At 34.3% G+C, this 42,411-nt stretch carries 44 protein-coding genes and 3 pseudogenes; 42 read left to right on the forward strand and 5 right to left on the reverse strand.

Annotated features, from left to right (window positions below; translation table 11 throughout):
• A pseudogene (locus tag IP023_RS13620) lies at positions 1-774 on the reverse strand (ATP-binding protein); the annotation flags it as partial.
• A 195-nt stretch (positions 775-969) separates the two neighbouring features.
• Between IP023_RS13620 and IP023_RS13625 the strand changes: the two are divergent.
• From IP023_RS13625 to IP023_RS13640, 4 genes are all read left to right on the forward strand, one after another.
• Positions 970-1,131 (forward strand): hypothetical protein, encoded by a 162-nt coding sequence (locus IP023_RS13625; protein WP_241790948.1) that lies wholly within the window; start codon positions 970-972, stop codon positions 1,129-1,131.
• A gap of 956 nt (positions 1,132-2,087) precedes the next feature.
• The gene (locus IP023_RS13630; RefSeq protein WP_241790949.1) at positions 2,088-3,746 is read left to right on the forward strand and encodes a TlpA family protein disulfide reductase; all 1,659 of its coding nucleotides are present in this window, start codon (positions 2,088-2,090) and stop codon (positions 3,744-3,746) included.
• Positions 3,739-6,966, forward strand: coding sequence for a SusC/RagA family TonB-linked outer membrane protein (locus IP023_RS13635; RefSeq protein ID WP_241790950.1), 3,228 nt, complete (start codon positions 3,739-3,741; stop codon positions 6,964-6,966). Before IP023_RS13630 ends, IP023_RS13635 begins: the two co-directional genes overlap by 8 nt.
• Positions 6,967-6,975: 9 nt before the next feature.
• Complete coding sequence (locus IP023_RS13640) at positions 6,976-8,325, forward strand: RagB/SusD family nutrient uptake outer membrane protein (protein ID WP_241790951.1); 1,350 nt, start codon at positions 6,976-6,978, stop codon at positions 8,323-8,325.
• A gap of 46 nt (positions 8,326-8,371) precedes the next feature.
• On the opposite strand, the gene IP023_RS13645 is transcribed toward IP023_RS13640, so the two are convergent.
• The 4 genes from IP023_RS13645 to IP023_RS13660 all read right to left on the reverse strand — a co-directional run bounded on the left by IP023_RS13645 (position 8,372) and on the right by IP023_RS13660 (position 10,603).
• Positions 8,372-8,764 carry a hypothetical protein gene (locus IP023_RS13645; RefSeq protein WP_241790952.1) on the reverse strand — a complete coding sequence of 131 codons (393 nt, stop codon included), beginning with the start codon at positions 8,762-8,764 and terminating at the stop codon, positions 8,372-8,374.
• A gap of 213 nt (positions 8,765-8,977) precedes the next feature.
• The gene (locus tag IP023_RS13650; protein WP_241790953.1) at positions 8,978-9,418 is read right to left on the reverse strand and encodes a MauE/DoxX family redox-associated membrane protein; all 441 of its coding nucleotides are present in this window, start codon (positions 9,416-9,418) and stop codon (positions 8,978-8,980) included.
• Between the two features lie 102 nt (positions 9,419-9,520).
• Positions 9,521-10,129 carry a Crp/Fnr family transcriptional regulator gene (locus IP023_RS13655; RefSeq protein WP_241790954.1) on the reverse strand — a complete coding sequence of 203 codons (609 nt, stop codon included), beginning with the start codon at positions 10,127-10,129 and terminating at the stop codon, positions 9,521-9,523.
• An 87-nt stretch (positions 10,130-10,216) separates the two neighbouring features.
• The gene (locus tag IP023_RS13660) at positions 10,217-10,603 is read right to left on the reverse strand and encodes a hypothetical protein (protein WP_241790955.1); all 387 of its coding nucleotides are present in this window, start codon (positions 10,601-10,603) and stop codon (positions 10,217-10,219) included.
• Between the two features lie 356 nt (positions 10,604-10,959).
• On the opposite strand from IP023_RS13660, the gene IP023_RS13665 reads away from it, so the two are divergent.
• The 38 genes and pseudogenes from IP023_RS13665 to IP023_RS13835 all read left to right on the forward strand — a co-directional run bounded on the left by IP023_RS13665 (position 10,960) and on the right by IP023_RS13835 (position 42,288).
• Entirely contained in the window at positions 10,960-11,841 is an 882-nt protein-coding gene (locus tag IP023_RS13665; RefSeq protein WP_241790956.1) for a hypothetical protein, read from the forward strand.
• Positions 11,842-11,958: 117 nt separating this feature from the next.
• Entirely contained in the window at positions 11,959-12,225 is a 267-nt protein-coding gene (locus tag IP023_RS15965) for a helix-turn-helix transcriptional regulator (protein WP_394801858.1), read from the forward strand.
• A 157-nt stretch (positions 12,226-12,382) separates the two neighbouring features.
• On the forward strand, positions 12,383-13,258 hold the full coding sequence (locus IP023_RS13670) for an RteC domain-containing protein (RefSeq protein ID WP_241790957.1): 876 nt from the start codon (positions 12,383-12,385) through the stop codon (positions 13,256-13,258).
• Positions 13,259-14,231: 973 nt separating this feature from the next.
• Complete coding sequence (locus tag IP023_RS13675) at positions 14,232-14,726, forward strand: JAB domain-containing protein (protein ID WP_241790958.1); 495 nt, start codon at positions 14,232-14,234, stop codon at positions 14,724-14,726.
• 815 nt (positions 14,727-15,541) lie between these two features.
• On the forward strand, positions 15,542-16,522 hold the full coding sequence (locus IP023_RS13680) for a toprim domain-containing protein (protein ID WP_241790959.1): 981 nt from the start codon (positions 15,542-15,544) through the stop codon (positions 16,520-16,522).
• A 648-nt stretch (positions 16,523-17,170) separates the two neighbouring features.
• Positions 17,171-17,668, forward strand: coding sequence for a plasmid mobilization protein (locus IP023_RS13685; RefSeq protein ID WP_241790960.1), 498 nt, complete (start codon positions 17,171-17,173; stop codon positions 17,666-17,668).
• A 10-nt stretch (positions 17,669-17,678) separates the two neighbouring features.
• On the forward strand, positions 17,679-18,848 hold the full coding sequence (locus IP023_RS13690) for a relaxase/mobilization nuclease domain-containing protein (protein ID WP_241790961.1): 1,170 nt from the start codon (positions 17,679-17,681) through the stop codon (positions 18,846-18,848).
• A 25-nt stretch (positions 18,849-18,873) separates the two neighbouring features.
• Positions 18,874-19,512, forward strand: coding sequence for a ParA family protein (locus tag IP023_RS13695; RefSeq protein WP_241790962.1), 639 nt, complete (start codon positions 18,874-18,876; stop codon positions 19,510-19,512).
• Positions 19,506-19,877: a hypothetical protein gene (locus IP023_RS13700; RefSeq protein WP_241790963.1), complete on the forward strand. Its 372-nt coding sequence runs from the start codon at positions 19,506-19,508 to the stop codon at positions 19,875-19,877. Before IP023_RS13695 ends, IP023_RS13700 begins: the two co-directional genes overlap by 7 nt.
• A complete protein-coding gene (locus tag IP023_RS13705; RefSeq protein ID WP_241790964.1) occupies positions 19,874-20,242 on the forward strand; it encodes a hypothetical protein in 369 nt (122 codons plus the stop codon). The genes IP023_RS13700 and IP023_RS13705 overlap by 4 nt, the downstream gene beginning before the upstream one ends.
• Positions 20,242-20,562 carry a DUF4134 family protein gene (locus IP023_RS13710; protein WP_241790965.1) on the forward strand — a complete coding sequence of 107 codons (321 nt, stop codon included), beginning with the start codon at positions 20,242-20,244 and terminating at the stop codon, positions 20,560-20,562. Before IP023_RS13705 ends, IP023_RS13710 begins: the two co-directional genes overlap by 1 nt.
• Positions 20,563-20,594: 32 nt before the next feature.
• Positions 20,595-20,909 carry a DUF4134 domain-containing protein gene (locus IP023_RS13715; protein ID WP_241790966.1) on the forward strand — a complete coding sequence of 105 codons (315 nt, stop codon included), beginning with the start codon at positions 20,595-20,597 and terminating at the stop codon, positions 20,907-20,909.
• Positions 20,909-21,208 carry a DUF4133 domain-containing protein gene (locus IP023_RS13720; RefSeq protein WP_241790967.1) on the forward strand — a complete coding sequence of 100 codons (300 nt, stop codon included), beginning with the start codon at positions 20,909-20,911 and terminating at the stop codon, positions 21,206-21,208. The genes IP023_RS13715 and IP023_RS13720 overlap by 1 nt, the downstream gene beginning before the upstream one ends.
• Positions 21,189-23,657: a TraG family conjugative transposon ATPase gene (locus IP023_RS13725; protein WP_241790968.1), complete on the forward strand. Its 2,469-nt coding sequence runs from the start codon at positions 21,189-21,191 to the stop codon at positions 23,655-23,657. Before IP023_RS13720 ends, IP023_RS13725 begins: the two co-directional genes overlap by 20 nt.
• 30 nt (positions 23,658-23,687) lie before the next feature.
• Complete coding sequence (locus IP023_RS13730; RefSeq protein WP_241790969.1) at positions 23,688-24,353, forward strand: hypothetical protein; 666 nt, start codon at positions 23,688-23,690, stop codon at positions 24,351-24,353.
• The gene (locus IP023_RS13735) at positions 24,350-25,000 is read left to right on the forward strand and encodes a hypothetical protein (protein ID WP_241790970.1); all 651 of its coding nucleotides are present in this window, start codon (positions 24,350-24,352) and stop codon (positions 24,998-25,000) included. Before IP023_RS13730 ends, IP023_RS13735 begins: the two co-directional genes overlap by 4 nt.
• A gap of 2 nt (positions 25,001-25,002) precedes the next feature.
• Positions 25,003-25,683, forward strand: a complete 681-nt coding sequence (locus IP023_RS13740) for a hypothetical protein (protein ID WP_241790971.1) — start codon at positions 25,003-25,005, stop codon at positions 25,681-25,683.
• 3 nt (positions 25,684-25,686) lie between these two features.
• Positions 25,687-26,463: a hypothetical protein gene (locus IP023_RS13745; protein ID WP_241790972.1), complete on the forward strand. Its 777-nt coding sequence runs from the start codon at positions 25,687-25,689 to the stop codon at positions 26,461-26,463.
• A 6-nt stretch (positions 26,464-26,469) separates the two neighbouring features.
• The gene (locus tag IP023_RS13750; RefSeq protein WP_241790973.1) at positions 26,470-27,615 is read left to right on the forward strand and encodes a plasmid transfer protein; all 1,146 of its coding nucleotides are present in this window, start codon (positions 26,470-26,472) and stop codon (positions 27,613-27,615) included.
• A 17-nt stretch (positions 27,616-27,632) separates the two neighbouring features.
• Positions 27,633-28,253 carry a conjugative transposon protein TraK gene (traK, locus tag IP023_RS13755; RefSeq protein ID WP_241790974.1) on the forward strand — a complete coding sequence of 207 codons (621 nt, stop codon included), beginning with the start codon at positions 27,633-27,635 and terminating at the stop codon, positions 28,251-28,253.
• Positions 28,254-28,266: 13 nt separating this feature from the next.
• Positions 28,267-28,665, forward strand: coding sequence for a hypothetical protein (locus IP023_RS13760; protein ID WP_241790975.1), 399 nt, complete (start codon positions 28,267-28,269; stop codon positions 28,663-28,665).
• Between the two features lie 45 nt (positions 28,666-28,710).
• On the forward strand, positions 28,711-29,898 hold the full coding sequence (locus IP023_RS13765) for a conjugative transposon protein TraM (RefSeq protein ID WP_241790976.1): 1,188 nt from the start codon (positions 28,711-28,713) through the stop codon (positions 29,896-29,898).
• A 30-nt stretch (positions 29,899-29,928) separates the two neighbouring features.
• Entirely contained in the window at positions 29,929-30,771 is an 843-nt protein-coding gene (gene traN / locus IP023_RS13770) for a conjugative transposon protein TraN (RefSeq protein WP_241790977.1), read from the forward strand.
• 21 nt (positions 30,772-30,792) lie between these two features.
• Complete coding sequence (locus IP023_RS13775; RefSeq protein ID WP_241790978.1) at positions 30,793-32,784, forward strand: type IV secretory system conjugative DNA transfer family protein; 1,992 nt, start codon at positions 30,793-30,795, stop codon at positions 32,782-32,784.
• Positions 32,785-32,839: 55 nt separating this feature from the next.
• Positions 32,840-33,472, forward strand: coding sequence for a M23 family metallopeptidase (locus IP023_RS13780; RefSeq protein ID WP_241790979.1), 633 nt, complete (start codon positions 32,840-32,842; stop codon positions 33,470-33,472).
• Positions 33,427-34,236 (forward strand): DUF4099 domain-containing protein, encoded by an 810-nt coding sequence (locus IP023_RS13785; RefSeq protein WP_241790980.1) that lies wholly within the window; start codon positions 33,427-33,429, stop codon positions 34,234-34,236. The genes IP023_RS13780 and IP023_RS13785 overlap by 46 nt, the downstream gene beginning before the upstream one ends.
• 685 nt (positions 34,237-34,921) lie before the next feature.
• A complete protein-coding gene (locus IP023_RS13790) occupies positions 34,922-35,791 on the forward strand; it encodes a hypothetical protein (RefSeq protein WP_241790981.1) in 870 nt (289 codons plus the stop codon).
• Between the two features lie 156 nt (positions 35,792-35,947).
• Entirely contained in the window at positions 35,948-36,148 is a 201-nt protein-coding gene (locus tag IP023_RS13795) for a hypothetical protein (protein WP_241790982.1), read from the forward strand.
• 547 nt (positions 36,149-36,695) lie between these two features.
• Positions 36,696-36,920 (forward strand): helix-turn-helix domain-containing protein, encoded by a 225-nt coding sequence (locus tag IP023_RS15970; protein ID WP_394801859.1) that lies wholly within the window; start codon positions 36,696-36,698, stop codon positions 36,918-36,920.
• A 202-nt stretch (positions 36,921-37,122) separates the two neighbouring features.
• Positions 37,123-37,182, forward strand: a pseudogene (locus IP023_RS15975) (hypothetical protein); the annotation flags it as partial.
• 25 nt (positions 37,183-37,207) lie between these two features.
• On the forward strand, positions 37,208-37,420 hold the full coding sequence (locus IP023_RS13800) for a hypothetical protein (RefSeq protein ID WP_241790983.1): 213 nt from the start codon (positions 37,208-37,210) through the stop codon (positions 37,418-37,420).
• A gap of 173 nt (positions 37,421-37,593) precedes the next feature.
• On the forward strand, positions 37,594-37,956 hold the full coding sequence (locus tag IP023_RS13805; RefSeq protein WP_241790984.1) for a hypothetical protein: 363 nt from the start codon (positions 37,594-37,596) through the stop codon (positions 37,954-37,956).
• Positions 37,957-37,986: 30 nt separating this feature from the next.
• Entirely contained in the window at positions 37,987-38,529 is a 543-nt protein-coding gene (locus IP023_RS13810; protein WP_241790985.1) for a metallophosphoesterase, read from the forward strand.
• Between the two features lie 47 nt (positions 38,530-38,576).
• Positions 38,577-39,933, forward strand: a pseudogene (locus IP023_RS13815) (IS3 family transposase).
• A gap of 80 nt (positions 39,934-40,013) precedes the next feature.
• Positions 40,014-40,307 (forward strand): hypothetical protein, encoded by a 294-nt coding sequence (locus IP023_RS13820; RefSeq protein ID WP_241790986.1) that lies wholly within the window; start codon positions 40,014-40,016, stop codon positions 40,305-40,307.
• Between the two features lie 77 nt (positions 40,308-40,384).
• The gene (locus tag IP023_RS13825; RefSeq protein WP_241790987.1) at positions 40,385-40,783 is read left to right on the forward strand and encodes a hypothetical protein; all 399 of its coding nucleotides are present in this window, start codon (positions 40,385-40,387) and stop codon (positions 40,781-40,783) included.
• A gap of 342 nt (positions 40,784-41,125) precedes the next feature.
• Entirely contained in the window at positions 41,126-41,407 is a 282-nt protein-coding gene (locus IP023_RS13830; protein ID WP_241790988.1) for a transposase, read from the forward strand.
• Entirely contained in the window at positions 41,404-42,288 is an 885-nt protein-coding gene (locus tag IP023_RS13835) for an IS3 family transposase (protein ID WP_241790989.1), read from the forward strand. Before IP023_RS13830 ends, IP023_RS13835 begins: the two co-directional genes overlap by 4 nt.
• Positions 42,289-42,411 lie beyond the last annotated feature (123 nt).

Below are 42,411 nucleotides of genomic sequence, written 5' to 3' on the forward strand. Positions count from 1 at the left end.
TTCGATTGCAGTAGCATCTTTACTTCGTTTGCTATAATTTATAATAATATCTTCCTTTTTATCATATTGAGGAATATCAAATTTTGTTAAAGTAGAGGAAGATTCTAACTTGCCAAATATATAAAAGTCAATAATAATTTCAGGAATATCGTTTGCGTTAAAACAAAAGTAATGCAAGTATCTTTTAAGTAATTCCTCTTTAAATTTTTTATCGGTTAATGAATTATAAATGTTGCTTTGTTCAAGAAGACCTGTAAATAAAACTTTTGAGTAAGTTTCCTTTTCGTTTGTTTCTCGGCAATGATTCTGTTTAACAATTGCATTATTATTTAAGAAAGGTTTGCTTTTTGACAAAATAAATTCTCGCTCAAAGTATTTATCATTATTTTTAAAAACACTTTTAATTATTGTTCTATCAAAAAAGTGGACATATTGAATTCTTCCAGAACCTAAATTTTTGAATCCTTTTGAATTGTCTTTAAAAGTATTAAATCTTTTAAATTCATTCTCATTAAAGCCAATACCATTGTCTAAGATTTCAATTGCTTGAAATTCTGAGGTCTTATCTGTTAATTCGTTTGCGTAGATTGAAATTACGATTTTACCATTACCAAATTCTTTATCTTCACTTTTTTTAATTTTTATTGATTCTAAAGCATTGGTAAAAGCTTCAAAAACTGGAGATAAACTAGTTGGAGATTTTTTTATGTCACTTAAAATTCCAACAAATGATAGGTCTTGGGCAATTATATAATTAGATAAATCGTCACTCATAAGTTCTGTATTTTAGTATTATTGGCAACAACTTGTTTAACGTAATACATTTTACACCAAATAATCTCTATAGGCGTATTTGGCTTTGATAAATTTCTTCTAGTCGATTCATTATACTAGTTTGTATTTCTGTCTTTTTCTTTTAAGTACTTCTCAAACTCTATAAAAAAATTAGATAAGGATATTTTCTCTAAAATGCATATAGAATTTATTGTAGATACTGGAATATTGTATCCATTACCTTCATTTATCTTTGAAATTGTAGAAGATGATAGGTTACAAGCGTATGCATATTTGTTAAGACTAATTGGTTCTCCATTGATTTTAAATGGAGAGAAAAATCTTTGTTTTATATAATTGCAAATGCTTTTATTTAGGTTTAAAATTTTAGTTTCTATGACCATAAATATTTTTTAAAAAATATTGTTCGCTATAGCGAATAGTTGATTTTGTTTTATATATTTGTATATCAATTAATAGCGAAACGGAAAAAGCCTATGCTTTAACCGTAACGATGTTACTCATGAACGAAAACGACCAATATTCCACATGAGATAACCGTGGGTTCGCCATTTCTATTAGATTTTTATATCTTAGCGATATTAGTCTAATAGGGCGGACTTCATGTAAGTCTTTTGTGGACATAACTCTTGAGTTATGGGTGCTTGGTCGTACCGCGTTCAAAAGCTTTGGAGCTCGCCCTATTGGTATTTAACCAGCCAATATTGCTTATCTAATCTGCTTCTGGAGTACCATCGTTATCATAAACCATATTTATAAACTATGAGAACTATGAAAACGAAAACCAACAGTACCAATACATCCTTTACTTTGATCTGTAATCAAAGCAGGATTGCTATCCATCACTTAAGAAAGAACGTTATCCGGCATCCCGAATAATAACAGCAATAAAAGACAGAAAAGGAGAGAGGGCTGCAGCCATACTTATTTTGTATGCATGAAAGCTTGCCCCATCCCGATTTGTCCGCACCGGCTCTTTTGTTACAAAGGGCATGACTCATATATACAGCATAGCAGATACAGGTCTTAGATCGGTTAGGTTACTTTTATTTTTGCACTCTAAAAATACCAATCTTTTCTATTCCTTCCAAGTGTTATTGCACATATATCTATGTATTGCTAGTCGATATGACTGGTCGGTGCTTTTTAAGTGTTCAATTTTCATAGTATTATGTTTAGTTAGCAAAGTTCTAGGTTGATGTCAGTAGTTAGTGCCGTTACTAAATACCGGCTCACTAAGACTTATAGAGACTTATCATAATATTTTGATTAAATATTTAAAACCTAAAATTATGATGAATTTTTATTGGGTTAGAAGAGGACTGCTCATTCGGCGGGTTCCTCATGCTAACATATTAAAGTCTTTATCCATATTATTTATTGTTAAAATGGGGAAATTAGCTTTAAAAGTATTAAAGACAAATGATAGAGAAGGCTATGCAAAGTATTTAGCATCGCTGATATATGAATACCAGTTGAAGTTAAAGTATGCTTTGGACGCAGAAGAGCACTTGAATTTCGAGAAACAAAAAAGATCTAGAAAAGATGAAAACTGTAAATCTTTGGAATTTAATTGGCCTTCTACTTTGATCGCTTTTTTCTATCCTTCTTTTAACAATAGTAAGGTGATGATTACTAATAATACTGTTCACCTGCTTACAGGTTTTTTACTGTTATTTACCCAATTAATTATAATACCTGTACGAGGACAAAATGTCAATAGTACTACTATTGCGAATACTCCATTAAAAATTGGAGAGAAGGTACCTGATAACTTTTGGACTAAGGAACATTTATTCTATGTTAATGGTGATACCATACGTAAGAATCTTAGTGAATACAAAGGCAAACTATTAATTTTTGATTTTTGGGCGACTTGGTGTAAGAGTTGTATCGAAGGCTTTCCAAAGGTTGATTTATTACAAAAAAAGTTTAGTCCTGATATTAATTTTATACTTGTCAATTGTTCAAAAACAAAAGATTCTAAAGACAAAATAGCATCTTTTGTGGATCGATATACCAGTTCGTATGAAATAGCTCAACCAATGTTGGTTCTTGATGAGTATTTGCAAGACCTATTTCCTCATGTAGGAATCCCGCATTTTGTTTGGATTAATTCTGATGGTGCTTTTTTAGCCAATACCCATCCCAATGAAGTTAATTATAATTATATAAGTGAAGTTTTAGCAGGGAATACTTCTGCTATTCATCAAAAAATAGATGAACACTTATCTACAGTTTCTGCATTTGGAATAGACACTTTAGGTCTTATTCAACGGAATGTGTTTAAGAATTATGTTGAAGGTGCACAAGCTGATGCTGGAACGATTACTAGATATGGCAATTATCATAGATTTCAATTTATTAATCAGTATCTCAATTCGTTGTGTTATATGGCATATCCTGACGAGTTAAATGGAGTTCCACTACAGTATTTCATCTATGACAAGAACTTAAATGCAAATACAAAAAAGTTACTACTTAATAGCAGCCAATATGATATGTTTTGTTTTGAATTTTTGACCAATGATAAACTTGAGCATAATGATGTCAAATTTAAAATTCAGAATCTTCTTAAACAGCAATTTAATCTAGTACTGTATAGGGGCATGGCTGAAAAAGATGTATACGGTGTTCACGTAAACGATAAGATCTACCTACACCAAAGTGATGGGAAAATTGAAGAAAGACAAATGAACCCTGAATTAGGTCCTCTATATTATAAAAACATGTCATTATATGCCTTTATTCTAGGAATGAGAGAGTATATATCACTGCCTATAATAATGGATGCAGTACCCAATTTAAAAATAGATATATATTTTTCTAAACCATTTGAGACAATGACTGAAGAGGAAATTTTGGCTTTTCTGTCCCAATATGGGATTGACTTCATTCCCAAACGAGAAAATATAGTTTATGTAGAATTTAAATCTTACAATCATGGTTAAGAGTATTTTATGTGCATTATTACTATCCCTCTTTACAATTAGTCTTATATATGGACAGATAGGTTCTCAAACTGAACTGTCCTATAAGATTGATGGATATGTATTGGATAGAATTAATAAGTCTCCAATTAGCGGTGTTAATATTCAAAGTAAGCGTTTAGCATCAAGTGTGCAAACTGACCATCGCGGTTTTTTTACAATTTTAGTTTCCTCTCCGATTGATACTTTGATATTGAAGCATATTGGTTTTGAAAACTATTTATTGCCAATTACAAGTAGTAGTAAAAAGCCTTTAGAAGCTTTATTAACTACGAGTTCTAAAGTATTGGATGAAGTATTAATCAATACAGGTTACCAGCAGCTTAAACCTAATGAAACTACAGGAGCTATTCAGGTATTGGATGAGAAAGCTTTAAATCAGCAGATTGGGACTAATATTTTAGAAAGGTTAAACAATATTAGTACAGCAGTTAGGTTTGATAATGAACCTATACAGAATACTGATCTTCAAAAAACTAATATTTCTGTTCGAGGTATGAGCACTATTAATGGTATGTTAGATCCACTTATAGTCCTTGATGGTTTCATTTATGAAGGCAATATAAACAATATTGATCCCAATAATATTGAATCTATAAGTATTTTAAAGGATGCTGCGGCAACCTCAATTTGGGGGGCAAGAGCTGGTAATGGCGTAATTGTTATCTCTACGAAAAAAGCAAAAGCTGGGGTTAATAACGAAATATCTTTTAATAGTACTTTCACCTTGAAACAGAAACCGGCATTGTTTGATTTATATCAGCCTAATACAAGCGATTTTATAGCTGTAGAGCAAATGTTGTTTAAGTCTGGATATTATACTAGACAGCTGCAACGAACACCATATCTTGCCATTACACCAGCTACAGAAATTCTTTATCAGCGTAGCCTGAATACAATAAGTAGTGAAGATTCCTTACGCTTAATGCAGGAGCTTATAGCAAGCGACCTTAAAGAGTCTTATACAAAAGAGTTTTTAATACAACCCATCATACAACAATATGGAGTAGGTATTCGTGGTAATAGTGCTTTGAATTCGTATAACCTTGGGTTTGGTTATACAAATGATAAAAATGCTTATGCTAATTATTCGAATAAAATGCATATAACGGCTGGAAATAGCTATAAACCCTTTAAAAATCTACAACTTGATTTATCATTTATCTTTACAGATCAAACTGTTAATAGTGGAAGACTTCCTTACGAGTCTTTTACATATGGGGGGAAGAGGGTACCATATGGAAGTTTTAGAGATTTAGATGGTAATGGTTTACCTTTTTATAATTCTTATCGTAAAGAGTTTATTGATTCTTATTTAAGTGATTATTTATTAGATTGGAAGTATTATCCGACAGAAGATTATAAGCATAGCACAATTAATACTAGGTTAAATGAATTCTATCCGAATCTAAGAATTGGATTCAAAGTGTTACCTTTTCTTAATTTACAGGTTGCAGGACAATATCAGTATCAAAAAATAGATAATAATCGACTTCATACACAGGAAAGCTATGCTGCGCGTTTAATGATTAATCAGTTTTCTCAAGTAAACCAACAAACAGGAGTAGTTACCTATAAAGTTCCGCTGGGAGGTATAAGATCTTCTGAAAAAAATGAGGTTTCATCTTACACTTTGAGAGCGCAAGCTGATGTAGATAAACAATGGGGTAATTATCGCTTATTGGGGATTGTTGGAGCTGAGATCAGAGAAAGTCAGTCGAATGGTGAAACATTTACTGCTTATGGTTATACCGATAATCCATTGAAAAGTATTCCAGTAGATTTTGTGAGTTATTTTCCAATCTTACCAACGAATAGTTCGTCTACGATTTCTGGAGTACCTTTCTTTTCTAAAACTATTAATAGATTTAGCTCATTATATAGTAATTTTAGTCTATTGTATAAAGAAAAATATGGCTTATCGGCTAGTGTTCGACGAGATGGCGCCAATATATTTGGTGCAGATACAAATGATAAATGGACACCATTTTGGTCATCTGGTTTATTTTGGGATATCACAAATGAATCTTTTAAACCAAGCGTGTTTCAGCAATTAAAAATAAGAGCTACTTATGGTGTTAGTGGCAATGTAGATTTGCGAAAAACAGCTCTTCCTATAGCAAACCCTACAACTGGACTTTATACCAATTATCCAGCATTGGTGATTGGAAGTTTGAATGATCCATCTTTAAGATGGGAGAAAATAAGCACGCTTAATTTTGGAGTCGATTGGTCATTATTAAATAATAGACTAACGGGTAACTTGGACTATTATATTAAAAATGGGAATGATTTATACGGCTTAGATATTTATGACTATACTCTTTGGGGAGTAGATGGAACTATTGTTAAAAATACAGCATCTATGCTATCCAAGGGGGTAGAGTTGAATTTGAACAGTATCAATACTACCGGTATAGTACAGTGGGGTACATCCTTATTATTTAGTCATAATCGAAATAAGACAACGAAATATTATAGTAGGTATGGAAGTAATATAAGTACTCTTTTGACTGATGGTAATACGATTACGCCTATTGTAGGTAGTCCCCTTTATTCTTTAGCGGCTTATAGATGGGCTGGTTTAGATGATAAAGGTAATCCGATTGGTTATTACCAAGGAGAAGAAAGCACCAATTATAATGATATAAGATTAGAAGCTTCATCTGCTAATGCATCAAATATTGTTTATCTAGGTTCAGCGAAGCCGCAGTATTTTGGAGCGTTAATAAATAGGTTTGACTATAAGCAGTTTTCTCTTTCGGTAAATATAAGCTATAAAGCGGGATACAAAGTACGTAAACCTGTTACTAGAAGTAGTAATCTGTATACTAGAGGAATAGCTTATCCTGATTTTGAGAAAAGATGGCAAAATCCTGGCGATGAATATTTAACCAATGTGCCATCTTTATTGTATCCAATTAATGAATATCGTGACACCTTTTATGCAATGTCAGAGATTAATGTGTTAAATGGAAGTCATGTTAGGTTAGAATATATTAATCTGAGTTATAGACCCAAATTAAAATCCTTTTCTAATCGCGGCTTTTTGGAACTATTTGCTAATGCGAATAATCTTGGTCTGTTATGGACAGCCAACGATGAAGGATTTGATCCAGAGTATAAATATAATCTAAAACCTCAAAGAGGATTTGGGTTTGGTTTTAGAGCTAATTTTTAAATTATCATTATGAAAAAGCAAACATATATACTACTATTCTTGCCATTATTTCTAATGTTAGGATGCAATAAGTATTTGGATCTTCAATCCAATAATGCATTAGTCGTTCCAAAATCACTTGACGACTTTCAAAAGCTTTTAGATGCAAATAGTTTCATTAATTTTAATATGTGCTCTAATGGAGAAATATCAGCTGATGATTACTTTTTAAAAACAACAGTTTTTGAACAATTTTCTGACGATGCTAGGGATTTATACCTTTGGAGGAATTTTAATTATTTATTCAATAATGATTGGGCGAAAGCTTATATTCCAATATATACTTCGAATTTAGTATTAGAAGGTTTAGAAAAACTCGCCATAACGGAATCAAATAAAGATGAATTTAATAGGATTAAAGGATCTGCACTATATGTAAGAGGAAGTCAACTGCTTAGTTTAGTATGGGTATTTGCTAAAGCATATAATCCAAATACCAGTTCTAGTGATCTGGGAGTTGTTCTTCGTAGTAGCTCAAATCCTAATGAAACTTCCAAGAGAGCTTCTGTAGAGGAATCGTATAATTTTATACTAAATGACTTAAAAGATGCTGTTAAATATCTACCAAAAGTATCAACTCATGTAATGAGACCCTCGCAAAGTGCAGCTTTTGCTTCACTAGCAAGGACATATCTTAGTATGTCAGTATATGATTCTGCTTATTATTATGCCGATAAAGCATTAGAAAGTAATAATGAGTTAATTGATTTTAATCAATTAACAAAAACTAGCCCTTATCCATTGGAAAGGTTTAATAAGGAGACTATATACTATGCTCAATTAGCTCCTATGTATCCTAATATTCATCCTTTTTATGCTTCGATTGATACACTTTTATATAATTCTTATCATGTAGATGATTTAAGGAAGGATATATACTTTAGTCAAACTGGGGATGGTTATTTTCAATTTAAAGGTAGTTATTGTGGTTCAATTGATTTATTTGGCGGTATTGCAACAGATGAGTTGTATTTAATCAGAGCAGAGAGTGCTGCAAGATTAAATAATATATCAAGTGCATTAAATGATTTAAATACGTTGTTACAAAAGCGTTGGATAACTGGTAGGTATGTTGCTCTAGCAACTGACGATAATGATGTTTTAGTTAATACTATTCTTGAAGAGCGAAGAAAGGAATTATTGATGAGGGGCCTACGCTGGATTGACATTAAGCGTCTAAATGTGTTAAATGGATCAATTTCTATCGTGAGAAAGTTGAATGGTGAAACTTATACGCTTCCTGCAAATGATAATAGATTTGCATTACCGCTGCCACAAGACGTAATACAATCATCTGGAATGCCTCAAAATCCGTACTAAAAGAATAGAAATGATCCCCGATTAGGGGATCATTTTTTGCTTTAGACTAGTTTCTATTTTGTGCATTCAAAGGAGTGCTGCTCGAGCCACCGGATTTATTAGGGATATAATTATTCGGTGTTGTTAATTGGGCACTTAATTGAAATTTTGAAGGATCTAATTCTTGAATTGATGGATTCTCTGGTGAAGGACTAAGGTCTGTTTGTTCAACGATCATAGCACAAGCACGAGTGGAACCAGTGTTACATGTAAGTCCATTAGGTTGATCATTCCAAAACGACTCATCTGCTACTTCAGCTGGGTTTGAGGAATCTCCATGGAAATAGATTGTTACAGGAGCTAAAAGTGATTCTTTTTTAGTAAATGACATCAATGTCATTGATCCAATTGCAATAACTAAGGCTACCAAAGCCATTGCATAATTTTTGATTTTTTTCATAGTAATTGATTTACTGTGGTTATTTGTTTTATTTAATTGGACTAGCTTGTAGGTTAGTCCATTTTGGTTATCCTGTAGCTTTCATTTTTTGTACGATGCCTGAAAGTATACTTTTAGATAACTAGAAGACCATTTGGCTGGCGATGCCCTTTGCCTAAATTAACCTAGAATCTAGGCGCCGCTTTGATTGTATATTTAGTTGTATATAGAATTCTATGATTTATCAGATATGCGATTCTTATTTACTACTGTTTCTAAGTACCAAGCTGCTATGCTTAACAGTAAAAAAGTAAGGTTGAACCAAAGATGTTCTTGCCAATTCAATTGTGATAGTATTAATCCACAACCACATGGTAGTTTATCCCATACATATAACAGTGCACTAGCAATGTATAGCGTAAATATGCTCATCAGAAAAGTAGATGAGATGAAGCCCAAACGTCGATATTTTGGTATTACTATTAGGATTACTGTCAAGATTTCTAATAAGGGGATACTGTAAATAATTACTTTGGCAAGGATGATATTAAAAGGCTGCTTGTTTATATCTTGTTTGAATGATTCAAAATCTAATAGCTTATTTAGGCTAGTTGGTATCCAAAGTATTAATAAAAGGATAGTGATACCTTGAAGTATATATAGTGGCTTTTTCATAGTTTCAAAATATTTAAATAGATGATTTTCTTATCTATTGTAAAATTCAAAACTGTTTTATTAAAAAATAGTACGCACTATTGGTATTAAATATTGGGTGTTTTACTTATTTCTCCATGTATTGGATGCTCGAAATATGGATGCTCTTGAAATACCTAAAAGTTGGGCCACTTCTTTGTGCGTGATTTGGTTTTTTAAATCCTTAAGGTTTTTAATGAAATATAAATATCGATCAGTTGGGCTATTGATCGTACTAAGTATTCGCAATTGTGCTAGCTGCTTTTTCTTCTTATTATTAAGTATGCTAATTAGGGTGTTCACTTCCGGGATGTGCTGTACATATTTTATCGAATTATAGGATATTCGTACAACCCTAGTGTTCGCATGTAGTACTATAATATTGCCTATAGATGGTGTATGGCTGTAAAGGTGTGTCGTACTCATCATAGCCATTTCTGGGAGTGCTAAACTTAAGATGTATATTTTATAATTACCATCATATCTAATTCTCGCTAATGCTCCTCGACTTACAAAGTACAAGTTTTTCTGTCGTTCACCCTCTACATATAATATTTCATCTTTGGATAGTGCTGGAATTACTTCGATATTTTGCTTTAACCAGTCTATATGCCACTTTTCTAAGAGGCAGTGCTTTTTCCAAAATCTTAAAAGTGCCAAATAGCTCGGATTGTTGTTTCTGATAATTGTCATTTTATTTTGATTAAGTTTTGGACATTGTTAAATACAATAGGAAGGGGCTTAGACTTCCTATTGCTATGAAGGGGAATATTGCTTTCGTTAAATTGAATAACTTATAGATACATATAATGTGCTATTCATTATTAGCTCTAGATCTTCAGAATATCGAGAATTGTTTATTTGATCAACACCAAATAATTTACCTCGCCCTTCCTTGTTACCATTAGTTTCATCTTTGGTAAAAACTATTGAATTACGATTTGTTAAACTTTCAGTTAGTTTGTCTTTTAACTGGTTTTTGAGTAGTAATGGAAGATTGGTTAAGTATGACTCTTGGGAAGGGTTTAGGATTATGTGGCTTATAATCCATGAATCAAAATTTATTGCAATTGAATCTATTTCAATTTGCAAGTCTTCCTGTGATAGGGCATAAAGGTTTGCGATCAATGTCGCAATACCTAAATTTGTTAAAGGCTGTTTTTCCATTTTATTATGTTTTGTTAGTATTACAAATCTAGGTTGATGTAAAGGTTGTTGGATTAGGCTTTAGCTTCGGATGTGCCCTAAGAACATCTTGAAATCCCGAACTACATCAATTATGTTAATTTAGTAAATATTATACCCATATTGCTCTTGGGGAAAATATACCTCAACAACATTTTTATTCTTAATTATTTGCCTTTTTTGTGGGTAGGTGTTTTGTTGTGTGTTTTGTTGTGTGTTTTGAATTACTTATATTTCAACACATTACACTATGGCGTCTGCTTATGAAGTTTTTTTCTAAACATATAAAAACAGTAATATTTGCTTTAGGAGCATTCATTTTATCATATTACATTTTAATGGCAAGGCAGACCATTCTCTTAGCAACTGCTATCCAAAGCTTTCAATTCTGGTTAATGCTAGTATCAGGCGCCATTTGCTTTTATGGCTATTTTAGTTATTCTGCCTTTCTAAATCAAAAATTACAATACTCAACAAGAAATTCAATTCTTATCTTTTTGATTTTGCGTTTTTCATTAGGGGTATGGATTCCTAGTGCCATAATTTTGTTTTTAGTCAAAGAGCTTTTTGGCCTATTAGGGATAGATTTCATGGAAACTGGCTATATGGATACAGAATATTTTATTTTAATGATTGTTTTGTATAGCACAACTATTGCCTTTATTGCTATGTGTTTTTATAAACGTTACCAACAAACTCAAGAATCGCTTAATATTCTCTTATTAGATACAAATCATCCAATAGATTCCGAATCTAAACTAGCTGAAGAACCTACCTCTGGAATAGCGGTTAACTCTTTTGTAATTGAAATAGATAAACAAGAAACTTTTAAAAGGGAACTAGCAGATATGTTATTACATGTTGTTTTAATTAGAAAACGTAAGAGTAATACATTTTTGTTTCGAGATGATGGAACCTGCGAACTATTTGTTAGTGATCCTTTGGTTATAGATCTTTTTATTCAAGAGAATACCATCATCCAGATTAATCGATGGATTTGGGTTAATACATTTTTTATCAAAGATATACAGCGAGAAAACAATGAGGACTCTATAGCACTGCTCGAGGATTTACAGGAGAAATTTTATAACTGCAAAGCCTTCCAGGAACCAAATGCCCAGAATCAGTTAGGAAATAAACCAAGTCTATATATTGGCAGATCTTATAAAAAAGATGTTAAACAATGGATAAAAGATAATAAGGGGAATATAGATGCTTAATTATTAATAGTTGAAAGTAGGTAACATGTTTGATTAGGTACTGGGCTTAGTACTTTCTATTTTTCAATGTTCAAGTAAGAAGCTTGTGCTTCAAACTTATTTCAATAAGCAATTTCTATGGAATTTAAAGTTGTATTAGTAAACTTATTAACAAAAATTAATAGTCAATTAAATCATTATCAACACACTAAGCCGATTGATAATAAAGAAATTATTCTTCACGTTGAAGATGTGCTATTATATCTTCGGATCTCTAGAAGGACTTACTATCGATTAGTTCAAAGAGGAGAACTTAAGCCTCGAATAATAGGAGGTAGGCATTACTATTATGCTGATGACTTACAAAACGTATTAGAGCAAAGTAAGAATAAAGGACGGTATTAAAATATTTATGGGTAATTAGATCCTTATTAGATGGCACATTTTGGCATAGTAAAATGCCTTTATGTGCCATTTTTAGCCATAATTATAAACTGTTATGACATATCTCTAATTTTAAGATGATGAATTCAAGTTCACATACCTTTTAACATTTAGTCCTATGAACTCATTGTATCTAGAATCAATATATGAAGGAATGCTTAAAGAGTTGAGACGTATTAATGATCCATTAATAAGTACAGTTCTTGATCTTTCAAACTCCGTGAACATTACACTCAAGTGTTTATCAGAATTACAAAATAGTATAGTTTGCAATCCCTTTGAAAATGATAAAGCAGAAATTCATTTTTTTAAGTATATAAAGCCACAGTTTCAAAGCTGGCATATCTATATTATAGAGCTACATCATGTGATTAATTTGATCCCCATAAGTACAGATCAGACGATAAAGAAGTATTATTTGCATGAATTAAAAGTTATTAATAGATTTTTTGAACGCTATGGATTATATTACCAGTATTATTTAGCAGATGATAATAGCAGAGATACTGATTTCTTTTTAAGTAGAAATTTAAGACATCTACCTGCAGAATTAAAGCTTACAGCTAAAATGGATAGCTTTACAAGCAGTTTAGATTTACTTTTTGCTAAATTCAAAGCCTATGAAATGTTACGTGATTGCCTAGTGCGAAAAGTGAAAGAATTAGATAAAAAAAGAGAGATAGATTTTCTTGAAAAGGAATTGGTACAACAGCGCCGATCTTGGTCTGGTAATAAAATTGAATTAGTAGAATTAGCATATGCCTTATATCACTCTAAAAGAATAAATGGAGGAAAAGCAGAGCTTGGAGAAATCATTTCTTGGTTAGAAAATAGTTTAAATACTGATCTAGGTCAATCCTATCGTATGTTTACAGATATAAGTCGTCGCAAGTTGGTAAGCCATACTAAGTTTTTAGATGAAATGAAAGTAACTTTAAAATCACATATAGAAAGTGGCTTTGGACATAAGTTAACTACGAAAAAAGAACTTTAAATGTTTACTAGTTTAAGATCTAATTATAAACTATGTACACAGTACTCTTTACATTTGAAATACTGTATTAATCTTTTTTTGATATGCTTCCTTTTGCCAATATAGATTAATTGATCTTTTTGGTCAACATTAAAGTGTACACGAACTTGATTGGGTATATCTTGAATATAATCTAGTAAGTGGTTGTCCATTATTTACGGAATTTAAAATCAGCAGAATAGTTCTCTATTTTATTTAATAACTCTTGTTGTTAATTGTTCGCAATATTAACCCTTAGTGCAGTTAATCTTATCGCATATAATGCCATCAACAATCTTAAAATCATTAACATTGCAAAATCTATTATTAGTATAGTACAATTTTAACCAATCTCAAACTCTTCCGGTCTGAAGTAAGATTTAGATTATTCGCAAACAATCCAATAGTTATTAACTCGTTCTGTTGATATTATTAATGCAATATCAAATGATATTTCTTTTGTTCCAATTTAATTGCACGATATTTTTTTACTAAAATTTTTAGTAAAAAGTAATTATTAAATTTATATTCTCAAATTTAGAGGTTATTATTTCATTTATCTGTCGCGACATATTTATTAAACTAATTAAGATTTAATATTTGGGCTAATTATGCAGCATAATGGCTTACCATAGCAGATAGAGTTCTGTTTAGTCTAATCCTCGGCCAAGATAGCATTTTGAGTAGTCTTTGGACTAAGGCCCTGATAAATAGGAGGGCTCTCAGGGCTAGGTTATTCAATTAATAGAACACAAAGTTACTTCACCAGATTGACGCGCTCCATTTCACTAGGCAAACACACACAATAAAATTATTAAAAAAATGGGTATCCGTTCTTTTGAGAACGGAGCCTCCTCACTACGTTCATTTTTTTAGCAATTTCCTTTGCTTGGTCAATCTTTTGTCTCGTAGGGCACAGGTGTTAATTAATTTTTTCACCTTAAAGCGTTACATTATGCAAACTTTTTTAGACTTTAAAGAACTACTAAACAGCAATGAAAACATTATTGTTAATGAATTAAGCCTTTCTTATAAAAGATCGCTTCAATTAAATGATCCCCAATTTAAGCAATTGAATAGCTCAACCAAAGTAAGTAACCTTCTTCGCGAAATTTGGGATGAAGGTCAATTGGAAGTTAGGGAAAGTTTCTACTTACTTTGTTTCTCCACAGGCTTAGATCTACTAGGATATCAGAAGATCTCAGAAGGAGGTTTAGATGCCGTTGTTGTAGATCTTAGGTTATTGTTTTCAATAGCCCTATTATCTAGAGCTACATCAATTGTAATTGCTCATAATCATCCATCTGGAACGCTTAAACCAAGTCAAGCAGATAAGATTCTTACAGAAAAAATTGTTCAAGCAGGTGAACTGTTTTCTATTAGAGTAAATGATCATATCATATTAACAGAATCGGGTTATTACTCTTTTCGAGATGAAGGGCTATTATAAGCTCTTCATTTATTTAAAGTAATTTATATTCAGTCTTATTTCTTTTGATTTTGAAAGAAGTAAAGCTATTATATGTTGACCTATTCAAAAGCTTGATTTCTTAATACTTTTTCTTATTCATTAGCCTTTGTATAAGGTGCTTTGATGAAAGCACGTCAGTATGGTAATAATATTCTATAGTCATCATGTTTTTTAATAGCTCAGCTTCATACGTATACTATTGGAAATGGGAGAGGCTGAGCCATTATCTACTATTAATTATTTTCAAAAACATAGGTTTCCTGTTAAAAAAAATTTATACCAATTAATTCATATTGGTATAGATTAAACTGTAAAATACCTAAATAGGAAATACTTATAGTTATAGAGTCGTTATCATAGTATGCTCTTTAAATAATACCATTATAAAAGCATATCTAGCGTTTTTTATTTGTTTTTTTATCGATTTTTTTCTGAAATAAATCGATGCCAATATGCTCACCTTGTGAAAAGTCCCTCTATAGTCTTATCAACTTTGATCTCAATAAAAGATTCGTTCTTTGACATTGAGGGAAGAAGCATTTCTGATAAATTAACAGAAATTATAGTGCAGTCGAATTGAAAAATCGATGAACCATAGGCAGCCGGTTTCGGCAGGTATGTAGATACCTACGTGAGTATTCCCAATCCGTAAAACGATTATTATAACAGTAGAATAAGGTTGTTAATTTATACCTATAAAAGGGAGTAACTCTAATTTGAGTGCTCCCTTTTATAGGTATAGGGAACTTAGTTTTTCTTTTCGATAATCTAATTATACACAAAAAATCATCAAAATGGTAACATGGAATAATGCTACAAAGATCAAAGATCACGTGGCCTTGGTCGATCTATTGGCCAAATTGGGACATAATGCAGAGTATAGCTCTGGTAAAGAATTGTTTTATAAAAGTATGCTTCGCCAAGAGCAAACAGCTTCATTTTGTGTTGATGAAAGACTTGGTGTCTGGTATGATCATGGTGGCGCTAATCCTTCTGGTATTAAAGGTGGAAATATCATAGACTTCGCTTTAGCATTTTGGTACCCTATGCCATTTATTGATGTACTCAAAAAGATTTCTGATGTTATGAATATTTCGCTTTCTGAACTTCAAGAAGTTCAGGTACAGCAAAGGCGCCCACGAATTAGAGCATCTAAAGTTCCGAACTACGAAATTGAAACAATCAAAGAATTGGATACCCATCCAGCAATAAGTCGTTACTTAAAAAGTAGAGGTATTTGGGATGTTGCTAAGGATCATATAAAAGAAGTTTATTATGCTATTAAAACCGGTCCAAAAGCAGGTCGACAATTTTTTTCTGCAGGTTGGCAAAATGATAGTGGAGGATGGGAACTTCGTAATGAGATAGCTGAGCGTAGCTTTAAAGCATGTTTAGGAAAAAAAGCAATAACAACAATTCCAGGCAGTAGCAAGGAAGTTTCTATGTTTGAGGGCTACTTAGATTACCTAAGTTGGAAAATTGATAACCCAGATGCTGCTGATACTATTATGGTCTTGAATTCTGTTAATTTATTAGATGCAGCCGTTTCAAAAGCAATTACTTTTCCAATAGTAAAGGTATATTTTGATCGTGATAAAGCTGGTGAGTGTGCATTTGCTAGTTTGAAAGCCTCAATTCCAAATGCAATAGATTGTTCACGTATTTATTTTAAATATAAAGATTATAATGAAATGTTAATGGCAAGGCAAAGCAATCAGCTATTCTATGAAGAAGAGAATATATATGAAAAGATGATGGCTAGCTATAGAAGGTAATACATAAGCTAATTAGCATGTTTAGTAACTCAACGGTTAACTAGCTTATTGGCTAATCAATAAGATGATTAGCAATTTTTCTGACTAAACCCTTGGCTAACTTATTAGCTAATAAATGAGATGATTATCAATTTTACTGACTAAATGCTTGGTTAGCTTATTAACTAATCAATAAGCTAACTAATTCTATAGCAAAATAGCTAGACTCAGGGCCTATAGACTAATGTATTGGCTGATACATTAATTAGCAAACTATCTATTTGTCTGATTAGCCGACTAATTTGTTTAACAATTGGCAAATAGAGCGAGCAATTTAATAAGTTATCTACTACTTAGCAGGCTAATTCAAATTATAATTAGCTACGTAATTGTTTATCGAGCTAAGCGGTTTATCAAGTTGTAGTATGTAAAGCTAATTTATAAGAAGTAATTGTATATATAGTTTAGTTTGTATAGTTTAATGTATTTATAGATAGTTTACTATATTATTTTTATTCTAGTTTTTTATTTATGGTAAAATGTGCATTAAAATTGTTGTCACATGATCTTAAATTATAATTTTATTTGAAATCCTTTTTTTGTTTTGTTAGCTGCAAGTTGTGTTTTTGGGACCCCAAAACCGACTTGCCTTCGTTCCAGCCTCCCTGTATGGAGGGCTTTGGAATAAGGATGAAAAACCTGCGCAACTTGGCTTTTTATCAAATAGTGGAAAAATATACATTAGTATCTATGGAAAAAAGGCAAAACAAAAATAGGGGTGGTAGACCTACTATGAAAAGTGGTAAACGTATACATGTGATTAAAGCTAAATTAACAGATGAGGAAATCAAAAAACTCTTGCAGTTACAACGAGATTCTGGACTGAATCGCACAGCGCTTATTCGTAAACGTGTTCTAGGCGGTAATGGGTTTAGCATGAATGCATCAGAAATTTTAGCCTTGCTCGATCCAATTGGTAGTGAATTAGGACGGGCAGGAAATAACATTAATCAACTCGCACGACACTCCAATATACTTAGTAGGCAACTGAAAATAGATCCTAAAGTTGTTTCTGACTTTAACCACTTATTGGAAAAATATATCAATATCCAAACTGAACTTGAAAAAGCACTTCGGCACCTTCTTCGAAAACTAAAGGATAGTTAATAAGCAACGAATGATTGTTAAAATATTAAAGAAGTCAGCCTCTTTTAAAGCTGTACGTTACAATACAGCTAAAGTAGATAGCAATCGAGGGGAGTTATTACTGGTCAAAAATTTTGGCATTTTACAAGGTATTGAGAATCTTAAACCACAGGATTATATTAATTACCTTCAAGTTTTATCAGCAGCTAATACCCGTATCAAGTACCCTCAATTTCATGTCGCAATATCAACAAAGGGTAGAGAGCATAGCAAAGAGGAACTGTCCACTATTGCTGAACAATGGATGCAGGGTATGGGATATGATAAACAGCCCTATCTACTGATTTATCATAAAGATACGGCAAATAACCATGTACATATTGTATCAAGTCGAGTTGGAAGAGATGGTAAAAAGATTGCTGATACATACGAAAAACTTCGTGCCTACCGCATATTAAATCAAATTATAAGTGAAAATGAAGGTTTTACTTTGGCCAATCACTTACAAAAGGCGTTTTCTTATAACTTCTCTACTAGAGCGCAATTTATGCTGTTGCTAGAGCTCAATGGCTATGCCTTAAGAATTCAAGAGCATGTAGTTAAAATCAGCAAGTATGGCCGTATGATTAACGAAATTGCCTTATCTAAAATTGATGCTGCTATAGCTTTTCGAAATATAGATAAAGCACGTATCATGCAAATACGTGCTATTATACAGCGCTACAGTACTCAATATGATAAAGCATTGCAGCTTAAAGGTCACATTTACAGTACTCCCTTTTCAAATTTTCTACATCAAAAATTAGGCTTACAAGTTATTTTTCATGCTAAAGCTGGCAAGGCTCCATACGGTTATACCGTGATAGACCATCTGTCTAAATCAGCTTTTAAAGGAAGTGAGATTATGTCGCTAGCTGAATTTATTTCCCCGATCTCTAAAACTAACATCGATGAGCAAGGTAGCAAAGAGTATAATCAGCAGGAGATATTCATTTATAACAATGCAAAGTTAGAGCCTGATATTGACGATGCAAGTCAACTTAAAGCAAATTTGATACTACCTGATCAAGCTGATGAATCAATCCAATACGATTCTATACTTTCAATGCTAGGCGTTAGCATTTCGGATGATGTAGATGATGAAGCTACGCATGGACGTAAACGACGTGGTAAACAAAAAACAGGTTCAGTAAAGCGATAAATAATACGAATAAAATGAATTTACAATGGTCATATTAATAGGAAATCAAAAAGGCGGAGCTGGTAAAAGTACGGTTACCTTGCTCTTAGCGAATTATCTGAGTGAAATACATCAACAAAAAGTTACCGTGCTAGATATGGATTATCAGCAATCTGTCGCTTCAAAATATGAAAAAGCAAAAGTACTAGATAATATAGCCCCTTATGAGGTTATACCGGCAGATTTAAAACACTTTCCAATTTTATTAAAAGTGCTAACTAAGAATCCAAAGGAAATAGTATTGATCGATTTACCCGGAAAAATGGATGACGATGGTCTTATTCCCGTTATTGTTTCAGGAGACCTTATTCTAAGCCCATTCAATTACGATGAGTTTTCGGTAGACTCTACACTATTGTTTGCCATGGTTACACGAAATATTAATAGTCAAGCACCCATTGTTTTTATTCCTAATCGGATTAAATCAAACGTAAGATATACCACGCGTCATGATGTTGATAAGGTTCTTACCGAATTTGGGGAAGTTAGTTTAGCATTGGCAGATCGTATAGATTTTCAACGTGTCGATACACTTCATACCCCTGCAATCTTATTTCCTGTTATTCTACCGCTGTTCGATGCTATCTATGAAAAATACATCAAAAGAAAGGAGCTTAAATGTTAGAAATTAAAACGCTAGCCGATCAGCTTCGTGATCAACTACGCGCAGACCTTAAAGATGAGGCTTTAGCATCTGAAGATAAAAACAATAAAAAAGAATCCACTGCTGTAAAAAAGAATGTAGGAGTGTCGGTTGAACGGCAAAAAGCAGATGCATTCTTTAAAGCTATAGAAGAGTTTAAGCTAGAAACTAGTGAAAAGAGTATGATCAGAGTAGATTCTCGTACGATTAATCTCCTAAAAAGGATGAAGCTAGCCAAAGGAATTGATATGAATCGCTTTATCGTTTTTGCATTACACCAATATATTAACCAGCACCCCTGGTTACCTAAACATATCCAAGAAATTATTAAAAACTCCGATATATGAACTGGACAAATTTTCTACTCATTCTGACCTTGTTATACCTGACTTATTTTGGTATAAACTTATTCTATGATTTCATTCGAGCACGTAAGCCGCCTAAAGATGGAAGTTCCGAAGATATGCTATTTTTTGATGATGATATAATACCTCAGCTTATCCTCCCCAAAGAGCTGTCTTCAGAAAGATTCGATGAATTGTCCGATCAGCTAGTAGATAATCTTACTGCTGTAGAATTGCCAGCAACTAAGGATTGGCAGCAGCAAGCATCCCTAAATCCCATACATTCAACTGGAGGTGTCCGCATGCAAGAATTATTTGGTCTAGCCAAAAATAAGTTGATTCAATATACAGAGGCATTAAGTTATTGATGGGACATCTAACTCAAGTAATACGTAAGAAGACTTGTATTAGCTTACTGCTCATTTTACCATATTTATCTAGAGCGCAACCTGGAATAAATGATTTTTATCAAGTAACTAGAGAGATGCATCGTTGGTACTTTTCTCTTTCGGACCTCGTGCTAGTTATAGGTGCAATTTCTGGTATTCTCGGCGGTCTACGGATTTATAGCAATTGGCAATCTGGTAGACAACATCATATTGATGCTCAGGTGATGGGATGGTTCTTCTCCTGTCTTTTTCTTACACTGATTGGCGCGTACCTACGTGCACTTTACAGAATCAGTTAATTCTATTTTATATACTCTTTAATCTTTATCTAATGACAGAAACATCTAAAAAGTTGTTTGGCTCCGCTGTGGCTATGCTTTTGATCGCTAATTCTTTAATAGCGCAAACAGGAGGGGGGACAACAGGTATTAACGCGGCGACTTCTTCGCTAACCAGTTATGTAGACCCCGTTTCTACACTGACCTTGGCAATTGGTGCAGTAGTCGGTATTATTGGAGGTGTACGCGTGTACATCAAATGGAACTCCGGAGATCAGGATATCAATAAAGAATTAATGGGCTGGGGAGGTTCTTGTCTGTTTTTAGTGTTGGTATCTGTGGTTATTAAAGCTTTCTTTGGCGTTTAATGTTACGCAAATTTTCTATATACAAGGGGCTACAGAAGCCCCTCGTATATCGGGGATTCAAAGGTAAGTTTATTGCTTGGGGTATTGGCTCGCTTATAACAGGTCTTGTCGCAGGAGGTCTTATTGGAGCGCTAACTAGTATGTATCTCGGAGGGCCTATTACCATTATCAGTATAGCGACTGGCCTAGGCTATACGCTCCACAAGCAGAAAGCTGGTCTCCACAGCAAAACGAAAAACAAAGGCATATTTATTCACGCCGTAAATCTCAAGAAAAATTATGCAGAATACATCTCCTAAAGCGACATTTCAAATGCCTTACGTCGGTATTGATCACTTTCAAGGCGAGGCACTACTTTATGGTGTTCGTGGTGATATTTCGGCAATATTCAAATTGCGTAATCCCGTTACACAATTTGCCGCAGATCCTGAACCCTATAATGCTTATCACAACCTTTTACTTAATATGATTAAGATATTAGGGCCGGGGTATATTATACAAAAGCAAGACGTCTTCTCGAGGTTGCATTATCATACAGAAAATGCAAATGAATTTTTGCAACAAAAGTATAATGAACATTTTAAAGACCGTGAATATACCCAAATTACTACCTACTTGACAATCACTAAGCAAGTGAAAAAAAATGCTTTTTATGTACATGATCCTAAAGCTTTGATTGACTTTACACAGCAATTGGATAAACTTTATGATCTTATGCAAGGAAGTGGCATGATGCCTGAGCGCCTAGATGAAAAGCAAATACAGGACTTCGTTTCAAGAATGTTAGCTTTGGATTTTACTTCCCAAAATATCGTATTAGATAATATCCTGACAGGAGATACCGAATTGAAACTGGGTAATCGATCTCTACGAAGTATTAGTCTGATTAATACCGATGCGATAGATCTTCCCGAGACTTTATCAACCTACGCATACCGACAGGATAGTAGAAACCTTCGTGACTTTCCAGTAGATAACTTGTTTTTTCTGTACAATGTCCCAGACTATCGTTGTATTATTTATAATCAACTTATTGAAATACCTGATCAGCAGTCTACATTAAATAAACTGGAGCTCAAGCGTAAAAGACACTCGGGTGTACCTGATCCTGCAAATCTGATTTGTGTGGAAGATATTGATAAATTGCTTGTCGATGTAGCTCGGGAAAACCAATTGCTAATCCATGCTCATTTCAATGTTTTAGTATGTGCAGATCATAATAAAATTGGTAAAGCGGCAAACTTTATTGAAGCCTCCCTTTTTCAGCAAGGAATTATTCCCTCCAGAAACGCTTACAACCAATTGGAGCTCTTTCGTACCGCATTGCCAGGTAATGCAGTTGAGCTAAAAAAGTATGATTGGTTTTTGACGACTTCAGATGCTGCGATTTGTCTTCTTTTTAAAGAGTCGATGCAGAGAGATGAAAAATCTGATTTCCTAATTCAATTTACCGACCGACAAGGGATTCCTATTGGAATAGATCCTGCCGATTTGCCAATGCGTACTGGAAGGATAAACAATCGATCAAAATTTATCCTTGGACCATCTGGCTCTGGAAAGTCATTTTTCATGAATGCACTCCTTGAGCAGTACTGTAAGTACAATATGGATGTAGTTATTGTGGATACTGGAGATAGTTATTCTGGCTTATGTAGTTACTACTCTGGGAAGTATATAACCTACAGCGAGAAAAAACCAATTTCCATGAATCCATTTGCGATATCCAAAAAGGAATTCAATTTAGAGAAAAAGGAGTTTTTAAAAACACTACTAGCTTTACTTTGGAAGGGTGCAGATGGACAGCTTACACAAATTGAAGATACGGTGCTTTCTAATGTATTATCTTCCTATTACTACGATCATTTTTGGCTAGATTCCAATAATAATAACCCCAAGCAGCCTATTAAGCTTGACTTTGATTCTTTTTATGCCTATTCAGTTGATCGAATTCGAGAGATTACAGAGCAAGAATCAATTAGCTTTGATTTGGATGAATATCGCTATGTACTTAAAAAATTTCATTCAGGCCAAGAGTTCGGTACAGTACTTAATGAATCTGTCGATTCTTCGCTATTTTCTGAAAAGTTTATCGTCTTTGAAATAGATAATCTAAAGGAAAATAAAGTATTGTTTCCCATCGTTACCCTCATTATAATGGATGTATTCTTGCAAAAGATGCGGCATCGAAAAGATAGGCGTAAGGCATTAATAGTGGAAGAAGCTTGGAAAGCTATTGCTTCACCATTGATGGCTTCGTACTTGCTCTACCTATATAAAACAGTAAGAAAGTTCTGGGGAGAAGTAATCGTTGTAACGCAAGAGCTTGGAGATATATTGGGAAATCCGATTGTCAAAGACTCAATACTAGCTAATTCGGACACAATTTGTCTTTTGGATCAAAGTAAGTTTCGAGAGAACTATGATGCTATTGCGAAACTTCTTTCGATTACCGAAACCGAAAAACGTAAGATTTTTACTATAAATCAACTGGAAAATAAAGACAATAGAGGTCGGTTTAAAGAGGTGTATATTCGTAGAGGGGCAATAGGTGAGGTATATGGCGTAGAAGTATCTATTTTTCAATATCTCTGTTATACCACAGAGAAGCCTGAAAAAATGGCTGTAGAAAGTTACGTTCATAAGTATGGTAATTATCGGAGTGGTCTACATGCTTTTGTTAGCGATTTTAAGACCTCTAATTTAGAGCTTGGCACATTTGTGTCTAAGGTCAATCAATCCTTCTCTTAATCATTTCAATTTATCAATTATCCCTAGTTTATGTTATTAAAGACAACTTTTGTAGTTTGCCTTTTAGCTTGTTGTTTGCAGTTAAAAGCGCAAATTTATATTGACCCTACAGTGGCGGCGGCCACATCGGCTAATGCCGCAGTAATAAATAGTCAGCTCAATAGCACAAACGATAAACTCACTCTTATTCAGCGAGGCCAGCTTGCCGTGACAGGACAACTCGTTATTGTTAATGATTTGCAAGATAAAATCTATAAAGGTTTAAGTGAGGTATCCTCTGTTGTGCGAAATTTACTAGCTGTAAAAGATATTACCGAGATCAGTTCAGATATCATTCAATACACTAATCGTGCAATGGTTTTGGCAGGGGGTAATCCTGCATTATTACTATTCGCAGAGCAAGGAGCAAGGGAATTCAAAGCTCGGGCATCAAATTTAGCACTCGAAGTGACGTCCTTTGTCACTCGTAGCGCAAGAGATAACTTAATGGATGCTGGTGAGCGTGCTAAATTATTAAATAGAATTGTGACTGAAATGACAATTCTTCGTGGTGTTTCATATGGCATGTACCGCTCCATGTATTGGGCAAAACAACGTGGATTATGGAATTCATTAAACCCTTATGCTGGTTTTGTGAATATTGATAAACGTCTTGCCGATGATATTATTCGTAACGCTAAATATTTAAAGCAATGAGAGTGTTAATACTACTATTATCATTCATGCTATGGATGTCTAAAACAAATGCACAACTAAATGTACAATTGCTTCATCAGCTTGTAAGCCATAGTAAAGATGAAAATGATCGCCAAAAACTAGCGCGTAGTCGGCAGGTTATAACCAATGCTAATGAGGATTTAAACCGTTCAAAAATGACTGATCTTAAAGTTAAGTACCGAACACTTCAAAATAGGTTTCATACCATAGGTTTAGCTATCAATGCAACGCAAATTGGCCTACAAGCAGAACCAATAATTCGTGAAATTGTAGAACATCAATCTTCTATTGTCAGATTATTTGGACAAGATCCATTACTTCTGCCAATGGCTTATCACGCACAGGTGGATTTGACAGACAAAGCATACCGGCTTAGTCAATACCTCTATGCTTTAGCAATAACTATAGGTGATATCAATCGCATGAAACCCAGTGATCGTAAGTTCTTATTTGAGCATGTTCTGGTTGAACTTCGAGGTATGGCAGCCACTTCAAGAGGACTACTAGCAAATATATCTTATAGTAAGCGAAAGAAGATGTTCACCTCTTCTAGCCCTTTTTCAGAATTCGTAAATAGAGACAGATATCTTATGGAAAGTATACTTTCTAAAATCAAACAATTTTGAGCATGAAAAGTCAGCACTCTTTCCTGCTATTGCTAATGCTTTTGCTTGTTAAATCGACCCAAGGACAGGGATTTGTAACTGTTGTGTTCGATAGCAAACATCTAGCTATAGTAAATCAAAATGCTGCAGTACGCTATGGAGCGGAGCAAACAAACAACAGTTACCTTGGACAGATCAATAACAGGCTTAGTGATATTAGTTTAAACATCAGTTCCCTAGTTTTAGTTCAGGATATCATTCACCGTTCACTCACAGAGGTTGATCAAGCATTACGAACAGGACTTACAGTCCAACAAATAGGCCGTATTAGTACTGAAATAATTGCTGAATGTAATCTGATGTTACATACGGTAAAAGATAGTCCTCATTTATTGCTTTTTGCCGAACAAGTAGCTCATCAATTGAAAAATAGAGGAATTAATCTTGTGGCTGAAGTGTCTAATTTTGTGTTAAAGCAAGGGGAGAACGTACTGATGGATTACAGTAAAAGAGATCAATTACTGCGTAAGATTGTTCTGGAACTTCAAGTAATGCGTTCCCTAGCATATAGCATGCATAGATCTATGTACTGGGCAAAGGCAGCAGGAGTAATCCGTATTTTAAATCCATATAATCAATTTATAAACAAGGATAAACGCATGGTTGAAGACTTATTATTTAAGATTAACCAATTAAAAAACTAGCTTATGAAATTAATTCTCTCAATTATCTTAGCGATATGCTCGCTGCAAGGAAGTTATGCACAGATTGTCAAGTATCAGACCGATCAACATATTGTCAACCAACAAGAGCGTATGGTATATAAACAATGGGACCGGAGAAAATTTACTCCTACCAAGGGCTTTTTAGGTCTTAATCCTAACTATTGGCTGACTTGGGCATGGCATCCTAATTATCCCAAAACGGATCTTAGACCACTAAGTGCTTCAGGTCCTCAGACCCAACGCTTGCTTCTGGTTGCAGCGATGAAAAATACAGCGGATGCTTATAAGCTGCAGACCGATTCTATTCGAAATTTAGCACTCAGCGAAATAGCGAGTTATACGCCTACACTTTCTGCTATTGATCCGCTCTGGCAACTCTATTATCAAAATGAGCTACGATTGTTAACTCATCCAATTAATCCATTGTTAGAAGCTTCACCTAAAGTACAAAACTACCTTTCCGTAAATGGCTTAATAGCGTGGTATACGGAGGAGATCAATGTACTAACACAACGCCTTAATTCAGCAAGGTCAACAAATATGGAAAGAGGATCTCGTATTTTGACTTACCATAATATACTCCAAGAATTCAGGAAACTTCACGCAGCTTGGGAAACGAAAAAACAAAGAGCAGAGCTGTATCTCCAGCTTAGCGAGGTAAATGAAAATGTGAAAATTTCTGAACGGTTTAGTTTAAATCCAGCTGCTAAGAGCGATCGACAGATCGCAGAGGAAATATTAAGTAAAACTAAACTTTAAATGATTATGATGGACTTATCCTTTATAAAACCAATTCTTTATCTAATGCAGAATGCTGAGCCCGTGGATGTTCCGCAATCATTTAAAGATACATTCAATTTTCTTCAAGGAAATGGGGTTTACGATGATGTCATGATGTACTTTTTACGTCAAATGAAAAATACAGTATGGACACATTATGATGCATTTATTGCCGATGCGCAAGCACTTAGTGCCATTTTTATGCTGATATTCTTTGCCATAAAAACCTATGAGATGATTGCTGGAGATAAACAGCTCGAAATAATGCCTTTATTACGTCCCTTTGGTCTTGTGATGGTAATTCTTTGGTGGCCTACTTTTACTAAAGTCGTAGCCTACCCAACGGATCTTGTTTCACTAAAAACTGAAGTCATGTTTAATGAGAGTCAAACTGAAGTTAATAACCTCAGACTACAAAGAGCCAAGCTGATGGTAGATATTTCTGATCAACTTTTAAGTATTGAAGCTGAGACGGAAACAGCGAGAATAGAAGCTGATACCTGGTATGAAAAATCTTGGGAGTCAGTTCGATCATCGGTAAAAGAAGGTTTTTCTCAAGTATGGAAGCCTATAGTAGAAATGAGCAATCGACTTAAAGTAGGTTGGCAACTATTAATAACTTCTTTGCTGGAAACACTAGCTATATGGTTATTGCGAATCTGTGTGTATATCATTTTTATAGTTCAGATTATTTATTCAACGATCTTAATTATACTCGGACCATTTTCTGTTGCTGCCAGTATATTGCCTGCCTTTAAGGACTCTTTTAGTACTTGGGTAGCTCGATTTATATCGGTAAATCTATATTCTGGTATTGCGTATTTGGTAATGTATGTTGCCTCATTATTTCAGCATTATGCAATGGAGGCTGAGATATCACGCTATCAACAGTTAGTCGATACAACAGAAGCTAGTATTGAAAAATTAACCGTATTTGCATCTAACGGTGTTTTGTCATTTGGGATGGTTATCGGAACATTTGTGATAGGAGCTTTAACTATGCTTACGGTTCCTAGTATTTCTACATGGATTATTTCTACTTCGGGGATTTCATCAGCAGCGTCTACTATGGGTAGAGGATCGGGTGGCCTATCACGTATGATGGGAAAAGTGCTTAGTAAGGGATTTTAACCATAAAGATATAACAGATGATAATTAAGAATATAGAGGCCAAGATAAAACTAGCTACATTACTATCCCTAGGAAGCTTGATTACTGCTGTAATTATAGTAATTAGTGTCTCCTTTTTCGCCTATAAACAGGTGCTTGATGCACGCAAAAGTATATATATCATGGATGATGCTAACATTCCTATGTTGGCCAGACAAACTGATGTACAGATCAACAGGGAAGCTGAATATCGATCTCATGTTGGACGTTTTCATTCTTTGTTTTTTTCACTAACACCCGATGATCGATTTATGGAATACCAAATGAAACAGGCAATGTATCTTATTGATGAAAGTGGTGCATTACAGTATAATAACCTTAAAGAAAAGGGCTATTTTAATTCCATACTATCTTCTAGTGCTGTTTTAACAATTCGTACGGACAGTATACATATTGATATACCTAGGCGTTATTTCAAATATTATGGGACTCAAAAAATAGATCGAAGAAGCTCGATGATTACCCGTTCATTGATCACCGAAGGTTATTTGTCCGATCTTGAAATACGATCAGATAATAATCCACACGCTGTATTGATCACCAGATGGAAAACCATCGAAAATAAAGATATCCAACATGCACAGAAAAACACTTTCTAAAAACCAATTTCGAATGATAAAAAAAGTGAGTATAGCTGAGCGTATTGTACAGCTCAAACTGATGTGCCGTAAAGTGATTGATCGTTACCCTTTTTATTTCTTTGTCGCCATGTTTCTTTGTATGCTGCTATCAGCAGTACTTGCTTTTACGGGCATGCGCGTTCAAGAATCCACGAAGCTTCCTACCTTTCCAGGTTTAGCTACAGAGGGAATTATCAAAACAACAGCAGATGTTATCACATCCTATGGTACGATGGTAGAGCTAGAAGAATTACAGCAGCGTATAGCATTAATAATTGAAAAGGATACCTTGTCAGATATAGATAGTATTCGCTTGAGTGATGCCTTGAAACGCTATGAATACATTCAACGCTCTCTTATCCATTCGAATCAGGATGAATCAACTCCTTAAAGTCAAGTTAGTTTCATTCTATCAACAGCACTAAATTTTAATTAGATGAATGTAAATTTCAATAAACCTCGGTATGTCATACCACTAATTCTTCTTCCTTTTTTGTGTATCTTTTTTTATGTATATAAGCAAAGTTTTGGAAAACAAGAAGATCCGCAAGCAGGTAAGGATTCTTTGCAGACTGAGCTAGCAGATGTTTCTGAGCAAGTTCGGAACCGCTCACTATCCGATAAACTCGATGCCTACAGAAATCAGTATAAACAAGCTGATGGATATACAGCAATTGGCCATATACAGGAAGAGCAGTTGCTTAATGAAAGTCCAAACACTTTGTATAATCAGCAAGAACGCCAGATGCTTGATTCCATCAATCGCGCAATGAAAGGTCAATATGCAAACAGATCAACTACTTTTCCTGATGCTATTGCTAAATCACCACCCCTTAGAAATGACCCTCATGAAGAAGCATTGCAGCGAGCAATTAGTGAGATGAATTCATTACATCAGCCAAGAACAACAGCTTATCAAACAAAACAACCAGATGCGATTGAACTTTTTCGACAGCAAATGGAACTAATTGATAGTATGGGTAAAGCAAATGATCCTGAATATAAGGAGGATCAGCAAAAACGTATAGCAAAGGAACAACGTATAGAACAAGAGCAGTTGCCTCGACTGAATGTACGTAAAACTAAAACAATTGATGCTGTATTTAATACAGTAAAACCAGAAATAGTGGAATCATTTATAACAGCAATTGTAGATCAGGATATTAAAGGGTATGCAGGTTCACGCCTTCGTATACGTCTGCTAGATGATATGCTAGCTGGAAAATTCTTAGTTAAAAAGGGTACTTATATATATGCTGAAATTATTGGTTTTACTGGACAACGTGTTAATCTTTCAGTAAGCTCTATAATGAAAGGACAGCAAATTCTTCCTGTTAAGTTGGCTGTATACGATCATGATGGACTACCTGGATTGTATGTGCCCGCATCTGCCTTTCGTGAATTTAGTAAAGAGCTAGGGAGTAATGCTAGTCAAGGAATGACATTGCAGCAAGCAGCCGAAAATAATAGTCAACTGGTTATGAGTATGGTTCAAAAAATGTTTCAATCAACGACTTCTGCTATTAACAAAATGATACGACAAAATAAAGCCAAAATCAAATATAATACTTTGGTTTATCTTATTGATCCTGAGCAATTACGTGCAGATCAAAAGAACTATTAAAACACATTCTTAAACTATAAAGCTATAGCTATGAAAGTAATATTTATGATTTTATCGATCTTGATTCTAGGAACGATAAATCTTAGCGCTCAAGAAAATGGAGCTATCTATCGCCATGAACTGCCTACAATTCTTGTGGATAGTAAAAGCTCTCTGCATATCATATCACCAGAACCGATACGTTATGTAGATATTGCAACACATCAGGTCATAGGCGACCTGCCCGAGCCTAGGATTTTGAGATTAAAATTTACAGGGGATTCATCTTTTACAGAAAGCTTTTCTCCAACTGATTTAGGACTCGTGACAGTGGTCGGAGAAAGCTTTATTGCACAATATAACTTAAGCTTTATTGATAACGGTTTAAGTAAAAGAACTATAGCAAGTTATGAAATTCTACCTCAACATACTAAGCCCATAGCTTTGGGTACTGAGGTAACAACAGCAGAGCTTCATCGTCATGCCCTAGCGTTGCTTTCCAAACGAAAACCAGCACCTATACGAAAATCGAGTAATTATGGGATGCATGCTCAACTTGGAGGCATTTATACCATAGGAGATCTTGTTTTACTCGATATTAGCTTTTATAATAACACAAACCTAAGCTATGATATTGATGAATTACGCTTTAAAATTGAAGATAAAAAGATTATTAAAGCAACAAATGTACAGTCTATAGAGATTAAACCAATTTGGCAACTCTATCCCCATAATACCTTTAAAAAGCAGTTTAGGAATATATACGTCTTAAAGAAAACTACCTTTCCAGATAATAAAATATTGCATATTGAGCTTTCTGAAAAACAGATCTCAGGAAGAACATTAACTCTTCAAGTGAAATATAAGGATATACTCAAAGCTGATACATTTTGAAAATAATAGGAAGAAAATATTATGGAAGAAAGCAAAGAACAGCAATCCATGCATCGCTTTCTGCAGTTTGCTATTTATCTCTCGGTTGGACTTGATATATTAATGTTTGTGTATGCAGAAAAACTCCTGCATGCACAATTTGCTGAACGGTATGGCTTAGGGGTTTTTCTAGGACGTATGGCCAAAATGATAATTTACCATTTTCCAGTTTACGCTAAGTTATTTACATTTTTATTAATCTGCTTAGTAGCTATAGGAACATTGAGTCGTAAGCAAAAAGATCTTAATCCTAAAAACTCAATTGTATACCCACTGGCCTTAGGTTTTATTTTACTTGGTTTTAGCTTGTGGTTTTATGATAAACCTGGAGTTGAATTCATTCCTTTTACGACCTGGTATGATATCGCGTATATCTTATGTAGCCTATTTGGGGTACTGTTCATTCATATAGCTATGGACAATATTTCTAAGATAATAAGCTCCAAGCTCGGGAAAGATAAATGGAATGTTGAAGGAGAGTCGTTTATGCAAGCCCTCACGCCTAAAAAAACAGCATATGCGGTAAATATACCAATGCTATTTTATTACAAGAATCGTGTTCGTAAAGGATATATCGTGCTTGAAAATGTGTTTAGAGGTACTTTGCTAGTTGGTACTCCTGGAAGTGGGAAGAGTTTTGGAGTAGTTATGCCTGTAATCAGGCAATTTGTGAGTTTGGAATTCACCTTATGTATTTATGATTTTAAGTATCCAGATTTGGGTAAAGTTGCTTATTATCATTATCTATTAGCTAAGCAGCAAGGTAAATGCAAAAATTATGGCTTTCATGTGGTCAATTTAACAGAACCTCAGAAGAGCAGAAGAATTAATCCATGGAAGGCTGAATATCTACGTACACTAGCAGATGCTTCTGAAACAGCAGAGGCACTGGTTGAGGCTATGAAAAAAGGAGATAAGGGGGGAGGAAGTGATCAATTCTTTACCCAATCAGCAATTAATTTTTTGGCATCTTGTATCTATTTTTTTAGTCGATATGAAGGAGGAAAGTACTCTAGCTTTCCACATGTATTGGCATTTCTAAATAGATCCTATGAAGAAATTTTTACTGTATTATTTAGTAATAAAGAGCTTGAATCATTACTCTCTCCCTTTATGACAGCTTATAAAGCTAAAGCATTTGATCAACTCGAAGGGCAGGTTGGAACACTAAAAATATTTATCAGCAGGTTAGCAACAAAGGAAACATTCTGGGTGTTTTCAGGTGAAGATTTTGATTTAAAGATCAGTAATCCGGCTAGTCCTTCTATACTTATACTGGCAAATGACCCCAATACACAGAGTATAAATTCAGCCTGTTATTCGGTTATATTAAATCGTATCACCAGGCTTGTCAACTCTAGGGGAAATAAACCTGTTGGTTTGATAATCGATGAAGCCCCTACGCTCTATGCACATAAGATAGAGAATCTAATTGCACAAGCACGCTCAAATTTAACGGCCGTTTTGTTGGGGTTGCAGGAATTACCTCAATTCCAGCAGCAATATGGTAAAGAAACAGCAACCACGATTGCTTCAGTTGTAGGAAATGTGCTTTCTGGATCAGTCAGAAATAAAGAAACGCTAGAATGGCTTGAGCGTATTTTTGGAAAAGTCAAACAGATTAATGAAAGCATATCTATTGATCGAACAAAAACCTCTTTATCAATCAGCGAAAGATTAGAGCCATTGATCCCAGCGGGCAAGATAGCTGCCTTAAAATCAGGTGAAATGGTGGGAATACTTGCCTCTGATGCAGTTCAAAAGTATACTGGTCAATACGAAACATCGGCTATTAATTGTCGTATTAACTTAGATATGAAAGCTATAAAAACTGAGGAGAATTCTTATAAAGAGTTACCCATATTTTATGATTTTAGGGGTAAACAAGAGGAAGTCCTATTGGAAAATTTTTATAGAATAAATAATGAAGTTTTGGGGATCGTTTCGGGGCTAAAGCCAAAGAGCACAGCTTAACTATTTATGAAGCTCCATACTTGTTGAAAATAGTTTAAACCTCTAAACATAACTTATGAGGATGTCAATTCAAATCACACTATGTATGTTATTGATTTTTAATGCTAATGCCATGCTTGGTCAGGTTAAAGGCATTGAGGATTATCAAGCTGATTCCATGCATAACGTTAAGAATACTGCTTCAGTAGCTCTAGAAAATGAAGATGTAACTACTAAAAGTATTAATCATTTGCCTTTTATGCCTTTAACCGATGCGAAAGTAAGTTCTGGGTTTGGATGGCGTAAGCATCCCATTACGGGAAAGTATGATTTTCATCAAGGTGTCGATCTTATTGCTAAAGATAAGGTTGTGCGAAATATCCTCGATGGAAAGGTTACGCATACTGGATACCATAAGAACTTAGGTAATTATGTACGTGTTGATCATGGCGCTGTAGAGAGTATATACGGACATCTTTCCATTATTTTGGTTAAAGTGAGTCAAGGTGTATCGAGTGGTTATCCCATAGGAATTACAGGCAGCACAGGACGAGTAACAGGAGAACACTTACATTTCGGGGTAATGTTCAACGGAGTATATATAAACCCATGGCATTTTCTACAATCACTAATTAACTATACAACACAATATAACAGTCTTTTATGGATAGATTATTTAATCAGCAGGACATTCCTGTTGAAGAGCTAAGCAAGCTAGGATTGCTTAATAATGGTAAACCGATGCTATCACAGTTTGACATGGATGCATTACTATCAGGACGTCGTACTGATTTGATTACTTTGCATGATTTAAACGGAGATGGTATACATATTAAAAAGATGGAAGCGAAATTATCTTTGGAGAGAAACACCACTGGTGAGGTTTCGCTACAGCTTCATCCCATATATCGTGACGTTAAAAAGCATCCACTTTTGCTAGAGTCTGAGGCTGAAGAGCTTGAGCAGGGCAAATTAACACATGTATTGAAAACATACCAAGAAGGAAATGGTAAGCGTAAATCTTGGATTATAGAGTATGATCCAGAAACTAAAGAGTTCATTGCTGCAGATCCTAAAAAAATTAGCGTTCCTACAATGATTAATGGTGAAAAACTTACCGACCTGCAGAAAGAGCAATATATAAATGGTTCGTTTGTGGAGCTTGCAGATGGTACACGACTACAACGTCGAGCAAGTAGTCGTAGCGGTGTTACTTCTAACAGGGAAGCATTGATGTATTCGCTGATACTGGATGGAGGTATTTCGTATATGCTACTTCGTAGTCTTAGAAATTTATTTGGCAGTAAGTCTCAGCAAAAGGATCCTTATACGGAGGGCTATCAACGTGCTCTTCAAGATATGCAGCAACGTGAGCACAATAAACCTGTTCTCTATCCATCTTTAGCAGCGGATGCTAAAGACGAAGTATATAAACAGCAAGAAAGACATTTAGGGAAACAGCAGTCTCGATAGGTTGGTGATTTGGAAATCCAATATATTGATTCTCGTGTTAAAAACTATTTTGCACAATGGATCAACTTTAACTTAATTAATTCTTCTTCTTATGTAGCTACATTGGGATTAATAGAGCCAGCTATGGTAAGGCAACATTTCCTTTTTTATAGTACTTGGGATATTTTATGCTTTTGTCAGTTTCATCAGCATCTTTTGAAAAATCCAGGAAGTAATATCTTCACTGCTATTGGCTTTAATCCTTGTAGTAATTCTATTCAGAGTTTTAAAAAGCAATTTCCGAATGCATCCACAATTACAGTTTTTGATAATAACTTATTAGGAAAAGTCTTGGACTGTAAGGTTCTGCTGAGTTTCTTAGGTAAGAATTTAAGCTTCAAAATCCAAAATGACAAGATAGTTTTTATCTATAATGCTCGTGTTTTCTCTGTTTCGGAACAGTTGTTTTCCCTGCATCACTTTCGGTCTCTAACTGGATTTCGTTATAAACTCAGAACAATAAAACCCAAGGGAGCTATCTCATTTAGTGAATTGCTAGCTAAGCAGTTCTATAATGCAAATAGTCTAAGGTGAAAATCCAATTATCGTCTAACTATTTCTTTCTTATCACTTCTCTTTAGTGATACACATTACCACGTTTTTATAAACCTTTTAATATATTTTTTAACCCCAAAAACTAAATAAAATGAATGAGAACAATTTTGAATACTTGAAAAAAACACTAGATGGACTAGGTTTTGGCTCAAAGCTTAATGATGTATTGGAAAGTGCTATTAGACGAGAAATGCCCTCATTTAGTCTAGGTATAAGCAGTCAGCGTAGACCTTTGGAGGCAACAGATCCTAATAATGCTCGAACAGATCACCTTGCATTTAACATTAACTTTAACCGCTCAAAAGACAGTGATGTTTATTTTTTAAACAATTATGATGTAATCTTAAGTAAAGCAAATACCTCCGCTGTTGTCTCACAGAACTTTGATCTTGCAAGAGATCATCGTGTCACGGCAATACAAGCACATAAGCTTTTGTCGGGACTAGCGGTAGAGAAAGAGGTTTTCTTGCGGAATAAAGACGAAAATCAAGAAGGAGGTAGACAACCTGAAAAAATCAATATGTGGTTTAAACTAAACCTTGACGTTACAGATGCTTATGGTAATCATCCACTTCGTACTTTTCGTCCAGAATACGGTTATGATCTGACTGACGCTTTGGGTAAATATCCAATTAAGGGATTGGATAATCATGAAAAGATGCAACAAGCTATAGCAACATTGAAAAGTGGTAATTATTTGCAAGCAGAGATAATGATTGGTAAAAAAGCTATACCAGTATCTATTACCGCAAACCCACAAATGAAAACCATTGATATTTACGATAAAAATAGGATGGAGGTTCGTGATGAAACTATTTTTGCTGAAAGAACAGTAAAGGAACAATCTAATACTAGTCAAGTTGAAGATTCATCCAATATGAAGAAAACTGGACAGCATCAAGAGTCTTCGCCTTGGCAGCAGAGTCCTGAGCAACCACAATCAAAGAAAAGATCTAGATAGACTTCTTTTCTATCGAAAATACACCACCAAATTTTAAAGTAAAAGGTTTCATAAGGATGACATAACTCCTTGTGTGATACTTTAGCCATTAGTTTAATCCTCAGCAATGGGGATTAAACAACTTTATTAATATATCATTACTTCTAAACCCTTCATATGAGAAAAATATACCAACGGATAGACCGTATCAGAGGATCTGGTATGGCAACACTCAATCTTGAACCTTCCTCACCTTACTACCATTTGAACGGTAAACGTTTTTCTGTAAACAGTATAGAGAAACCTGATATCAAGAGTATAGTCACTTTATTGATAGATGGTTTGTTAGTAGATTTCACTATAGAGGAAATACTTTAATAATAATTTTAACTGATTATTAGTGAGGTGAAAAACTCCTCTGTATGACGTTTAAAAACTATAGCCTATTATGAGTGTTTTAAGATGTGGCCCATAGAGATTAATAATTTATTGTGTTATATTTCATTCATTAATGGTTGAAATATAGGTTTATGACTGATATTTCATGCATTAAATATGTATTTAGTTCTGTGGCATAAATCTACGTAAAATTCCATCCTTCAAATCTGCAGAATTTTATTCTTCAGCATTCCTAGTTGTTGTTCCTTCCTAAAAATAGACATATCATTTTTCTATTGTTTATATCTTTCTTTACCATATGCAATAGTATAGTTTGATGGTATAAAAGAGTTAGGATCAATTATTGTATTCAATAAAAATATGAGATGATATAAATCAAGAATTCCTTGCTTTTCTATTCTAAACTGTAACCTTATTATACTACCCTCTAAAAAAGCATATTATAATATGCTTTATGGAAGATTTTTTTTTAAATATCCAAAAACCAAGTGACATTAGGCAACAGCTTGGTGAGTTTGTTAAATCGATGAGAAATTCGAAGGGTATAACGCAGAGCGAACTTGCTACTGATCTTAATTTAAGTCGATTGACTATTCAAAAAGTTGAAAGTGGTAAAAATTTCAATATTTTGATTTATTGGATTCATTTTCAAAATTTATTACTGAACAACAATTGGAGTTTAAAGAAATTCAATCATTCTATTAAATATGGCAAAAAATTCAATTATAAAGGTAAGTGTTTTCGATGTTGAAGTTGGAACGGTTAGCTATGATCAAGATAGTGATATTTCATATTTCCAGTATAATCCAGAATATTAAAAAAGACCTGACTTAAAGAATATTTTTCCAATTAAAGATATTATTCGACCAATTGACAAAGTGCAGGTGTTTAAAAAATTTAAAGGAGAAACATTTAGATCCTTACCTCCGTTTATTGCCGATTCTTTGCCAGATATGTTCGGTAATATTATTTTCAGGGAGTGGCTTGAAGCAAATAGTTGGGATTTAAAAGATGTTACCGTACTTGAGCAATTAGCTTATGTCGCTGCTAGGGGGATGGGAGCGCTGGAATATCATCCAGCCAAAGAAATACCTAAAGGTAGTAGCCGACAGGTATACAATAAAAGGAGCAAAATCGTTTATAGAAAAAACTAATGATGGAATCTCTTATTGGATTGATAAAGCGAAGGAATACAATGTTCCAGAAAAGGTTTTAGATCGTATCTTTAATGATTTTAATCCGTTAATTTAAATATAGTACCGGATAAATGAATGAGTTTGTGGGTTAAGAGCAAAGACTAGCTATGGTACCTGTCAAGTTTTTAGTTAAATTTATTTATAGTTTATACTATTTCATTTGATAAATATTGCAGTGAAGATTAAAACCTATATTTTTATGATTAATTATACTTAAAATAGAATATTATGAGAAGAATTCTAATTTTAGTTTTTATAGAAATTTGTTGTTTAAATACGATATCGGTAGGAAATTTAAAAAATTCGAACATCATTAATTTTGAGCAAGTTTCTTACGCATATATTCGTGTAGAAGGAAAGTTTTTATCAAAAAAGCTAAAGGTTAAAGTCGATCTAGGGGATACAGAAAAGCAAATTGAGGACGGAGAAAAGCTTTCTGATATTTTGTCTAATAAAAAATCCTATGCTTCTATTCTAAATTATATGTCTGATTTGGGATATGAATTAGTAAATACCTTAGATCTTACAAGTAACTACAATGGCTCAGGAGGGACTTCTGGTATTGTATATGTTATGAAAAGAAAAGATTGATTTTCTTTTTTCTGTCTTAAAATTGTGATAATGAAAATTCAAGTTATCAGTGATTTACATCAAGAATTTGGTTATTCGGAATTATCCTTTGATAATGTCGATGTTGTTGTATTTGCTGGAGATGTAAACTTAGGGATAAAAGGATTGCATTGGATACACTCGCGAATTAAAGATAAACCAGTGATTTATGTTCTTGGTAATCATGAATACTATAAAAGCGCTTATCCAAAGGTGTTAAATAAACTAAAGAGCCTAGCAGCAAACACTAATGTTCATGTTTTAGAAGATTCATTTATAGATATTGACGATATTCGTTTTCATGGCTGTACGCTATGGACAGATTTTTCGATTTTTGGTGATCCTATTGAATATGGTATTATTTGTCAGTCTGTGATGAACGATTATAAAATGATAAAGCGTGATCCTTCCTATTCTAAATTGCGTACGATTGATACGTATAAGATTCATCAAGTTTCGCGTCATTGGCTAGATATGAGTTTGATGTTATCTGATAAGCCTAAAAATATCGTCGTAACTCATCATGTAAATCGTCAGCAAAAAGTGGACAGTTAGTTTAATAATCTTAAGGAGGGTTTTGATTAAAAACATTAGATTTAATTATGGAAACTCCAAAGAAAAAGAGCACAGAAAAATTTGTGAAAGACATTCGCAAGCACACCCGTAGGATTTTCACCTCCGAGCAAAAGATTTTAATCGTCATGGAAGGTCTTCGAGCAGAGATTTCAGTAGCCGAACTCTGCCGCAAACACAACATTGCACAGTCTCAATTTTATTCCTGGAACAAAGAGTTTATGGAGGCAGGTAAAAAACGTCTTTCAGGCGATATTACTCGAGAGGCAACCAGCGATGAGGTTTCAGATTTGAAGAAAGAAAATGCTCGTCTGAAAGAAATTGTAGCAGATTTGGTTCTTCGCTACGATATTGTAAAAAAAAGTATAGACATGCTGGATTAATCGATAAATACAGGAAATATATGCGATTATCAGCAGGTGAGAAATACGAGATCATACAAACGGTCAAGCGGAGTGAAATCGGCGTAAAAGGTACTTTGGATAGTTTTGGGATTGCCCGAAGTACCTTTTACAAATGGTATCAAAACTATCTTAAAAGTGGCTATGATGGGTTGAAAGTAGCAAAAAGAAGTTCTCATAGACAATGGAACAGTATCCCTGAAGAGCAAAAAGATCTGGTTGTTGAGATTGCACTGGAACATACAGAGCTATCTTCTAGAGAATTAGCTTATAAAATAACCGATGAGCAAGGTATATTTATCTCTGAATCGAGTGTTTATAGAATATTGAAACAAAGAGATTTGATTCCCGCTCCCAATCATTTTCTTATTTCAGCAGCCAATGAGTTCAAGGATAAAACGACATTTGTTCATCAAATGTGGCAGACGGACTTCACTTATTTCAAGATTATTGGTTGGGGATGGTACTATTTAAGTACAGTTTTGGACGATTTTAGTCGCTATATCATTCATTGGGAATTGTGCGACTCCATGAAAGCTGAAGATGTTAAAAGAACGGTAGATACAGCAATTGCTAAAGCAAAATTGAAGTAAAGGCAAAGCCGAAACTATTATCGGACAATGGTCCTTGTTACGTATCCAATGAACTAAAAAGCTATCTTAAAGATGATTTGAAGATGAAACAGGTACATGGAAGACCGATGCATCCCCAGACGCAGGGCAAAATTGAAAGGTATCATAGAACGATGAAAAATGTAGTCAAACTCAATCATTTTTATCATCCAGAGCAGCTCAAGGAAGCTTTAAACGAGTTTGTGAATAATTATAATCAAAAACGCTATCATGAAGCATTACAAAACTTAACACCAGCAGATGTTTACTTCGGTAGAACAGATCAAATGCTAAGAAAAAGAGAACAAATAAAAATTAATTCAATTACCCAGAGAAGGCAATTGTATAATCAACAAAAATTAATAAATTTATAAAAGAAAGCTCTACTTAAGGAGATAGACCTAAGTGTCCAATTTACTTTGACAACGTACATAAATGGGCGGGTAGAGGAACTGTGGCTGCTTCTGTACTTGTTGGAGGTGTTGAGACATATAGAGGATATCAGATGGATGGAGGGCAATTCGGTTATAATGCTCAAAAAGCAGCAGCAGGCAGCGTTGGAGGATTGGTTGGAGGGGTAGCTGGTGCCAAAATTGGAGCATCTGCTGGTGCCGCTATTGGTGTCTGGTTTGGTGGTGTCGGTGCTGTTCCGGGGGCATTGATTGGTGGTTTTATTGGAAGTATAGCTGGAGGCTATATGGGTGGCACTGCAGGAGAGCAGTCAGTTGATTATTATCATAGGAGGTAGTTTTGGAGACATATTTTAATATTATACACTTTTGTTTTTACAGAGCTTTTTATAGCGTGCATTTGTTTACTGAGAGAATGAATCCTGTTAATCTTATACATAAATTGCCTTTCCAGAAGAGGCGATACGAGGAGTTAGGGATTGATATCCATCAGGAAATTAATAAGGCATGGGGAGATAAGCGGTTTGGTCTTGGTATAGTGTGGGCCGGTGGCTTTCTATGGGGCGGCTTGAGCCTCTTCTTTTTTTCTGTTTTGATGATGCTTCAAGTGGCGATATCAACGTTGCTTATAGTTAGTTGTGCTGTTGGAGCGGGTGCAATATGTTATATGTTTGTTTTCAGGCAGGATAAATATATAGAATACTTTGATAAGTATGAGAAGTGGTCAAAGAAGGAAAAGCGTAAATATAGCTGGTTGACGGCTGGATCAATGCTTTTTGTTATGCTTTCCTTTTATCTTTGTTTGGTCATTTGATGCTGTAATATAGGTAATAAATGAGCAAGATAGCCCAATCTTTAATCGGATTGGGCTGTGTCTTTTATAAACTATACGCCCTGCGAGCCTTCGCATCCCTGATATAGGTGTCTATGAGGTCGTAAAGCGTCTGTTTCTTATTCTCTTCGAGTTGTTCGAGTTCTTGGATACGGTCCAGTGTGCGCTTGTCGAAAGCGGTCTGCGAGGATGCGCCCACGAGATAGTCAAGGGATACCTCGAGCGCATCGGCAATCTTCTTTGCGGCCTCGATCGATGGCACTGGAGTTACTACCTTTGAGTGGAGACAGATTTAAAATAAAATAGAATTAAATTTGTTAAGACATGGCAAGAGTATTTGATGAGTCATTTAAAAAAATGGCAGTAGAGTTGTCCTATCTAAAGGGCTCGGTTTTGGAAGCAGCAAAAGAGCTGGATCTAGATGCAAGTAGATTAAGTAAATGGCGTGTAGACCCTAGGTATAATGGAGGTACGCTATTACCAAAGAATGATAAATTAACTCCAGAGGAACAAGAGATTAGGGAATTAAAAAAGCGTTTAAAGGAAGCAGAATTAGAAAACGTAATCTTAAAAAAGGCGGTAGCCATCTTTTCCAAGGGCGACTGAGAAAATATGAGTTCATAAAATCGCATATGAACCTATACGCAGTTGAAAAGATGTGCAAGATTATAAATACAAGCAGTAGCTCGTTTTACAAATGGATTTCTAGACCAAAAAGTAACAGAGATAAGAGAACAGAGGAATTATCTATGCTGGTAAAACAAGCGCACCAGGACAGTGACCAAATATATGGTAGTCCTCGAATTACTTTAGAACTGAATAAGAAAAATCATAAAATATCACGTTCTTATGTCGCCAGATTGATGAGAAAATTGAATCTAAGAAGCAAGATTCGGAAGAAATTTAAGATAACGACAGATTCCAAACACAGTTTTCAATTTGCTGAGAATCTCCTTGGAAGAAATTTCTCCACAGATGGCTTATCGCAAAAATGGGTTGGTGATATTACCTATATCAAGACTGGATCAGGATGGCTGTATCTTACTACTGTTATCGACCTTGCCGATAGAAAAATCATAGGTTGGTCGTTCAGTAATGACATGACGGCAGAGCATACAACTATAAAAGCACTTAAAATGGCTATTGCACAAAGGAATGTAAAACAGGGTCTGATTTTCCACTCAGATAGAGGTGCTCAGTATGCATGCAACGAGTTTAAGTCTTTATTAGGTAAAAATGAAATTATCCAAAGTATGAGCAGGAAAGGTAATTGTTGGGATAACGCAGTCGCGGAAAGCTTCTTCAAAACACTAAAATGTGAATTAGTTTATCACAGAAAATTTGCAAACAGGGAAGCTGCGAGATTAGAAATCTTTAGATACATCGAAGGATTTTACCATCAAAAAAGAATCCATTCTGGATTAGGTAATAAAACACCAAATGAAATGGAAGAATTTTATAAATTAACTAGTTTATTGGTGGCATAAAAAGTCTCCACTTTTAAGTTGCAATTCCAATTTTGAAAGGGTTTCAAAAGGAAGAAACTTTTAATATAAGTTTATTTTCTGATTTTATCTTTAGTAGAGTCAATCTTACTTATACGTTTCTGC

It is taken from the genome of Sphingobacterium rhinopitheci (assembly GCF_022627575.1).
GTDB classification, from domain to species: domain Bacteria; phylum Bacteroidota; class Bacteroidia; order Sphingobacteriales; family Sphingobacteriaceae; genus Sphingobacterium; species Sphingobacterium rhinopitheci.

Excerpts from the sequence above, each read along its gene's own strand:
- IP023_RS13625 (WP_241790948.1), top strand. The coding sequence starts at position 970 with ATGCATATAGAATTTATTGTAGATACTGGAATATTGTATCCATTACCT.
- IP023_RS13630 (WP_241790949.1), top strand. The coding sequence starts at position 2,088 with ATGATGAATTTTTATTGGGTTAGAAGAGGACTGCTCATTCGGCGGGTT.
- IP023_RS13635 (WP_241790950.1), top strand. The coding sequence starts at position 3,739 with ATGGTTAAGAGTATTTTATGTGCATTATTACTATCCCTCTTTACAATT.
- IP023_RS13640 (WP_241790951.1), top strand. The coding sequence starts at position 6,976 with ATGAAAAAGCAAACATATATACTACTATTCTTGCCATTATTTCTAATG.
- IP023_RS13645 (WP_241790952.1), bottom strand. The coding sequence starts at position 8,764 with ATGAAAAAAATCAAAAATTATGCAATGGCTTTGGTAGCCTTAGTTATT.
- IP023_RS13650 (WP_241790953.1), bottom strand. The coding sequence starts at position 9,418 with ATGAAAAAGCCACTATATATACTTCAAGGTATCACTATCCTTTTATTA.
- IP023_RS13655 (WP_241790954.1), bottom strand. The coding sequence starts at position 10,129 with ATGACAATTATCAGAAACAACAATCCGAGCTATTTGGCACTTTTAAGA.
- IP023_RS13660 (WP_241790955.1), bottom strand. The coding sequence starts at position 10,603 with ATGGAAAAACAGCCTTTAACAAATTTAGGTATTGCGACATTGATCGCA.
- IP023_RS13665 (WP_241790956.1), top strand. The coding sequence starts at position 10,960 with ATGGCAAGGCAGACCATTCTCTTAGCAACTGCTATCCAAAGCTTTCAA.
- IP023_RS15965 (WP_394801858.1), top strand. The coding sequence starts at position 11,959 with ATGGAATTTAAAGTTGTATTAGTAAACTTATTAACAAAAATTAATAGT.
- IP023_RS13670 (WP_241790957.1), top strand. The coding sequence starts at position 12,383 with ATGAACTCATTGTATCTAGAATCAATATATGAAGGAATGCTTAAAGAG.
- IP023_RS13675 (WP_241790958.1), top strand. The coding sequence starts at position 14,232 with ATGCAAACTTTTTTAGACTTTAAAGAACTACTAAACAGCAATGAAAAC.
- IP023_RS13680 (WP_241790959.1), top strand. The coding sequence starts at position 15,542 with ATGGTAACATGGAATAATGCTACAAAGATCAAAGATCACGTGGCCTTG.
- IP023_RS13685 (WP_241790960.1), top strand. The coding sequence starts at position 17,171 with ATGGAGGGCTTTGGAATAAGGATGAAAAACCTGCGCAACTTGGCTTTT.
- IP023_RS13690 (WP_241790961.1), top strand. The coding sequence starts at position 17,679 with ATGATTGTTAAAATATTAAAGAAGTCAGCCTCTTTTAAAGCTGTACGT.
- IP023_RS13695 (WP_241790962.1), top strand. The coding sequence starts at position 18,874 with ATGGTCATATTAATAGGAAATCAAAAAGGCGGAGCTGGTAAAAGTACG.
- IP023_RS13700 (WP_241790963.1), top strand. The coding sequence starts at position 19,506 with ATGTTAGAAATTAAAACGCTAGCCGATCAGCTTCGTGATCAACTACGC.
- IP023_RS13705 (WP_241790964.1), top strand. The coding sequence starts at position 19,874 with ATGAACTGGACAAATTTTCTACTCATTCTGACCTTGTTATACCTGACT.
- IP023_RS13710 (WP_241790965.1), top strand. The coding sequence starts at position 20,242 with ATGGGACATCTAACTCAAGTAATACGTAAGAAGACTTGTATTAGCTTA.
- IP023_RS13715 (WP_241790966.1), top strand. The coding sequence starts at position 20,595 with ATGACAGAAACATCTAAAAAGTTGTTTGGCTCCGCTGTGGCTATGCTT.
- IP023_RS13720 (WP_241790967.1), top strand. The coding sequence starts at position 20,909 with ATGTTACGCAAATTTTCTATATACAAGGGGCTACAGAAGCCCCTCGTA.
- IP023_RS13725 (WP_241790968.1), top strand. The coding sequence starts at position 21,189 with ATGCAGAATACATCTCCTAAAGCGACATTTCAAATGCCTTACGTCGGT.
- IP023_RS13730 (WP_241790969.1), top strand. The coding sequence starts at position 23,688 with ATGTTATTAAAGACAACTTTTGTAGTTTGCCTTTTAGCTTGTTGTTTG.
- IP023_RS13735 (WP_241790970.1), top strand. The coding sequence starts at position 24,350 with ATGAGAGTGTTAATACTACTATTATCATTCATGCTATGGATGTCTAAA.
- IP023_RS13740 (WP_241790971.1), top strand. The coding sequence starts at position 25,003 with ATGAAAAGTCAGCACTCTTTCCTGCTATTGCTAATGCTTTTGCTTGTT.
- IP023_RS13745 (WP_241790972.1), top strand. The coding sequence starts at position 25,687 with ATGAAATTAATTCTCTCAATTATCTTAGCGATATGCTCGCTGCAAGGA.
- IP023_RS13750 (WP_241790973.1), top strand. The coding sequence starts at position 26,470 with ATGATGGACTTATCCTTTATAAAACCAATTCTTTATCTAATGCAGAAT.
- traK (WP_241790974.1), top strand. The coding sequence starts at position 27,633 with ATGATAATTAAGAATATAGAGGCCAAGATAAAACTAGCTACATTACTA.
- IP023_RS13760 (WP_241790975.1), top strand. The coding sequence starts at position 28,267 with ATGATAAAAAAAGTGAGTATAGCTGAGCGTATTGTACAGCTCAAACTG.
- IP023_RS13765 (WP_241790976.1), top strand. The coding sequence starts at position 28,711 with ATGAATGTAAATTTCAATAAACCTCGGTATGTCATACCACTAATTCTT.
- traN (WP_241790977.1), top strand. The coding sequence starts at position 29,929 with ATGAAAGTAATATTTATGATTTTATCGATCTTGATTCTAGGAACGATA.
- IP023_RS13775 (WP_241790978.1), top strand. The coding sequence starts at position 30,793 with ATGGAAGAAAGCAAAGAACAGCAATCCATGCATCGCTTTCTGCAGTTT.
- IP023_RS13780 (WP_241790979.1), top strand. The coding sequence starts at position 32,840 with ATGAGGATGTCAATTCAAATCACACTATGTATGTTATTGATTTTTAAT.
- IP023_RS13785 (WP_241790980.1), top strand. The coding sequence starts at position 33,427 with ATGGATAGATTATTTAATCAGCAGGACATTCCTGTTGAAGAGCTAAGC.
- IP023_RS13790 (WP_241790981.1), top strand. The coding sequence starts at position 34,922 with ATGAATGAGAACAATTTTGAATACTTGAAAAAAACACTAGATGGACTA.
- IP023_RS13795 (WP_241790982.1), top strand. The coding sequence starts at position 35,948 with ATGAGAAAAATATACCAACGGATAGACCGTATCAGAGGATCTGGTATG.
- IP023_RS15970 (WP_394801859.1), top strand. The coding sequence starts at position 36,696 with ATGAGAAATTCGAAGGGTATAACGCAGAGCGAACTTGCTACTGATCTT.
- IP023_RS13800 (WP_241790983.1), top strand. The coding sequence starts at position 37,208 with ATGTCGCTGCTAGGGGGATGGGAGCGCTGGAATATCATCCAGCCAAAG.
- IP023_RS13805 (WP_241790984.1), top strand. The coding sequence starts at position 37,594 with ATGAGAAGAATTCTAATTTTAGTTTTTATAGAAATTTGTTGTTTAAAT.
- IP023_RS13810 (WP_241790985.1), top strand. The coding sequence starts at position 37,987 with ATGAAAATTCAAGTTATCAGTGATTTACATCAAGAATTTGGTTATTCG.
- IP023_RS13825 (WP_241790987.1), top strand. The coding sequence starts at position 40,385 with ATGAATCCTGTTAATCTTATACATAAATTGCCTTTCCAGAAGAGGCGA.
- IP023_RS13830 (WP_241790988.1), top strand. The coding sequence starts at position 41,126 with ATGGCAAGAGTATTTGATGAGTCATTTAAAAAAATGGCAGTAGAGTTG.